This is a genomic window from Arthrobacter sp. STN4, assembly GCF_024539665.1.
Taxonomy (GTDB): domain Bacteria; phylum Actinomycetota; class Actinomycetes; order Actinomycetales; family Micrococcaceae; genus Specibacter.
On record NZ_JAKZGX010000002.1, the window covers coordinates 1 to 57,671 of the forward strand.

General features: G+C 67.8%; 52 protein-coding genes, 1 other RNA gene, 2 pseudogenes and 1 riboswitch. Of the genes and pseudogenes, 17 read left to right on the plus strand and 38 right to left on the minus strand.

Going from position 1 to position 57,671, the window contains the following annotated elements; genetic code table 11:
• Positions 1-246: 246 nt before the first annotated feature.
• The 17 genes and pseudogenes from soxR to MMF96_RS02270 form a co-directional block, all read right to left on the minus strand.
• Positions 247-726 (minus strand): redox-sensitive transcriptional activator SoxR, encoded by a 480-nt coding sequence (soxR, locus tag MMF96_RS02185; protein WP_256882405.1) that lies wholly within the window; start codon positions 724-726, stop codon positions 247-249.
• Between the two features lie 6 nt (positions 727-732).
• A complete protein-coding gene (locus tag MMF96_RS02190) occupies positions 733-1,278 on the minus strand; it encodes a gluconokinase (RefSeq protein ID WP_256882406.1) in 546 nt (181 codons plus the stop codon).
• 83 nt (positions 1,279-1,361) lie between these two features.
• Positions 1,362-3,632 (minus strand): annotated as a pseudogene (locus tag MMF96_RS02195) (gluconokinase, GntK/IdnK-type).
• 71 nt (positions 3,633-3,703) lie between these two features.
• On the minus strand, positions 3,704-4,933 hold the full coding sequence (gene manD, locus MMF96_RS02205; RefSeq protein ID WP_256882409.1) for a D-mannonate dehydratase ManD: 1,230 nt from the start codon (positions 4,931-4,933) through the stop codon (positions 3,704-3,706).
• Positions 4,934-5,007: 74 nt separating this feature from the next.
• Positions 5,008-6,486, minus strand: coding sequence for a glucuronide transporter (gene uidB / locus MMF96_RS02210; RefSeq protein ID WP_256127867.1), 1,479 nt, complete (start codon positions 6,484-6,486; stop codon positions 5,008-5,010).
• Positions 6,487-6,812: 326 nt separating this feature from the next.
• A complete protein-coding gene (locus tag MMF96_RS02215; RefSeq protein ID WP_218063068.1) occupies positions 6,813-8,225 on the minus strand; it encodes a mannitol dehydrogenase family protein in 1,413 nt (470 codons plus the stop codon).
• An 8-nt stretch (positions 8,226-8,233) separates the two neighbouring features.
• Positions 8,234-9,691, minus strand: a complete 1,458-nt coding sequence (gene uxaC, locus MMF96_RS02220) for a glucuronate isomerase (RefSeq protein ID WP_176616768.1) — start codon at positions 9,689-9,691, stop codon at positions 8,234-8,236.
• Positions 9,692-9,855: 164 nt separating this feature from the next.
• Positions 9,856-10,647, minus strand: coding sequence for a sugar phosphate isomerase/epimerase (locus tag MMF96_RS02225; protein ID WP_176616767.1), 792 nt, complete (start codon positions 10,645-10,647; stop codon positions 9,856-9,858).
• 59 nt (positions 10,648-10,706) lie between these two features.
• Positions 10,707-11,756 (minus strand): LacI family DNA-binding transcriptional regulator, encoded by a 1,050-nt coding sequence (locus MMF96_RS02230; protein WP_176616766.1) that lies wholly within the window; start codon positions 11,754-11,756, stop codon positions 10,707-10,709.
• A 104-nt stretch (positions 11,757-11,860) separates the two neighbouring features.
• Positions 11,861-13,027: a Gfo/Idh/MocA family protein gene (locus MMF96_RS02235; protein WP_176618660.1), complete on the minus strand. Its 1,167-nt coding sequence runs from the start codon at positions 13,025-13,027 to the stop codon at positions 11,861-11,863.
• Between the two features lie 74 nt (positions 13,028-13,101).
• Complete coding sequence (locus MMF96_RS02240; protein WP_256882410.1) at positions 13,102-13,962, minus strand: sugar phosphate isomerase/epimerase; 861 nt, start codon at positions 13,960-13,962, stop codon at positions 13,102-13,104.
• A gap of 79 nt (positions 13,963-14,041) precedes the next feature.
• A complete protein-coding gene (locus MMF96_RS02245) occupies positions 14,042-14,926 on the minus strand; it encodes an ATP-binding cassette domain-containing protein (RefSeq protein WP_176618661.1) in 885 nt (294 codons plus the stop codon).
• Positions 14,923-16,794, minus strand: a complete 1,872-nt coding sequence (locus tag MMF96_RS02250; protein WP_256882411.1) for a dipeptide/oligopeptide/nickel ABC transporter permease/ATP-binding protein — start codon at positions 16,792-16,794, stop codon at positions 14,923-14,925. The genes MMF96_RS02245 and MMF96_RS02250 overlap by 4 nt, the downstream gene beginning before the upstream one ends.
• A complete protein-coding gene (locus MMF96_RS02255; protein ID WP_176618663.1) occupies positions 16,791-17,732 on the minus strand; it encodes an ABC transporter permease in 942 nt (313 codons plus the stop codon). Before MMF96_RS02255 ends, MMF96_RS02250 begins: the two co-directional genes overlap by 4 nt.
• A gap of 69 nt (positions 17,733-17,801) precedes the next feature.
• Positions 17,802-19,331 (minus strand): ABC transporter substrate-binding protein, encoded by a 1,530-nt coding sequence (locus tag MMF96_RS02260; protein WP_256882412.1) that lies wholly within the window; start codon positions 19,329-19,331, stop codon positions 17,802-17,804.
• A 248-nt stretch (positions 19,332-19,579) separates the two neighbouring features.
• A complete protein-coding gene (locus tag MMF96_RS02265) occupies positions 19,580-20,587 on the minus strand; it encodes a Gfo/Idh/MocA family protein (RefSeq protein WP_176615392.1) in 1,008 nt (335 codons plus the stop codon).
• A gap of 68 nt (positions 20,588-20,655) precedes the next feature.
• Complete coding sequence (locus MMF96_RS02270; protein WP_176615393.1) at positions 20,656-21,501, minus strand: sugar phosphate isomerase/epimerase; 846 nt, start codon at positions 21,499-21,501, stop codon at positions 20,656-20,658.
• A gap of 290 nt (positions 21,502-21,791) precedes the next feature.
• Between MMF96_RS02270 and MMF96_RS02275 the strand changes: the two genes are divergently transcribed.
• Positions 21,792-22,817: a LacI family DNA-binding transcriptional regulator gene (locus MMF96_RS02275; protein WP_176615394.1), complete on the plus strand. Its 1,026-nt coding sequence runs from the start codon at positions 21,792-21,794 to the stop codon at positions 22,815-22,817.
• A gap of 30 nt (positions 22,818-22,847) precedes the next feature.
• Here MMF96_RS02275 and MMF96_RS02280 read toward each other — a convergent pair whose 3' ends face one another.
• Entirely contained in the window at positions 22,848-24,347 is a 1,500-nt protein-coding gene (locus MMF96_RS02280) for a GuaB1 family IMP dehydrogenase-related protein (RefSeq protein ID WP_176615395.1), read from the minus strand.
• Positions 24,348-24,679: 332 nt separating this feature from the next.
• Here MMF96_RS02280 and MMF96_RS02285 point away from each other — a divergent pair, with 332 nt between their 5' ends.
• The 5 genes from MMF96_RS02285 (at position 24,680) to MMF96_RS02300 (ending at position 30,597) form a co-directional block, all read left to right on the plus strand.
• Positions 24,680-28,519, plus strand: a complete 3,840-nt coding sequence (locus MMF96_RS02285) for a multifunctional oxoglutarate decarboxylase/oxoglutarate dehydrogenase thiamine pyrophosphate-binding subunit/dihydrolipoyllysine-residue succinyltransferase subunit (protein WP_176615396.1) — start codon at positions 24,680-24,682, stop codon at positions 28,517-28,519.
• 72 nt (positions 28,520-28,591) lie between these two features.
• Complete coding sequence (locus tag MMF96_RS02290; RefSeq protein WP_176615397.1) at positions 28,592-29,191, plus strand: GDSL-type esterase/lipase family protein; 600 nt, start codon at positions 28,592-28,594, stop codon at positions 29,189-29,191.
• A gap of 140 nt (positions 29,192-29,331) precedes the next feature.
• The gene (locus tag MMF96_RS19835) at positions 29,332-29,406 is read left to right on the plus strand and encodes a 50S ribosomal protein bL37 (protein WP_371130803.1); all 75 of its coding nucleotides are present in this window, start codon (positions 29,332-29,334) and stop codon (positions 29,404-29,406) included.
• A 183-nt stretch (positions 29,407-29,589) separates the two neighbouring features.
• Positions 29,590-30,057, plus strand: coding sequence for a hypothetical protein (locus tag MMF96_RS02295; protein ID WP_176615398.1), 468 nt, complete (start codon positions 29,590-29,592; stop codon positions 30,055-30,057).
• A gap of 6 nt (positions 30,058-30,063) precedes the next feature.
• The gene (locus MMF96_RS02300) at positions 30,064-30,597 is read left to right on the plus strand and encodes a group III truncated hemoglobin (RefSeq protein WP_256882413.1); all 534 of its coding nucleotides are present in this window, start codon (positions 30,064-30,066) and stop codon (positions 30,595-30,597) included.
• A 28-nt stretch (positions 30,598-30,625) separates the two neighbouring features.
• On the opposite strand, the gene rsrA is transcribed toward MMF96_RS02300, so the two are convergent.
• Both rsrA and MMF96_RS02310 read right to left on the minus strand, forming a co-directional pair.
• Complete coding sequence (gene rsrA, locus MMF96_RS02305) at positions 30,626-30,886, minus strand: mycothiol system anti-sigma-R factor (RefSeq protein WP_176615399.1); 261 nt, start codon at positions 30,884-30,886, stop codon at positions 30,626-30,628.
• A 2-nt stretch (positions 30,887-30,888) separates the two neighbouring features.
• Positions 30,889-31,635 (minus strand): sigma-70 family RNA polymerase sigma factor, encoded by a 747-nt coding sequence (locus MMF96_RS02310; protein WP_256127674.1) that lies wholly within the window; start codon positions 31,633-31,635, stop codon positions 30,889-30,891.
• A 174-nt stretch (positions 31,636-31,809) separates the two neighbouring features.
• Between MMF96_RS02310 and MMF96_RS02315 the strand changes: the two genes are divergently transcribed.
• The 8 genes from MMF96_RS02315 to MMF96_RS02350 all read left to right on the plus strand — a co-directional run bounded on the left by MMF96_RS02315 (position 31,810) and on the right by MMF96_RS02350 (position 40,563).
• Positions 31,810-32,325 carry a DoxX family protein gene (locus MMF96_RS02315; RefSeq protein WP_176615400.1) on the plus strand — a complete coding sequence of 172 codons (516 nt, stop codon included), beginning with the start codon at positions 31,810-31,812 and terminating at the stop codon, positions 32,323-32,325.
• Positions 32,326-32,331: 6 nt separating this feature from the next.
• On the plus strand, positions 32,332-33,648 hold the full coding sequence (gene aroA, locus MMF96_RS02320; RefSeq protein WP_256882414.1) for a 3-phosphoshikimate 1-carboxyvinyltransferase: 1,317 nt from the start codon (positions 32,332-32,334) through the stop codon (positions 33,646-33,648).
• Complete coding sequence (locus tag MMF96_RS02325) at positions 33,641-34,771, plus strand: ribosome small subunit-dependent GTPase A (RefSeq protein WP_176615402.1); 1,131 nt, start codon at positions 33,641-33,643, stop codon at positions 34,769-34,771. Before aroA ends, MMF96_RS02325 begins: the two co-directional genes overlap by 8 nt.
• Positions 34,772-34,834: 63 nt before the next feature.
• Positions 34,835-35,650, plus strand: a complete 816-nt coding sequence (hisN, locus tag MMF96_RS02330) for a histidinol-phosphatase (protein WP_176615403.1) — start codon at positions 34,835-34,837, stop codon at positions 35,648-35,650.
• Between the two features lie 347 nt (positions 35,651-35,997).
• Positions 35,998-36,111, plus strand: a riboswitch (SAM riboswitch).
• 59 nt (positions 36,112-36,170) lie between these two features.
• Entirely contained in the window at positions 36,171-37,583 is a 1,413-nt protein-coding gene (locus MMF96_RS02335; RefSeq protein WP_256882415.1) for an aminotransferase class V-fold PLP-dependent enzyme, read from the plus strand.
• 72 nt (positions 37,584-37,655) lie between these two features.
• Positions 37,656-38,465 carry a class I SAM-dependent methyltransferase gene (locus MMF96_RS02340; protein WP_256882416.1) on the plus strand — a complete coding sequence of 270 codons (810 nt, stop codon included), beginning with the start codon at positions 37,656-37,658 and terminating at the stop codon, positions 38,463-38,465.
• Between the two features lie 50 nt (positions 38,466-38,515).
• Complete coding sequence (locus tag MMF96_RS02345) at positions 38,516-39,772, plus strand: Nramp family divalent metal transporter (protein ID WP_375141393.1); 1,257 nt, start codon at positions 38,516-38,518, stop codon at positions 39,770-39,772.
• A 17-nt stretch (positions 39,773-39,789) separates the two neighbouring features.
• Positions 39,790-40,563 (plus strand): metal-dependent transcriptional regulator, encoded by a 774-nt coding sequence (locus tag MMF96_RS02350; RefSeq protein WP_176615406.1) that lies wholly within the window; start codon positions 39,790-39,792, stop codon positions 40,561-40,563.
• A gap of 217 nt (positions 40,564-40,780) precedes the next feature.
• On the opposite strand, the gene MMF96_RS02355 is transcribed toward MMF96_RS02350, so the two are convergent.
• From MMF96_RS02355 to MMF96_RS02365, 3 genes are read right to left on the minus strand one after another with little or no spacing between them, the layout of a single operon-like run.
• Positions 40,781-41,167 (minus strand): YrdB family protein, encoded by a 387-nt coding sequence (locus MMF96_RS02355; RefSeq protein ID WP_256882417.1) that lies wholly within the window; start codon positions 41,165-41,167, stop codon positions 40,781-40,783.
• A 14-nt stretch (positions 41,168-41,181) separates the two neighbouring features.
• Entirely contained in the window at positions 41,182-42,840 is a 1,659-nt protein-coding gene (locus MMF96_RS02360) for an AMP-binding protein (RefSeq protein ID WP_256882418.1), read from the minus strand.
• A gap of 7 nt (positions 42,841-42,847) precedes the next feature.
• Complete coding sequence (locus MMF96_RS02365) at positions 42,848-43,147, minus strand: DUF4193 domain-containing protein (protein ID WP_176615409.1); 300 nt, start codon at positions 43,145-43,147, stop codon at positions 42,848-42,850.
• Positions 43,148-43,573: 426 nt separating this feature from the next.
• Between MMF96_RS02365 and MMF96_RS02370 the strand changes: the two genes are divergently transcribed.
• The 3 genes from MMF96_RS02370 (at position 43,574) to MMF96_RS02380 (ending at position 45,388) form a co-directional block, all read left to right on the plus strand.
• On the plus strand, positions 43,574-43,894 hold the full coding sequence (locus tag MMF96_RS02370) for a hypothetical protein (RefSeq protein ID WP_256882419.1): 321 nt from the start codon (positions 43,574-43,576) through the stop codon (positions 43,892-43,894).
• A gap of 67 nt (positions 43,895-43,961) precedes the next feature.
• Positions 43,962-44,696 (plus strand): hypothetical protein, encoded by a 735-nt coding sequence (locus MMF96_RS02375; protein ID WP_176615411.1) that lies wholly within the window; start codon positions 43,962-43,964, stop codon positions 44,694-44,696.
• Positions 44,693-45,388 (plus strand): hypothetical protein, encoded by a 696-nt coding sequence (locus MMF96_RS02380; RefSeq protein ID WP_256882420.1) that lies wholly within the window; start codon positions 44,693-44,695, stop codon positions 45,386-45,388. Before MMF96_RS02375 ends, MMF96_RS02380 begins: the two co-directional genes overlap by 4 nt.
• A gap of 303 nt (positions 45,389-45,691) precedes the next feature.
• On the opposite strand, the gene ssrA is transcribed toward MMF96_RS02380, so the two are convergent.
• The 15 genes and pseudogenes from ssrA to MMF96_RS02455 form a co-directional block, all read right to left on the minus strand.
• Positions 45,692-46,058, minus strand: a transfer-messenger RNA (tmRNA) gene (gene ssrA, locus MMF96_RS02385).
• A gap of 74 nt (positions 46,059-46,132) precedes the next feature.
• The gene (locus tag MMF96_RS02390) at positions 46,133-47,452 is read right to left on the minus strand and encodes a glycoside hydrolase family 3 N-terminal domain-containing protein (RefSeq protein WP_256882421.1); all 1,320 of its coding nucleotides are present in this window, start codon (positions 47,450-47,452) and stop codon (positions 46,133-46,135) included.
• Between the two features lie 4 nt (positions 47,453-47,456).
• Positions 47,457-48,338, minus strand: a complete 882-nt coding sequence (locus tag MMF96_RS02395) for a cytochrome c oxidase assembly protein (protein WP_256882422.1) — start codon at positions 48,336-48,338, stop codon at positions 47,457-47,459.
• A gap of 3 nt (positions 48,339-48,341) precedes the next feature.
• The gene (gene smpB, locus MMF96_RS02400; RefSeq protein WP_176615413.1) at positions 48,342-48,812 is read right to left on the minus strand and encodes an SsrA-binding protein SmpB; all 471 of its coding nucleotides are present in this window, start codon (positions 48,810-48,812) and stop codon (positions 48,342-48,344) included.
• Between the two features lie 119 nt (positions 48,813-48,931).
• Positions 48,932-50,374, minus strand: coding sequence for a M23 family metallopeptidase (locus tag MMF96_RS02405; RefSeq protein WP_256882423.1), 1,443 nt, complete (start codon positions 50,372-50,374; stop codon positions 48,932-48,934).
• A 76-nt stretch (positions 50,375-50,450) separates the two neighbouring features.
• A complete protein-coding gene (ftsX, locus tag MMF96_RS02410; protein ID WP_176615415.1) occupies positions 50,451-51,365 on the minus strand; it encodes a permease-like cell division protein FtsX in 915 nt (304 codons plus the stop codon).
• The gene (gene ftsE, locus MMF96_RS02415; protein WP_176615416.1) at positions 51,362-52,276 is read right to left on the minus strand and encodes a cell division ATP-binding protein FtsE; all 915 of its coding nucleotides are present in this window, start codon (positions 52,274-52,276) and stop codon (positions 51,362-51,364) included. Before ftsE ends, ftsX begins: the two co-directional genes overlap by 4 nt.
• A gap of 174 nt (positions 52,277-52,450) precedes the next feature.
• Entirely contained in the window at positions 52,451-53,569 is a 1,119-nt protein-coding gene (gene prfB / locus MMF96_RS02420; protein WP_256882424.1) for a peptide chain release factor 2, read from the minus strand.
• A gap of 56 nt (positions 53,570-53,625) precedes the next feature.
• Positions 53,626-54,123: a pilus assembly protein TadG-related protein gene (locus tag MMF96_RS02425; protein WP_256882425.1), complete on the minus strand. Its 498-nt coding sequence runs from the start codon at positions 54,121-54,123 to the stop codon at positions 53,626-53,628.
• Entirely contained in the window at positions 54,120-54,572 is a 453-nt protein-coding gene (locus MMF96_RS02430; protein ID WP_256127678.1) for a hypothetical protein, read from the minus strand. Before MMF96_RS02430 ends, MMF96_RS02425 begins: the two co-directional genes overlap by 4 nt.
• Positions 54,553-54,900: a TadE/TadG family type IV pilus assembly protein gene (locus MMF96_RS02435; protein WP_176615418.1), complete on the minus strand. Its 348-nt coding sequence runs from the start codon at positions 54,898-54,900 to the stop codon at positions 54,553-54,555. Before MMF96_RS02435 ends, MMF96_RS02430 begins: the two co-directional genes overlap by 20 nt.
• A gap of 50 nt (positions 54,901-54,950) precedes the next feature.
• The gene (locus MMF96_RS02440) at positions 54,951-55,214 is read right to left on the minus strand and encodes a hypothetical protein (protein ID WP_176615419.1); all 264 of its coding nucleotides are present in this window, start codon (positions 55,212-55,214) and stop codon (positions 54,951-54,953) included.
• Between the two features lie 159 nt (positions 55,215-55,373).
• Positions 55,374-56,312 (minus strand): type II secretion system F family protein, encoded by a 939-nt coding sequence (locus MMF96_RS02445; RefSeq protein WP_256882426.1) that lies wholly within the window; start codon positions 56,310-56,312, stop codon positions 55,374-55,376.
• Positions 56,309-57,163: a type II secretion system F family protein gene (locus tag MMF96_RS02450; protein WP_256882427.1), complete on the minus strand. Its 855-nt coding sequence runs from the start codon at positions 57,161-57,163 to the stop codon at positions 56,309-56,311. Before MMF96_RS02450 ends, MMF96_RS02445 begins: the two co-directional genes overlap by 4 nt.
• A pseudogene (locus MMF96_RS02455) lies at positions 57,163-57,474 on the minus strand (CpaF family protein); the annotation flags it as partial. The gene MMF96_RS02450 and the pseudogene MMF96_RS02455, both read right to left, overlap by 1 nt.
• Between the last annotated feature and the right edge of the window lie 197 nt (positions 57,475-57,671).

Consider the following 57,671-nt stretch of genomic DNA (forward strand, 5'->3'; position numbering starts at 1 on the left):
ACGGCGCCCATGGAAACCCTCCGCGCCAAGCTGGGTCACAAGCTCTAAGGCATCACAGATCTACCGGCGTCGACGATCACAGACACCACCATCATCAGCCCCAACCACGCCACCAGGCAAGGACCCGCGGCACCACGGAAACGCACGAATTTTCGACACCCACTGGCGCGGCGCAGCCGCCCACACGCTGGGTCGCAATGGTTGCAGGGGAAAGCGCTTTCACACCGGCCGAAACCGCATCAACTGCTACCCAGTCGGGTCGATGCGGTCAAAGGCACGGGCGCCGGGCCGGGTGCCGGCCACCTGGTCGTTGGGGTTCACGAAGCCGCACTCGGCCAGCGACAGGCAGCCGCAGCCGATGCAGCCGCCCAGGCTGCCGCGCAGCTTCTCCAGGGCGGCGATGCGCGTGTCCAGTTCGCCGCGCCAATGTTCCGACAGCCGCTGCCAGTCGGCCTGGGTGGGCACGCCGTCGGAGGGGAGTTCGGAAAAGGAGTCGGCCACGAGGGCCAGCGGGATCCCTGCGCGCTGGGCGGCCCGGATCACGGCGACGCGCCGCAACACGGAGCGACGGTAGCGCCGCTGGTTGCCCGGCGTGCGCGTGCTAGAAATCAGGCCCTGCCGCTCATAGAAATGCAGGGCCGAGACGGTGACGCCGCCGCGTTCGGCGAGCTGGCCGACGCTCAGCTCCTCGTCGGCGCGGTGCCGGCCGTCGGCGTCGTCCGTCATGAGGGACTACTGTCCGGCCACGCGCCTGATGCCGGCCACGGCCTCTGCCAGAAGTTCGTTGATGCCCGCGGCGATGTCGATGACCACACCGCGTTCGTCCGCGCCCAGCGGTTCCAGGGTGGCCAGCTGGGATTCCAGGAGTGCGGGCGGCATGAAGTGCCCGGAGCGTCCCTCCAGCCGTGAGCTGAGCACTTCGAGGGAGCCGTCCAGGTGCAGGAAGATGGTGTCCGGGGCCTTGGTGCGGATGATGTCGCGGTAGCTGCGCTTGAGCGCCGAGCACGCGATGACAATCCCCGCTGCCTTGGTGTTGGCCAGCTCGTTGCCGACGATTTCCAGCCAGGGCAGGCGGTCCTCGTCGTTCAGCGGTGTCCCGGCAGCCATTTTGTGGATGTTGGCCAGGGGGTGCAGCGAGTCGCCGTCCAGGAAGGGGATGTCCATGGCATCGGCCACGAGGGCGCCAATGGTGCTTTTTCCGGAACCGGAGACACCCATGACGATGACGCGGGTGGCGGCACGGGGGCCCGCCTGGCCTTGAGTGTTCTGCAACGGCATGTCCATACTCCCTTATATACCAAAACCGGGCCCCGTGCCCGCGCCGGGGCTGCCGGGGCCCGGCCGGGCCAACCGGTGCTGTATCAGAGGCGGGTGTCGAAGGAATCGCAGAACACGTTCCCGTTGAACGTGCCCTGGAATTCCGAGAGCCCCTGGATCTTTTCAATCGTGGCCCGGATGGCTTCGCGGGTCCCGGCATGGGCGTGGATGGCCGTCTTGACCATGGGCACGTCGATGAGGTGATTGGGCTGGTTCAGCGAGACGAACACCGTGGGCACCTCGGTGGTGTACCACGGGATTTCCGCGGCCATGGGGGTTGACCACTTGATCCGGATGGCTGCTTCCTGGGCGAATCCCTTGACGTTGGCGAACACGAACGCGGCGTCGTACTTCTCCGCGTAGTCCCCGGCGGCCTCTTCGGAGATGACGGACATGAAGTTCACGCCCTCCTCCCCTGCCGCCTTGCGCTGTTCGGCGGTCTTGAAGACGTGGACCTCAAAGCCGGCCCGCTCCAGTTCCGCGGCCACCACGTCCAGGTAGCCCAGCGGGTCCGCCATGGTGAAGTCCGATCCGCCGGACACGCCGTAGAGGCGGATCCTCTTGTGCGTGGCCGGGGCGATGGGCAGGTTCCGGGCCGTGTCCTTGACCAGCGTGACGGTCTTGTCCGCAATCCCGGCGGCAATGGCCAGGTGTCCGGGGCATCCGATCACGGCCAGGGCCTCCACCGGCGGGACCAGGGCGTCCCGGTCCGCCAGGTGCAGGCCCAGGGACGCCTTGAGTGCCAGGATGCGGCGCAGCGCGTCCTGCAGGCGGTCCTCGGTGATGGTGCCGTTGCGGTAGCCGTCCAGCATGTAGCCAAAATCCTCCGCAGGGTTGCGGAAGAACAGGAACATGTCGCAGCCGGCCGCGATGGCGGCCGGCACCAGGTCCCGGCGCTTCATGGCCTGGGTCATGCCGATCATTTGGGAGGCGTCGGTGAGGATCACGCCGTTGAAGCCGAGTTCCCCGCGCAGCAGGTCCCCCAGCAGTTCGGGAGCCAGCGTTGCCGGGCGCAGCTCCGCGTCCGCCGTGCCGGGGCGGAAGTGGCGGGTCAGTTCCGGCGCCCCGATGTGCCCGGCCATGACCGACTGCACGCCGTGCGCAATCATGTCCCGGTACACCTGCCCGTAGCTCTTGTTCCATTCCTCCCAGCCGAGGGTGTTCCAGTAGGTCGCCACGTGCTGGTCGCGCTCGTCGATGCCGTCGCCCGGGAAGTGCTTCATGGCGCAGGCAGTGGGCGATTCGCTGATGCCGTCAAAGTATTCCTTGGCGCGTTCCACCACCACCTCGGGCGTGTTGCCGAAGGAGCGGGTGGAGATGACGGTGTTGCGCCAGTTGTAGTGGATGTCCACGATGGGTGCGAACGCCCAGTTGCAGCCCAGCGCCGCGGTTTCCACCCCTGCCACCTGGCCCATCTGCCGGGCAATGGACTTGTCCGGGTGGGAGCCGGCCTGCAGGTGCGTGGAGACGAAGGTGCCGTCGTCGCAGCTGCCGGCGCCGCCCATTTCCGGGTTGGAGGCAATCAGCAGGGGAATTTTCGTCTTGGACTGTGCGTGGCGGATGTGCGCCTGGACTGCGGCGGACGGGCCCGGACGGTACCGCATGCCGCCCACGTGGAAGGTCTGAAGCACCTCGTCGAGGTATTCCGGGGCGTAGCTGTTGTTGTGGTTGATGAACAGCTGGCCGATCTTTTCCTCCAGCGTCATCGACCCGATGGTCGACTCCACCCAGGCCACGCCGGCGTCGTCGAGGTTGAACGGGGCGGCCCGCAAGTCCACTGCGTACGTCATTGCTTCTCCTGATGCTTGCGTTTGTTCCGTGGCCTAGGCCGTGTGGCCCGGGATGGTGTGCCGGAGGCGTTCGACGGCGTCCCCCACCAGGGCGGGGACCGGCGCCGAAATGTCCATCACGACGGCGGTCTCGTCGTCATCCAGCGGCTCCAGTGTGGCCAGCTGCGAATCGAGAAGCGCCGCCGGCATGAAGTGCCCGGAACGGCCCTCGAGCCGGGATCCCAGCACCTCGCGGCTGCCGTCCAGGTGCAGGAAGACCGTGCCGGGCGCCTGGTCCCGGATGGCGTCGCGGTATTGGCGCTTGAGTGCCGAGCAGGCCACGACGAGGCCGTTGGGCGAGGCGGCCAGCTCCCGGCCGACCGTTTCCAGCCAGGGTGCGCGGTCGGCGTCGTCGAGCGGCGTTCCTGCGGCCATCTTGGCGATGTTCCCCACCGGGTGCAGGGAGTCCCCGTCCGTGAACGGCAGGCCGAGCCCGCGTGCCACCAGGGCGCCGATCGTCGTCTTGCCGCAGCCGGAGACCCCCATGACCACAATGTGCGGCACCGCGCCGACGGCAGCGGCTGGTTGCCCGGCGGCTGCCGTGGTTGCTGTGTCCGTCACCAGTCGTGCACCGTGCCGTCGATCAGGCGGTTGTAGGGCAGGTAGGCCTGCTGGTACGGGAAGGCCGCCGCCGCTTCCTCGTTGAACTCCACGCCGATGCCGGGCTTGTCGCCGGGGTGCAGGTAGCCGTCCTTGAACGTCATGGACTGCTCGAACACCTGGTTCGTCGCATCCGAGTGCTGCATGTATTCCTGGATGCCGTAGTTGTGGATGGCCAGGCCCACGTGCAGCTGTGCGGCAAAGCCGATCGGGGAGATGTCGGTGGGGCCGTGGAAACCGGACTTGATCTGGTACTGCGCGGCGAAGTCCATGACCTTCTTCAGCGGCGAGATGCCGCCAAAGTGCGTGGAGGCGGCACGTACGTAGTCGATCAGCTGTTCCTTGATGATGGTCTGGAAGTCGTAGACCGTGTTGAAGATTTCACCGATGGCCAGCGGGGTGGTGGTGTGTGAGCGGACCAGGCGCAGCGCTTCCTGGTTCTCGGCCGGGGTGCAGTCCTCGAGCCAGAACAGGTCGTACGGCTCCAATGCCTTGCCGAGCTTGGCCGCCTGGATGGGGGTCATGCGGTGGTGGCCGTCGTGCAGCAGGGGCAGTTCCGGGCCGAACTCGTTGCGGACGGCCTCAAAGACCGTGGGCAGGTGGCGCAGGTAGGCGCGGGTGTCCCAGTCCTCTTCCTGCGGATAGGTGCCGCGGCCGGCCGGCTCGTAGTCGTAGCGTTCGCCCGAGGCCTGGGCCTGGGCGGCAACGCCATAGACTGCCTTGATGCCGGGGATCGCCGTCTGGACGCGCACGGACTTGTAGCCCAGCTCAAGGTGCTCGCGGATGGAGTCGAAGAGCTGCGGGATGTCGGTGCCGGAGGCGTGGCCGTACGCGCGCAGGCCGTTGCGTGAGGCACCGCCGAGCAGCTGGTACACCGGCAGCCCGGCGATCTTGCCCTTGATGTCCCACAGGGCCATGTCGACGGCGGCGATGGCGGCCATGGTGACCGGGCCGCGGCGCCAGTACGAGCTGCGGTAAAGGAACTGCCAGGTGTCCTCGATGCGGTGCGGGTCGCGGCCGACGAGCAGCTGCGCCACGTGCTCCTTCAGGTAGGCCGCCACGGCCAGTTCGCGCCCGTTCAGGGTGGCGTCGCCGATGCCCGTGACGCCCTCATCCGTCGTGACCTTCAGGGTCACGAAGTTGCGGCTCGGGCTGGTGACAAATACTTCTGCGGAAACAATTTTCACGAAGAGTTCCTTCCGGGATGGGCTTTGCTTGGGGTTGGCAGTTCGGGCGGCGTGCCGGGAGCGGCAGCTGCGGCTTAGTTCTCGGCGGTTTCGGCGGCGTTGCCGCCGGCAGTGCCGCCGTCGGCCGGGCTGCCGTCTGCAGCGTTGCGGGCCTCGGAGATGCGGACAGCGCGGCGGAGGCTGATCTCATGGACGATTTCCTTGTGCCTGGCGTCCGTCAGCGGGTAGATGACCATGACGAGGATGGCCAGGATGGCGAAGACCATGGGCAGCAGTCCGGCACCGGCGCGGATGCCCAACAGGGCATGGGCGCTCTGCTGGCCCGCACCGGCGGTGTAGCCGCCCCAGGCCAGGGCAAAGGCGGCCAGCGCCCCGCCGACGGCCTGTCCGGTCTTGCGCGTGAAGGAGAACAATGCGTAGGTGATTCCTTCCGTGCGGACGCCGGTCTTCCACTCACCGTATTCCACGGTGTCCGCTTCGAGGGCCCACACCAGCATGCTCACCAGCAAGGTGCCCATCTGGGTGACGAGGACTCCGGTGAAGGCGAGCCACACCGTGTTCGCCGGCGCGAGGAAGACGATCAGCCCGCCGAGTCCCATCAGGACGCCGGCAGCCAGGTAGATGTTCTTCTTGCCGAACACGCCCACCAGGCGGGGCAGCAGGGCCGCCAGTCCGAAGGTGAGGAAGATGTTGACGATCGACATGACGGCGTACAGCTCCAGGGAGTGCAGCACGTCACGGAAGTAGTAGATCTGCACGGTGCCGACAGCGAGCTGGCCGGTCAGGAACAGGAACGAGCTGATGCACAGCAGCAGCAGGGGCTTGTTGCCCTTGAGGGTGGAAAAGCTCTGCCGCATGGAGACCTTGGAGACCTCGCGGACCACGCGCTCCTTGGTGCTGAACACCGTGAACATGTAGAGCGCGGTGCCGATGACGGCGAAGATGAGCGTCATGGTGGTGAACAGCGGCTGCAGCTTGGCGCCGTCCTTCATCAGCGGGGCGATGAAGATGCCCAGGAAGGATCCGACGGCCACGGCCCCGATGGTGCGGGCGCTGGCCAGCTTGGCGCGTTCCCCCGCGTGCTGGGTCATGGCACCGGCAAGGGAGCCGTAAGGGATGTTGACGAAGCTGTAGGCCAGGCCCAGAAGCGCGTAGCTGACATAGGCCCAGAGCAGCATGCCGGACTGGCCGATCTGCGGGATCGAGAACGCAGCGACGCTGAGCAGCAGCAGCGGGATCGAGCCGAACATGATGAAGGGGCGGAACTTGCCAAGCTTCTTGTGGTAGGTCTTGTCCACGAAACGTCCTGCGAGGACGTCGGAGAAGGCGTCGAAGATGCGGACCACAAGGAGCAGGGTTCCGGCGGCGGCGGCACTGATGCCGGCCACGTCGGTGTAGTACAGCAGCAGGAACATGGTGGCCGTGGTGAAGGCCAGGTTGTTGGCGGCGTCACCGGCTCCGTAGCCGATGATGCTCCGCCTTGACAGTGGGCCCATGCCCTTTGCGGCGGTGGCGGATGCCCCGCCGGTTGGTGTTTTTGCAGTCATGGTCATTTTTGGGCTCCTTTACCCATTCCCACCGAATATGCGCTTCGGTGGCACGTTCACGGTGCCGGCCCCCCGTGGCCCTTCGGTGGACCGCTGCGGGGACTTCCCCTCGGCGGAAAGTGGGCCGCCGCTTGTCAAACCGGCATGTGAGCTGTATTACGAACCAGTTAACCAGCTCCGACAACATTTGGCAACCGCTTGCCACAATTTTCTTTAATTTCGGCGAATTTTCTTGTTTTGTCTTGTTTTGTCTTGTTTTGGCCCGCCGGCCGTCCGGCAGCATCATGGCGCTCCCCCACCGGGAAAGCGCCACGATCGCCAGTCGAGGGGTGCTAGGCCACGGGGGCCGCTGCCGCTATGCCTGCGACCTGGGCAGCCACGGCCGCCACGGCGGTTTCGTCAGCTGCCAGCTGTGCGTCCAGGATGCCCAGGAGGGCCTGCAGGTCCTCGCCGGCGGGCAGCTCCAGGGCGGCCGCCAGCGCGGCACTGGCTGCATCCGTGACCGTGGTGCCGGTCCGGTGGGCATCGCGCAGGTACGACACCCAGGCGGCAATCATCCGGGCCGCCCCCGCGCCGGAGCGTCCGGCGGCCAGTTCGGCCTTCAGGACGGGGACGGCGCGCATGCGCAGCTTGCTGGAGCCGTCCATGGCGATCTGGGCCAGGTGGTGGGCAATGCGGGCGTTGCTGAAGCGTTCCAGCAGTGCGGCCCGGTAGGCCGGAATGCCCAGCCCCTCGGCGGGCAGGTTGCGTCCGGCCTCATCCCAGAATTCGGTGATCCAGGCGGCGCAGGCGGGGTCCGCCAGGGCCTGCGCCACCGTGGCATGCCCGCGCAGCTGGCCGGCGTAGGCCATGAGCGAGTGGGCGCCGTTGAGCAGCCACAGCTTCCGGTTTTCAAAGTCCTCGATTTCGTCCACAAAGACGGCGCCGGCACTGGCCCAGTCCGGATGCCCGGCGGGGAAGTCCCCGCTCAGCACCCAGTCGGCGAAGGGCTCGGTCACCACGGGCGAGGCGTCGGCCCAGCCGCATTCGGTTGCCACGAGGGCGACTTCGGCATCCGTGGTGCGCGGGGTGATCCTGTCGATCGAGGTGCCCACAAAACTGACGTTTTCACCGATCCAGGCACCCAGGCCTGGGTCTGCGGCGTCGGCCAGCCCGCCGATGGCCGCCCGGGCCGCCCGGGCATTGTTGGCGAGGTTGTCGCAGGAGACGACGGCGATGGGCCCGGTCCCGGCGCTGCGCCGAGCCGCGAGTGCCTGGACCAGGCGCCCGGGCGCGGTTGCGGCGGCGGGCAGGTGGCCGGCGTCGGACGCGGTGCGGGCCGCCTGGGTCCGCAGCACCTCGATGTCGTCCTGGACGGCCGTGTTGGCCGTGTCCAGGGCGCCGTCGGCAGCCAGGTGGTAGGCGGCCTCCGTGATGGTCAGCGTGACCAGTGCGGTGGAGGGGGCCGCGACAAGCCGGCACAGCGTGGCGACGTCCGCGCCGTCGTGCGCCTGCACGATGCTGGTCATCAGCTCAAAGGTGTCGCCGGCCCCGCCGCGTTCGATGAGCGTGTACAGCCCGTCCTGGGCGGCCAGTGCTGTGGCGGCGTCGGGGCGGCGGCCGGTGAAGGCGGCGATGCCCCACTGCGCGCCGTCGCCGGCATGCTGGGTGTACCAGGCCTGGTGGGCGCGGTGGAAGGCGCCCAGGCCCAGGTGGACAATGCGCACGGGCGCGGCCGGCGCGGCCTTCACGGTGCTTCGGTTCAACGGCTCAGTCACAGCTTGAAGGCCCTCCGGGGTGCGGCGTCAACGATGTCGACGATGATTTCATGGGCACGGTCCTCGCTGACACGGCTTTCCGCGACGAGGCGGGCCAGGAAGGCCGCCTCGATGCGGCGCGAGGTGTTGTGCCGGGCGGGGATGGAACAGAAGGCGCGGGTGTCGTCGATGAACCCCGAGGAGCGGGAGAACCCGGCCGTCTCGGTCACTGCCGATCGGAAGCGCAGCATGGCGTCCGGTGCGTCCAGGAACCACCACGGGGCGCCGATGAACACGGACGGGTAAAAGCCGGCCAGCGGTGCAATTTCGCGGGAAAAGACGGTCTCGTCGATCGTGAACGGGATCAGGTGGAAGCCCGGGGCGGTGCCGAAGTCCTCCAACAGGGGGCGCAGGGCCTCCGTGTAGCTGACCGCAAACGGGATGTCATGGCCGGTGTCGGGGCCGAACTTTTTGAAGGATTCGGTGTGGTGGTTGCGGAACACGCCGGGGTGGATGGTCATGACCAGGCCGTCCTCGACGGACATGCGGGCCATCTGGTAGGTCATGTGGGCCTCGAACGCGTCCGCGTCGGCGGGCGTGGCACTGCCGCGCAGGCCCTTCGTGAAGAGCCCTGCCGCGGTGGCGGAATCCAGGCGCAGCGTCTGCGCAGTGCGGACGCCGTGGTCCGCGGAGACGGCGCCGTGCTCCACAAAGTACTGGCGGCGGTTTTCCAGGGCGCGGATGTAGCCTTCGTAGCCGCTCAGGCCGTCGCCGGCGACGTCGATCAGCTTCTCCACGCGCTCGGCCCAGCCGGCGGCGGCAAACTTGATGTAGGCGTCGGGGCGGAATGTTGGCAGCACCCGGCCTGGGAACGTGGGGTCCTTGGCGATGGCCGCGTGCGCGGCGAGGTCGTCCAGGGGGTCGTCGGTGGTGGCCAGGACCTCGATCCTGAAGTCCTTGAACAGCTGGCGCGGGCGGAAGGCCGGGCTCTTGAGCTTGGCGTCCAGTTCATCAAAGAGCGCGTCCGCGTTTTCCTCGTTGACCGGCCGGGACAGGCCGAAGACGTGCTCGAAGGAGTCGCGCATCCAGTAACCGGAGGCCGTGCCGTCAAACAGGGGCCAGGCCTTGGCGAATTCGCGCCAGGTTTCCCGGGGTTCCACGGACGTGGTGCCGCCCATGCGCAGGCGTTCGAGCGGCACGCCGCTGGCATGGATCAGCCGTGTGACGTAGTGGTCCGGGCTGACCAGCAGCGTTGCCGGGTCCGGGAACGGGGTGTCCAGTTCCAGCATGGCTGCGTCAACGTGGCCGTGCGGGGAGATGATGGGCAGCTCCTCGACCCGGGCGAGGAGCCCGCGGGCAATGCTGCGCGTTCCCGGGTCGGCGGGGAGCAGCCGGTCCGGATCGGCTGCCGGGGAAGGCCTGGCGGCGGACGTGCCTGCGGCGGCTGTGGCGGTGGAAGAGGGGGAGTGTGACATACATCAATAATCCACGTCCCCACGGCATTTTGTCAACCGGTTGCCAAACATTGCCGTGGGGTTCAAACGGCGCAGCCAGCCGTTACAACCGGCACTATCGATTGGCCCTATCGATGGGGGCGTCGGGGCCACCTGGGGGCCCAGCCCCTTCCCACCGTGCGGCGTCACTCCGGGCGTGCCCGGAGCCCCTCGATCCAGGAATGCAGTTCACTGGCGTCGCGGAGCAGCTGGTCCGGGCTGTCGCCGGCCACAAATTCCAGCATCAGGTCAATGCTTCCCGCACTGCCTTGCGCCAGGGTCTCCAGGCGCTCCCGCCAGGCTCCTGCGTGGACTTTCAGCGGCAGGCGGTTGGCCCGGGCGTCCCAGGAAAAGACGTGGAGGGCCCCAACCGTGCCGCCCAGCTGCCGCAGCTCGGCCAGGGCAAGCGGCCCGTCGATGCCGGGCCGTGGCTGCCAGTAGCTGCGGACGGGCAGCGAAGGGTTGTCCCGCGCCGCCGCAATGTCGGCCAGGAGGCGCACCGTGGATTCGGCAGTGTCGGTGAGGGTGTTGGGATGGAATTCGAGGTGGAGCGTGATCCCCTCCCCCGCGGCAAGGTCGGCCGCCCGGGCAATGTTGCCGGCAATCCGGGCACGGTGGTCCGCGCTGCTCCCCGCGGATCCCGAGGCGCCGGCCCAGACGCGGATCCGCGGCGCGCCCAGGCGTGCCGCCGTGGCGGCGATGTCCCCGAAAGGCGCACCGTCCGCGCGCCAGTAGGAGCCGTAGCTTTCCACGTCCAGGCCGGCACCGGCGCAAAGTGCCGCGGCCAGGGCGGCCTGGCGAAAGTTGCCCGGCTGGACGTGGACGTCGCCGCTCCAGGAGACCTTCCCCAGCCCGGCCCGGGCCGCCAGGGTGGCGACGTCGTGGAGGGGAAGGGACCGGAAGGTGACGGACATCAGGCCGGCGGTAAAGCGTGGCATCCTGTCATTCCCCTCGGGCTTTTTGGTGTCCCAACGGCCCGGGCCGGGCAGCGGCCGGGTCAGGCAGGCGCCGGGCCGGTCGATCCGCGGAGCACCAGCTCGGTCTTCAGCGAAGGCATCGCCCGGTCCGAGGCTCCCTTGTCCAGCGCATCCAGCACGTATCGGAGCGCGCCGGCACCGTACTCGTGCAGCGGGGACTTGATGGTGGAGAGCGGCGGCGTGGTGAAATCGGAGCCAAAGATGTTGTCAAAGCCCAGGATGCTCAACTCTTCGGGAATCCTGACCCCGGCCGCCTGCAGCTCCCGCATCAGGCCGATCGCCATGAGGTCGTTGTAGCAAAACACGGCCGTGGCGGACCCTTCCCGGACCGCGGCGGCCGAGCGCCGGCCGCCGTCGACCGTGGGCACGCCGGAGGCAACGACCGTCGCCTCGATGCCGGACCAGTCGCTGCGGGCCTTGATGCTTTCCCAACGCCGTTTGGACATCCAGGACCGGTCGGGGCCGGCAACGTAGGCGATGTGCCGGTGGCCCAGCGTGGCCAGGTGCCGGATGGCGTCGGCCACGCCCGCATCGGTGTCGGCAACCACCGACGCCACGTCCTCGACGTTGCGGTTGACCACCACCACGGGCTTTTGCGCGGCCAGCTGCTGGATTTCGGAGTCGGCCAGGCGGGGGCTGGCCAGGATGAGCCCGTCCACCGTGGCAAGCAGGCGCCGCGCGGCGGTCAATTCCAGCTCGGCGGACTCGGCGGATTCGGCCAGCATCAAGGTGTAGTCATGGTCCGAGGCGGCGGTCCCGGCGCCCCGGATGACGTCAAAAAAGGCGGGGTTGGTGATGTCGGAAACAATTAGGCCGATGGTTCGGGTGCGGCCCGTCGGCAGTGCGCGGGCAAACACATTGACCTGGTAGTTCAGCTCCGCCGCGGCGTCTTCGATCCTTTTTTGGGTCTTGGCGCTCACCCGCCCGGGTGTGCTCAGCGCACGTGAGACGGTGGAGGGGTTGACGCCGGCCAGCTCCGCGATGTCGTAAATGGTGGTGGCCTGTTTCCCGTTGCGGGGGCGGGCCGCGGCGGGCCCCTCACCGCCGCCTGGATTGCTGGTGTCAGTCACTCCGGGTTCCTTTGCAATTGGTTGCCAGCTGCCAGCTTAACGCACGGCCGGCCGGCACCGTCGCATCGACGGTGCCAGCCGGCCGTGACGTGCACTTGGAATCGCTATGACCGCTCGGGGTACTTGCCTTCTTCACGGATGTGCCCGTTGAGCAGCGACAGGTACTCGTCCTCGTCGAAGTCCAGGCCGACTTCCTCGCCCTTCCAGCTGGAAAGGTGGATGGCATTGGCCAAGCGGACACCGTTGATGCCGTCGGAGCCCGGGGCAAGCAGCGGCGTGCCGTCCAGGATGTTGGCGGCGAAATTCTCCAGGACACCGGCATGCTGGGCGCCCCACACGGAATCAAATTCCACAACCTCGGTGGTGAGGTAGTCGTCCATGTTCAGCTGTCCCATGAAGAGCCTGCGCACGTCGTCCATGCCCATGTTCTCGCTGATTTCGCGTTCCTTCTTCTTCAGGCGCGTCACCGTGGCGGTCTTGCTGCCTTCGACCACGATCTTGCCCTGGTCGCCGAGGATCTCGAAGCGGTCGGTGCCCACCATGTCGTGGGTGGCCGTGACAAAGGTGCCGGTGGCACCGTTGCCGTAGTCCACGAGCGCGGTGACCTCGTCCTCCACGGCAATGTCCCGGCGGAAGCCGTAGGAGACCTTGGCAAAGACGGACTTGGGCACGCCGCAGATCCACTGCCACAGGTCCAGCTGGTGGGGTGCCTGGTTGACCAGCACGCCGCCGCCTTCGCCGCCCCACGTGGCGCGCCATTCGCTGGAGTTGTAGTACCCCTGGGGGCGCCACCAGTTGGTGATGATCCAGTTGGTGCGCAGGATGCTGCCGATCTCGCCGTTGTCGACAATTTCCTTCAGGCGCTGGTACAGCGGGTTGTTGCGCTGGTTGAACATGATGGCGAAGGACAGCTCCGGCTTGGAGGCCGCATATTCGTTGAGTTCCTTGACCTGCTTGGTGTAGACGCCGGCAGGCTTTTCCACCAGCGCGTGGATGCCGTGCTTGAGCGCGGCGATGCCGATTTCCGGGTGCAGGTAGTGCGGCACGCAGGTGACGACGGCGTCCACGTCGCCGCTGTCCAGCATGGCCACGTAGTCGTCATGGACCTTGACGCCGGGGTACGTTTCCGCGGCGAGTTGGCGCCTGGCCGGGTCGGTGTCGGAAATGGCGCCGATCTCCATGTTCGGCACCATGCCGTCGGTGATGAACTTGGCATAGGCGCCGCCCTGCTGGCCCAGGCCGATGATGCCAAGGCGTACTTTCTTGCTCATTTGGTGTTGCTCCGTTTCGTTGCTGTAAATCGTTGGTCGAGCCTGTCGAGACCCGGGCCTGTCGGGGCCAAGCGCTAGAAGAGCTCGGCGAAGCCCATGGCGGTGAGGTTGCGGTGCGAGGTTTCCAGCGCCTCCCACACGGTGCGCCCGTACAGTTCGTCCTGTTCCACCAGCAGGTATTGCGCACCGGCGGCCTGCGCCGCGGGAACGATGGACGGGAAGTCGAGGTTGCCCTCGCCCACCTCGGCGAATTGCACCACGTTCTTGAACTCGGTCATGAAGTTGGCGAAGTCGCCGGTTTCCAGGTAGCCCAGTGCCGATTCGGGCAGCATGCCGATGCGATAGTCCTTCAGGTGCACCATGGCGGTGTTGCCGGCGTACTTTTCCAGGGTGCGGACAGGGTCCAGGCCGCCGCGCTGGACCCAGTGGACGTCAATCTCCAGCCCCATGGCGGGCGAGTTCTCGTTGATGATGTCCAGCATGAACCTGCCGTCGAACTTGGCAAACTCAATGTGGTGGTTGTGGTAGTAAAGGCTGATGCCTTCTTCCTGCAGGCGCTCCGCGTAGCCGTTGGTTTCCTTGGCGAAATCAATGACGGCGCCAATGTTGGTCATGGCCCCGAACGGCAGCATCCCGATGCGCAGCAGCTTGGTGTCGAGGCGCTTGGCATCGGCAACGATCTTCTCAAAGTCGTCCTTGAGGGATTCGCCCGGGCGGCCCACGGGCTTTTCCATCATGACGGACAGCGAGGCCACGTCCATGCCCAACTCCGTTTGCGCACGCTCAAGTTCCGAGACATTCTTCTCGTCCATGGGAACCTGGGAGATTTCAACCGCGTTGTAGCCCAGTTCACTGACCTTGCGGAGCGTCTCAAAGGCGCCCACCTCGGCGAAGCTGTCCTTGAGCATCATTGCCTGTACACCGATTTTTGCCACGATGTTCCTTTCTTCTTCCGGGACCCTTGTGGGGCTCTCCCCGGATGTTTCTTCTACGGGAAAACTTATTGGCCGGCGCCTAGGCGGGAATCCCGCTGGCCTCCTGGAGCCGCTGCGCGGCCAGAAGCCGGTGCCGCTCGTCGCGCCGCTTGGCCTGGCGGTCCGGGTCAGGGACCGGGGAGGCCAGCAGCAGACGCTGGGTGTAAGGGTGTTCCGGGCTCCTGGTCACGGTGGACGCCGGGCCCTGTTCGACGATTTCACCGTGGTACATGACGGCGACGCGGTGGCTGATGTGGCGCACCACGTCCAGGTCGTGGGACACGAACAGGTAGGAGACGCCGGTGTCCCGCTGGATTTGCAGGAACAGGTCCAGCACCACGGCCTGGGTGGAGAGGTCCAGGGCGCTGACGGGTTCGTCGCACACAATGAGTTTTGGTGACAGGGCCAACGCCCGGGCAATGGCCACACGCTGCCGCTGCCCGCCGCTGAACTCGCGCGGCAGCCGGTCAACGGCGTCGACGGGCAGGCCCACCTGGTCCAGGAGCTCCTTCACACGTTTGCGCGCAGTGGCCGGGTCCTGGCCCTGGACCTTCAGCGGTTCGGCAAGGATGTCCCCGATCTGCAGCGACGGGTTGAGCGAGGTGTACGGGTCCTGGAACACCACCTGCAGGTCCTTGCCGAGTTTCCGGCGTTCCTGCCGGCCGGCATGGCTGATGTCCTGGCCGGCAAAGGTGATGGTGCCCCGCGTGACGGGTGCAAGGCCCAGCACGGCACGGCCCAGAGTGGTCTTGCCGGATCCCGATTCGCCCACCAGGCCCAAGGTCTCCCCCGGCTTGATCGAGATGTTGATGTCGGTCAGGGCCCGGAACGGCTTGCGCCGGAACCCCTTGAGCGGATACTCCACGTCCAGGCCTGAAACGGTGAGCAGCCGGGCTCCGGCGCCATGAACTTCGGTGGCGGTCACAGGGCCATCTCCTTTGCATCGGGGTCGTCGTCGCGTGCTGCGGCCTGCGCGGCGCCCATGCCGCCGGAAACCAGCATGGTCATGGGTTCCTTGTCTTCAAGCATGGAGCCCAGGAGCTTTTGCGTATAGGGGTCCTTCGGGTTGCGCAGGATCTCCCGCACGTCCCCGTCCTCAACGAGGCGGCCGTTTTGCATGACCGCCACGCGGTCGCACAGGTCGGCCACGACGCCGAAGTTGTGGGTCACCAGGATCACGCCGACGCCGAGGCGCTTCTGCAGGTCCCGGATCAGGTCCAGCACGTCCGCCTGCACCGTCACGTCCAGCGCCGTGGTGGGCTCGTCGGCGATGATCAGGTCCGGCTCGCAGCTGATGGCGCCGGCAATGAGCACGCGCTGTGCCATGCCGCCGGAAACCTCGTGCGGGTAGGCGTTGAAGGTCTTCTCCGGGAACCGGATGCCGACGTCGTCCAGCAGCTTCAGTGCCCGCTTCCTGGCCTCGGCCTTGGAGATCTTCAGCACCCGCACCATGGGCGTGACGAGCTGGTAGCCGATGGTGAAGGCGGGATCCAGGTTGCTCATGGGTTCCTGCGGAATGTAGGAAATCCGCTTGCCGCGGTACCCACCCAGCCGCGCCTGGCTGACGCGGTCGTCGGTGGGGGCAACCGTGAATTTTCCGTCGAACTGGATGCTGCCGGCCACAATCCGGGCTGAGTCGGGCAGCAGGCCCAGGATCGAAAATGCCGTCTGTGACTTGCCGGAGCCGGATTCGCCCACAATGCCCAGGACTTCGCCGCGGTCAACGTGGAAGGAAACGTCGTCAACCACTTTCTTGATGGAGCCGTCGGCCTGCGGGTAGCCGACACCGAGGTGGGAGACCTTGACCAGGTGGTGTTCGGTGCCTGCTTCAACCGCGGCCGGGCTGGTGCGCCCGGGCAGGTGGCGCGTCGCGGCCAGCGTCTCCTGCGCCGTGCCGCTGCCACGCCTGGGTGCCTTGATCTTCTCGGCGTCCTCGAGCGCATCCCGGATGGCGTTGCCCAACAGGACCAGCGCACCAATGGTCAGGCCAATGGCCAGGGCCGGCCAGAGCAGCAGGAGCGGGCTGAGGTAGATGTTCTTGAAGCCCTCATTGAGCATGACGCCCCAGGTGGCCACGGAGGGGTCGCCCAGGCCCAGGAACTCAAGCCCGGACTGGATGGCGATGGCCACACCGCAGATCACGGCCGTCTGGATGATGATGGGGGCGCGCACCACGGAGAAGATGTGGCGGGAAATGATGGCGGTGTCGCCCAGGCCGGCCACCCGGGCGGCGTCGACGTACAGTTCGTTCCGGACTGACTGCACGGCAGTGCGGGTGAGCCGGAAATAGCCGGGCGCCATCAGGATGCCGAAGGCCACCATGGAGATCCAGACGGACGGGCCCAATGCTGCGCGGACAGTCAGCAGGACAATAATGCCCGGGAGCGCCATCAGGACGTTGACCACCCAGTTGGCCACACCGTCGAACTTGCCGGCGTAGTAGCCGGCGACCAGGCCCGAGGGCAGTCCGATGACGATGGCGACGGCGGCACACAGCAGGGCCGAGAGCAGGGTGGTACGGGCGCCGAAGACCAGGCGGCTCCAGACGTCACGGCCCACGCTGTCGGTGCCCAGCAGGTTCACCGCATCCCCGCCTGCCAGGGTTTTGCCGATGTTGGCAAAGTTGGGGTCGAAGGGGGCCAGCACATTGGCCAGCACCGCCAGGGCGATCATGAACACAATCACGATCACGGAGGCCAGGCCCAGGGGGTTCTTCAGGATCTTCTTCACGACGTGGGAACGGACCACCGTCCCCGTTTGGCCGACGAGTTCGGCCGGCTGGATCATGCTCATGACACACGCACCTTGGGGTTCAGCCAACCGTTGATGAGGTCCACCAGCAGGTTGACGATGATGACGATGATGACGGTGTACAGCACCACGCCCATGACCAGCGGAATGTCGCCCTGGCTGGTGGACTGCACGGCCAGCGCGCCCATGCCGGGCAGCGCGAAGATCTGTTCAATGATCACGACGCCGCCGAGCATGCCCACGAATTTCAGGCTCAGCACGGTCAGCCCGGCCGGCGCGGCGCTGCGCAGGACGTGTTTGAACAGGATCTCCCACTCGGGGATGCCGCGGCTGCGCAGGGTGCGCACGTAGTCCTTTTCCAGCTGCTTGATGACGGCGCTGCGGATCTGCTGGGCGATGCTGGCGATGCCGTTGATGAGCAGGGCGATGACGGGGAGGGTCATGGAGGCCACCCACGCCGCCGATCCGGCATCCGGGGAGATGCTGCTGGTTGCCGGGAAGATTTTCAGGTTGATCGCGAAGACGGCAACCAGGACGATCGCCAGGACAAAGTCCGGGATGGCGTCGCCCACGACGGCGGCACCCTGGACGAGCCGGTCGATCCAGCCGCGCTTGACCGCGGCGGCCGTCCCGAGCAGGGTGGCGATGATGGCGATGCACACAATTGAAACGATGACGAGGGTGAGCGTGACGGGCAGGCGCGTGGTGATGGCGCTGACCACGGGCTCGGAGGTGAACCAGGAGGCGCCAAAGTCGCCCTGGACGGCGTTGCCGGCCCATTCGAAGAAGCGGCTGAGCAAGGGCCGGTGGAGGCCCAGCTCAATCTCCTTGGCCTGCACCTGCGCCTGGCTGGCATACTCACCCAGGATGTTCCGGGCAATGTTGGCGCTGGAGAAGTACAGGAGGCAGTAGGTGAAGAAGGAGATGGCCACCAGCACCGAGATGCCGGACGCTATCCGCTTGAGGATGAAGGAAACCATGGGGTGCTCCAGGTGGAGGGTCAGTGGGAAGGGGTGCCGGGGGCGGTGCCGCCCCCGGCACGGGCGCCGCTACTTTGCGGGCGCGTAGTTGTAGATGGACGGAACGGCCTGCTGCAGTTCGGGCTGGACGTCGATCTTCTTGTTGCTGTAGTACATCTGGTTCAGGCGGAACATGGGGATGAACCAGGCATTCTTGGTCACGTACTCGTTGACCTTCTTGGCCAGCTCGCCGCTTTGCTCGCCGCCGTTCTGCACCGCCTTGATCAGCGCCGTCAGCTCCGGGTCCTCGGATTTGAAGGGGTTGTAGAGTGCGCTGGTGGAGATCATCTGGTTGATGGCCACCCACGGCTCACCCTGGTACAGCTGGAACGTTGCGGCCGCATACTTGCCGCCAGCCATGTCGGCCACCAGGTTGGCCGGCGGGATCGTTTCGGTTTCCAGCTTGATGCCCACGTCGGAGAGCTGTTGCTTGAACACGGCGTTGATGGAGTCGAATCCTGCCACCGTCGGGATCTTCAGGGTGAATCCGTTCGGATAGCCTGCTTCGGCCAGAAGGGCCTTCGCCTTGGCGGGATCGTAGGGGTAGCTGTTGTCGAGGGCGGGGACGTAGGCGCCGCTCTCCGGGCCGAACACCTGGTTCGTCACGGTGCCCTCGTTCAGGTACTGCTGGGCCAGGATCGTCTTGCGGTCAAAGGCGTAGTTCATGGCCTGGCGGACCTTGACGTTGGCCAGTGCGGGGTTGATCTTGCCGGTGCGGTCGTAGAGCAGGATGCCCTGCCAGTCCACCTGGCTCTTGTGGGCCACCATGCCCGCGCCTTCGGCCTGCTTGCCGGTCTTGGGGTCCAGCAGCGCCGCGTCCACCTGGCCGGAGACCAGGGCGTTGGTGCGGGCGGTCAGGTCCACCAGGTACTTGATGGTGATCTTGTCAAATTTCTGCAGGTCCTTGTCCCAGTAGCCGGAGCGCTTGGTGAAGACGTACTGCGAGCCCTTGACGGAGCTCTTGGCGTCGTACACGTAGGGGCCGGAACCGTCGGGATCGGTCTTGATGCCCGGCGTCCCGATGGCCTTGGGGCTGGCCACCAGGCCCAGGGCCTGGGTCAGGTAATAGGTAAAGGCCGGGTCGGGGGCGCCCAGGGTGATGGAGATCGTCGAGGGGTCCACCACCGCAACGCCTTTGATCGAGGCGGCCTGGTAGGCGTCGGTGCCTTGGGCTTCCTTGAAATGGTCCAGGTTGGCCTTGGCGGCCGCCGCGTCGAACTTGGTCCCGTCGCTGAAGGTGACGCCAGTGCGCAACTTCAACGTCAACACGGTGTGATCCTTGTTATACGACCACTCCGTGGCCAACATGGGGTCAAGCTTTCCGTCGGGTGCCCGGCGGATCAACGTGTCGTAGGCGGCCTGGTAAAACGGCATGGTGTGGCCGATGTGGGCGTCCGTGGGGTCGAAGGTCTTGAGGTCTGAGACGCTGCCCAGGGTGAGCGTCGTGGCGGCCGCGCTGCCGCCGCCTCCCCCGGCGCTCGTGCCGCCGCCACAGGCGGTCAAGGCAATGGCCGCGGCGGCAAAGATTGCCAGTGCGGAGGATTTTGGACCAAACTTCATCGTTGGCTCCTAAGGGTTGGAAAGCGGTCTTTAGCCGGTCGTCGTAAACGCCACTAGGTGTGGCACAGGTCTCACAGTAGCCCGGTTGCCATAACTTGGCAACCGATTGTCAAACATTTCATGGTCACGATCCCGTCACGCTGCATGGCCGGTCACGGCCGGTGGTCCAGGGTGGCGGTGTAGCTGGGGGGCACTGGGCGGGGGGCCCGGCGGCCGGGCTGGGCCCGCCACAACAGGGAACCGCGGGGTCAGGCGACCTCTGCCGGCCGGTCCGGATAGCTCTGCGCGTACACATCCTTGATGATGCGCAGGGTCTTCAACGCTTCCTGCGGGTCGATCCAAAAGGGCCCGTCCTGGCCCAGTTGCGCGTAAAAGTCGGCAATGTAGAGCTGGTGTGAGACGCCCCAGTAGTCCCGGCCGCCGGATGCTGCCCGGCGTTCCCGGACAACCTCCACCCGGCCGTCGCCATGCGTGATGGTCAGGTCCCCGCGGAGGTGGAAGTCCGCCTTCTCGGTAACAATGTCCACCGTGACGGGGGCGTTGACCGTGTTGGCCAGGGTCGCGTAGAAAACGCTGCGTGCCCCGCCCGTGTGGGTCAGGACCAGCTCGGCCGTGTCCTCCACCTCGATGGCGTCCGCGAGGGCATGGGTGGCCGCGTGCCCGGCGACGCCCGCCACTTCCCCCATCAGCCACTGCAGGAGGTCCAGCGTGTGGATGGCCTGGTTCATCAGCAGCCCCCCGCCGCCACCGGCCCAGGTGCCGCGCCAGGGCCGGCTGGCGTAGTAGGCGGCGTCACGGTGCCACATCACCGTCCCCGAACCGCCGAGGACGGCGCCAAACTCTCCGCTGGAGAGCCGCCCGTGCAGGGCCTGGACGGCCGCGTTGTAGCGGTTTTGGAAACAGATGCCGATCCGCGCCGGGCTGGCGGCCGCCGCGGCTGCCAGCCGCAAGGCATCCGCCAGGGTGCTGGCCAGCGGCTTCTCACTGATCACGTTGATCCCGCGCCCCAGCGCCGCAATGGCCGGGTCGGCGTGCTGGTGGTGGGGCGTGCAGACGTGCACGACGTCGGGACGCACCTCCTCGAGCATGCGCACGTGGTCGCTGTAGCCGGGCACCCCGTGCGCACCTTCGGCCAGGGCGAGCCGCTCCGGATCGCTGTCACACACGGCCACCAGCTCCGCGTCCCCCAGCGCGGCAATCGCCTCGAAGTGGACGGTTGCTACGTCCCCGCAACCAATGACGGCAACTCTTGGCATGGTGTGGCTCCTTTGACGGGTGATGCGGGGCTGGTGATCCGGTGCTGGTGGTGCGGGGCGGGCGGGGGCTAGGCCAGCGTCACGCCGATGGCGTCGGTGGCCGAGCGGAAGGCCCGCGCCGCCTCGCCAAACGCGGTGGGGCCCGAGAAGCCGCCAAGTTCATGCTGGGCGGCCAGGTGCGGTTCCAGCGAGGCGAAGCCGGCGTAGCCGTCATCGCGCAGCGCCGTCAGTGTTTCCACGAGCTGTCCGTCGCCCTTGCCGGTGGGCACCACCTCGCCGCTTCCTGCGATGGCGTCCTTGACCTGCAGGTATTCCAGGTACGGGCGCAGCATGGCGTAGGCGTCGGTGTGGGGCTTCACGCCCACCTGGACAAAGTTGGCGTTGTCCCATGCCGCACGCAGGGCCGGGGAGTTGACGGTCTGCAGGATGTCCAGGACCCGTTCGGGGGTGTCGCCGTAGATGTCCTTTTCGTTTTCATGGATCAGGACCACGCCGGCCTGCTCGGCCTCGGCAGCCAACAGCGCGAGCCGCTCCATGACGGCGTCGCGGATTTCTTCAGGGGTCTGCTCCGGGGCACGGAAGAAGGAGAACATGCGGATGTACTTCGTCTCCAGCGCCTTGGCCACCTCAATGATGCGGCGCAGCCGTTCCACCTCGAGGGTGGCCGGAAGGCTGATGTCCACCTTGCCGATGGGGCTTGCCACGGCGGACACCTTCAGCCCGGCGCCGTCAAGGATGGACTTGAGCTCAGCGACCTGGGCATCATCCAGTTCCACCACGTTGGTCCCCCACGCGCTGCGCACCTCAATGTACTGCGCGCCCAGGGCCAGCATGACGGCCGCCTGGATCTTGGGGTCCGGGTCGATTTCATCGCCGAACCCGGAAAGGGTCCACGTCGGGTTGATGGTGGGCATTGGTCCTCCAGAATAGGCACTACGGGGTGGTTCGGCACCGAACCCGGCCGCCCCGGGGGACCCGCGTTCGGTGACCTGATTCACAGGTCATCTCTCACTACAGAAGCCTAACGCCAATGCAAACTCTTGACAACCGATTGCCAAAATTCTCCGCAGACCGTAGTCTGGCATCGACGGACAGTGTTGTCAGTCACAAACATGCCCCTGCCCGCAGGCGCGTCTCCGCGCCGAACTGCCCGCAGCCCCAGCCATCGGCCCGACGGGCCAGTTTCCCACAAGGATGTGTCCGAATGACGGCTCCCCCAGGCGTTTCGCCACAGCGTCCAGCAACAATCCACGACGTCGCAGCACTCTCGGGCGTTGCCGCGTCAACGGTCTCACGGGCCTTGTCCACGCCCGGCCGCGTCAACTTCCGCACCCGTGCCCGCATCGAGGCGGCCGCAGCGCAACTGAAATACATTCCCAATGCCCAGGCGAAGGCGCTCAGCTCGGGGCGCACCAAGGCCGTGGCCGTGCTCGTTGCGGACATCACCAACCCGTTTTACTTTGACATCATCCGCGGCACGCAGCTTCAGTTGAAGGCGGCCGGATACACCCAGCTGCTGGTGGACACCGAGGAATCCGACGAAGTCGAGGTCAACACGGTGGAGCAGTTGCGCCAGACGGCCGACGGCGTCATCCTGACCGCGTCCCGCCTCAGCGACGCCGCCCTTGCCGCCGTGGCGGCGAAGATGCCCGTGGTCACCATCAACCGCGACATTGACGGCGTGCCGTCCGTCCTGCTGGACACCCCGACGGCCACCAACCAGGCCCTTGACCACCTCATCTCCCTGGGCCACTCCCACGTTGCCTACCTGGGGGGTCCGGAGACGTCGAGTTCAAACACGCGCCGTTGGGCTGCGCTGTCCGAGGCCGCGAAGGAACGCGGCGTGAAGGTGGTGCGGCTTGGCCCGTTTGCCCCGCGCACCCACTCCGGTGCCGCGGCCGCCGATGCGCTGGTCCATTCCGGCGCCACGGCCGGAATCGCGTTCAACGACTTGGTGGCGATCGGCATGTTGCAGCGTCTCCGGGAGCGCGGGGTCCGGGTGCCCGAGGACGTCAGCATCGTCGGCTGCGACGACATTTTTGGGGCCGACTTCTGCAGCCCCCCGCTGACCACGGTGACGGCGCCGGTGGAACAGGCAGGCCGGGTGGCCGTTGCCATGCTCCTGGGCAAGCTCGATGCCGCCCAGGGAAACCTCCCGCGCACCCAGACCATCCTCCCCACCTACCTGACCATCCGCGGTTCCACCGGGCCGGCCCCCGCGGCCCGGTAGCCGGCCAGGAACCGCCCGCCGGCCCTGCGGCTACCAGCTGTGCGCCAGCGGGCGCCCTTCCTCGTAGCCGGCGGCGGACTGCACGCCCACCACGGTGCGTTCCCGGAACTCGGCCAGGGAGGCTGCGCCGGCGTAGGTGAACGAGCTGCGCAGGCCGGCCGTGATCATGTCCAGCAGGTCCTCCACGCCCGGCCGGGCCGGGTCCAGGTACATCTTGGAGGTGGAAATGCCCTCCTCAAACAGGCCCTTGCGGGCACGCTCAAAGGCGAGGTCGCCGGAGGTGCGGTTTTGCACGGCACGCGCCGAGGCCATGCCAAAGCTTTCCTTGTAGCGGCGCCCGCCCGCGTCCACCTGCAGGTCCCCCGGGCTCTCGTAGGTGCCGGCGAACCAGGAGCCGATCATGACCTGGCTCGCACCGGCGGCCAGTGCCAGGGCAACGTCGCGCGGGTACCGCACCCCGCCGTCGGCCCAGACGTGGGCACCCACGGCCGCGGCCGCCGTCGCGCATTCCAGCACGGCGGAGAACTGCGGGCGCCCCACGGCGGTCATCATGCGGGTGGTGCACATGGCTCCCGGGCCCACACCCACCTTGAGGATGTCGGCGCCGGCCTCCACCAGGTCGCGGACGCCGTCGGCGCTCACCACGTTGCCGGCCGCCACGGGCACGGAGGGGGAAAGTGCACGGACGGCCCGCAGCGCCTCGAGCATCTTGTTCTGGTGGCCGTGGGCGGTGTCCACCACCAGGGCGTCCACCCCGTAGTCCAGCAGCGCCTGCGCCTTGCCCGCCACATCGCCGTTGATGCCCACGGCCACCCCGACGCGCAGGCGGCCCGAGGTGTCGACGGCAGGCCGGTAGATGGTGGAGCGCAGGGCGCCGGTGCGGGTCAGGGCACCCACCACGACGCCGGACCTCAGCACGGGGGCAAAGTCCGTCCCGGCCGCATCGAGGACGGCGAAGGCCTCGCGCAGCGCCGCCACCGTGGCCTCGCGGGCGTCGGCGGCGGACAGTGTGCCATCGTCGGCCCGGGCGCGGATGTCGTCAAAGGGCTCCGCGTCAAGGGTGAGGACGTTGCTGCGCATCACCGAGGCCAGCGAGGCAAAGCGGTCCACGCCCTCGCAGTCCGAGCCGCGCACCACACCGGCAAAGCGGCCGTCGGCCACCACCACCACGGCATTGTGGGCCCGTTTGGGCAGCAGGTGCACGGCGTCCACCACAATGTCCGCCGGCCCCATGATGAGCGGGGTCTCAAACAGCGTGTCGCGCATCTTGACCCACCCGGTGACGGCGCCCAGGACCTCCAGGGGAACATCCTGGGGCAGGATGGCCAGGCCGCCGCGCCGGGCCACGGTTTCCGCCATGCGCTTGCCGGAGACGGCAGTCATGTTGGAAACCACCAGCGGGATGGTGGTCCCCGTGCCGTCACCGCTGGAGAGGTCCACATCCAACCGGGAGGTGACGGTGGAGTGCGAAGGAACCAGGAAAACGTCGGAATAAGTCAGGTCGGTGGTGGGCTGGGTGAGAAAACGCACGGGCACTCCCAATATGAAGGAAACTGTCGGGCAGAACGGCTGTCCGGGTCTAGGTTCGGGCCGCCACGGAGCAGTCTAGCCAGCCAAACGATGCGCCCGCGCCATAAACGTTCCCAAAATCACATCCCGGACCGGGCGCGCCGCCGCACAGATTGGCCTGCATGCAGATTTGATCACTAGACTTACAGGCGGCAAGGTTTTGAAGAAACCCATCCATCGATCAAATAGGTCTTGCGGTCCGTGCACCGTTCGCACCCGTCCAGGCGGGTGGAAACGCACCGTGCGGCCTATGCACAGCGGGCAATCAAACTCATGGAAGAGGCGTATTACACGTGCCAGAGCAATCCATCCACCGTCTACCCGAGGAATTTGGCGGAAACGAGTGGCTCGTCGATGAACTCTACGAGCGGTACCAGGCCGACAAGAACTCAGTGGACACAAAGTGGTGGCCGCTCTTCAAGTCGTTCGACGCCGAAGAATCCGCCGCCACCAACGGACGCCACACAGCCCCCAACGCCAGCCCGGTAACGGCGCAGATCCCCGTGGTTCCGGTCCCCGCCGCTCGCCCGGCGGCACCCGCCGCAGCCGCCCCGGCCGCACCTGCGCCGGCCCCCAGCGCAGCCCCCGCCCCCAGCGCAGCGGCCCCGGCTGCAGCCGCCCCTGCCGCGGCACCCGCCAAGGCACCTGCCGCCCCGCCGCGCCCGCCGGCCCCCGCCAAGGACGCCGCCCGCACCGGCACCACGCCCATCCCGGCGCAGCTGCCCAAGACCGCCAAGGACACCTCGATCCCCGACGAGGCCGTGAACACGATCCTGCGCGGACCGGCCAAGGCCATCGCCACGAACATGATCACCAGCCTCGAGGTGCCCACCGCCACCAGCGTGCGCGCCATCCCGGCCAAGCTGCTCATTGACAACCGAGTGGTCATCAACTCCAACCTTGCCCGCGCCCGCGGCGGCAAGGTCTCCTTCACGCACCTGATTGGCTACGCCGTCATCCGTGCGCTGAGCCAGTTCCCTTCCATGAACGTCTACTACGACGTGGTGGACGGCAAGCCCGTTGCCGTCCAGCCCCCGCACGTGAACTTCGGCATCGCGATCGACATGCCCAAGCCGGACGGCAGCCGCCTGCTCATGGTGCCGAACATCAAGAAGGCCGAGACCCTCAGCTTTGCCGAGTTCTGGCACACCTACGAGGACCTGATCAAGCGTGCCCGCGCCGGCAAGCTCACCGCCGACGACCACGCCGGCACCACCGTCTCCCTGACCAACCCCGGCGGCATCGGCACCGTGCACTCCGTGCCCCGCCTGTCCAAGGGCCAGGCGGCCATCATCGGCGTCGGCGCGCTGGACTACCCGGCCGAGTTCCAGGGCGCCAGCGCCAAGATCATCGCCAAGAACGCCGTGTCCAAGATCCTGACGCTGACCTCCACCTATGACCACCGCGTCATCCAGGGTGCCGGGTCCGGGGAGTTCCTGAAGAAGGTCCACCAGCTGCTGCTCGGCGCCGAGAACTTCTATGACGACATCTTCGAAGACCTGCGCATCCCCTACGAGCCCATCCGCTGGAGCCTGGACCTCCAGGTGGACCCGGCCGATGAGATCAACAAGGTCGCCCGGATCCAGCAGCTGATCCACTCCTACCGTGTGCGCGGCCACCTCATGGCCGACACCGACCCGCTGGAATTCCGCCAGCGCAAGCACCCCGACCTGGACGTGCTCACCTACGGCCTGACCCTGTGGGACCTGGACCGCGAGTGGCCCACCGGCGGCTTCGGCGGCAAGCCCAAGCTGCTGCTGCGTGACATCCTCGGCGTACTGCGTGACGCCTACTGCCGCACCACCGGCATCGAATACATGCACATCCAGGAACCCGAGCAGCGCAAGTGGTTCCAGGACGAGCTGGAGCACCCCTATTCCAAGCCGAGCCGGGAAGAGCAGATCCGCATCGTCTCCAAGCTGAACTCTGCCGAGGCGTTTGAGACGTTCCTGCAGACCAAGTTCGTTGGCCAGAAGCGCTTCTCCCTGGAAGGCGGCGAGTCCCTGATCCCGCTGCTGGACTCCATCATCTCCGACGCCGCCGACGACGGCCTGGACGAAGTGGCCATCGGCATGGCCCACCGCGGCCGCCTGAACGTGCTGACCAACATCGCCGGCAAGACCTACGCCCAGGTGTTCCGTGAGTTCGAGGGCACGCTGGATTCCCGCAGCGTGCAGGGCTCCGGCGACGTGAAGTACCACCTCGGCACCGAGGGCACCTTCACCTCCGACGCCGGCAACGAGACGAAGGTCTACCTGGCCGCCAACCCCTCGCACCTGGAAGCCGTCGACGCCGTGCTTGAGGGAATTGTCCGGGCCAAGCAGGACCGCCTCGACCAGGGCGAGAACTTCCCCGTGCTGCCCATCATGGTCCACGGCGACGCCGCCTTTGCCGGCCAGGGCGTGGTGGCGGAAACGCTGAACCTGTCCCAGCTGCGTGGCTACCGCACCGGCGGCACCATCCACGTGGTGGTCAACAACCAGGTCGGCTTCACGACGGCGCCGTCCTCCTCGCGCTCTTCGGTGTACTCCACCGACGTGGCCAAGATGATCCAGGCACCGGTCTTCCATGTCAACGGCGACGACCCCGAAGCCGTGGTGCGTGTGGCCCAGCTGGCCTACCAGTTCCAGCAGCGCTTCCGCAAGGACGTAGTCATCGACATGGTCTGCTACCGCCGCCGCGGGCACAACGAGGGCGACGACCCCTCGATGACCCAGCCGCTGATGTACAACCTGATCGAGGCCAAGCGTTCCGTGCGCCGCCTGTACACCGAGGCCCTGATCGGCCGCGGGGACATCACCGAGGATGAGGCCTCGCAGCTGCTGCGCGACTACCAGGAACGCCTGGAGCGCGTCTTCGCCGAGACCCACGCGGCCCAGACCTCGCCCATCCCGATCATCACCAAGGACACGCACGCCGTCTCCGACCTGGAACGCCCCATGGCGCAGCAGGCCGATTCCGGCGTCAACGACCCCAAGAACACGGCCATCACCGCGGACACGCTGGCACGCATCGGCGCCATCCACACCGCGGTCCCGGAAGGCTTTACGGTCCACCAGAAGCTGAAGTCCCTGCTGGAAAAGCGCGAGGCCATGTCCCGCAACGGCGGCATCGACTGGGGCTTTGGCGAACTCGCCGCGTTTGGTTCGCTCCTGCTGGAAGGCGTCCCGATCCGCATGGCCGGACAGGACTCGCGCCGCGGCACGTTCGTCCAGCGCCACGCCGTGTTCCACGACCGTGCCACGGGCAAGGTCTGGACCCCCATCGCGGGCCTCAGCGAGGACCAGGCCAAGCTGTGGATCTATGATTCCCTGCTGAGCGAATACGCGGCCATGGGATTTGAGTACGGCTACTCGGTGGAACGCCCGGACGCGCTGGTCATCTGGGAAGCCCAATTTGGTGACTTCGCCAACGGCGCCCAGACAGTCATGGATGAGTTCATCTCCTCCGCCGAGCAGAAGTGGGGCCAGCGTTCCTCGCTGGTGCTGATGCTGCCGCACGGCTACGAGGGCCAGGGCCCGGACCATTCCTCGGCCCGGATCGAACGCTACCTGCAGATGTGCGCGGAACAGAACATGGTGGTGGCCAACCCGACCACGCCGGCGTCGCACTTCCACCTGCTGCGCCGCCAGGCATACAGTCGCCCACGCAAGCCACTGATCATCTTCACGCCCAAGCAGCTGCTGCGCCTGAAGGCCGCCGCGTCCGCCGTGGAGGACTTCACCACGGGCGGCTTCCGCCCGGTCATCGGTGAGCATGCCGCCCAGGACGCCAACGCCGTCGACCGCGTGCTGCTGGTCTCCGGCCGGCTGTACTACGACCTCCTCGCCGCCCGCGACAAGGCCGGGGACTCCAGGACCGCCATCGTGCGCGTCGAGCAGCTGTACCCGCTGCCTGAGGCGGAAATCAAGGCGGAACTGGCCAAGTACCCGAACGCGGAAGTCATCTGGGCGCAGGACGAGCCGGCCAACCAGGGTCCGTGGCCGTTCATGGCCCTGAACCTGGCACCGGTGCTGGAGAAGCGGCTGGGCCGGGTGTCGCGCCCCGCCTCCGCGGCAACGTCCACCGGTTCGGCGAAGATCCACGCCGTGGAGCAGACACTGCTCGTCAAGCAAGCCTTCGAACGCAACTAAGGCGCCTTGGATGCCCGGCCTGCCCAACAGGCCGGGCATCCTTCATTTGATGTGAGAAACGAAAGGGGCACCGTGGACAAGCGGGAGCTGCGAATTGTGGCCATCGGGGACGAACTGGTGGCGGGGGTCGGTGATCCCCGCGCGCTGGGCTGGCTGGGCCGCGTACTGGCCAGGACCCCCCAGGAGAACGTCTCGGTGGCGCCGTTTGTGCTCGCCACGCCCCACGAGGGCACCGAGGCACTGGCGGGGCGGTGGCTGCAGGAGGCGGGCCGGCGCTTTGACGACTTCCACGAAAACCGGCTGGTGGTGGGCCTGTCCGGACGGGACATCGAGTTTGGCCTGACCACGGCGCGCAGCCGGCTCAACCTGGCCAACATCCTCGACGGCGCCACCCAGCTGAACATTCCGGTGTTCGTGGTGGGCCCTCCGCCGTCGCTGGACCCGGCCCTGAACCGCAAGCTGGCGGAACTGAACACTGCCTTCGCCGACGTCACCACGCGCCGCAAGCACCACTACGTTGACACGTTCTCGCCGCTGCAAAACCATGAGCAGTGGCGCAACGACGTCGCGGCGAATGCCGGCTCCCCGGGCCAGGCCGGCTACGGGCTGATGGCCTGGCTGGTGCTGCACCGCGGCTGGTACCAGTGGCTGGACCTTCCCGAGGCTGCCTGACCCCGGGCCGGCGGCCGTGCTGCCGCCGCTTCCGCCACGGGCGGCGGCCTGCCCGCCGCCCGGTTAGGTTCGCAAGTGCCGTTTATGGGAGACTAGAGGGCAGATCTTATTCGGATCTTTGTGAAAGATTGGAGGCAGCTATGTCAAAGCGTTCACGCAAGCGTCGGGACCGCAAGAATGGCGGCGCAAACCACGGTAAGCGCCCCAACACCTGAGTCTTGACCGACCCACGCACGGACCCGTCCCACCTCCATGGTGGGGCGGGTCCTTGCGTTGTGGCGCCGGTCCCTGCAGCCACGGACATTAAGCACGGAAAGAGTTGTGTTTATTGATATGCTGGAGGCGCTCCCCGCACCGGACCGTTGTGACAAGAAAAGTCGTGACAAGAAAGCCGTTCCATGCCCGCCGTCGTTTTACTCACCATGCTTCCCTTCACCTGGTTTGGCATGGTGGCCGCCATTTCCTTCCTGGAGACCCCGTTGAAGTTCCGGGCCCCCGGCATGACCCACGCCCTGGGAGTAGGGATCGGCCGGCTGGTCTTCAAGGCCCTGAACTCGATTGAGGCGGTGCTCGCGCTGGCGGTCCTGGCCGCATGGCTGCTGTCCCCCGCCACGGTCACCCCGGCGGCGGGCGTGCTGCTCGTGGTCGCCATGGCCGCCCTGGCCCTGCAGCTGCTGGTCCTGCGCCCCGCCATGGCCAAGCGCACCGCGGCCCTGTCCCGCACGGCCCTCACGCACGACGGCGGCACGGCCGTCAAGGCGAAGGTCGGTACGTCCACGCACATCGCCTACATCAGCTCGGAGGCGGTCAAGGTGCTGGCCCTGCCGGTTGCCGGCATCCTCATCGTCCTCGGCGTGGCAGGGTAGGCACCGGTGGACACCCCGCGACCCGTGCGCCGGCACGCGAACTCCGGCAGGACGGCGTCGAACCTGGATGCCTACACGCCCATGGCCCCCGGCAACGGGGAGCTGGCGGACATTGCGGGCCGGGAGGACATCCTGCACCTGGTCCGCACCTTTTACACCCGGGCCTTTGCGGACCGGCTGATCGGGCCGATCTTCACCGAGGTGGTGCACATGGACCTGGCACGGCACATGCCCATCATGGCTGACTTCTGGCAGACCGTGTTGTTCAAGGCCGGCCTCTACAGCCGCAACGCCCTGGCGATCCACTTTGACATCCATGCCAAGGCACCCCTCGGGCTGGAGCACTTCAACCGGTGGCTGCAGCTGTGGACCAACACGGTGGACGAGCTGTTCGCCGGAGAGAAGGCGGAGATGGCCAAGGTGCAGGCGCACCTGATTGCCGGTTCGCTGCACCGGCGCGTGACGGGCCGCCCGGCCAGCCAATACAGCACCATTTCGATGCGTCCGCCGGAATCCGGCACCGCAGCGGGGCGGGGCTAGACTTCGGCGGGACTGAACTTCGCCGGGACTAGACCCCGGCGGGACGGCCTTCATGCAGGCGGGCCAGGATCGCGCTTTTAAGCGTCTCGGGGGCGGCTTCCTTGCAGGAGCGCTTCACCACCGAGCGGATCACGCACTCAAGGTCGTACTCATGGGCGCAGTCGGTGCACCCGTCCAGGTGGGCCTTGATCTCCACGAGGTCCTCGCGGGACAGCGCGCCGTCGAGGTACTCGTAAATACGGGCAATCCGTTTGTCGTCGCAGTCACCCAGGCTCTGGCAATCGCCCATGGTCAGTTCTCCGTTTCCTTAAGTTCATTCCCGGCTTCCTTGAGGTAGCCGCGGTCCACTGCATAGTCCGAGAGCATGTCCCGGAGCAGCTTTCTCCCCCGGTGCAGCCGTGACATCACGGTGCCGATGGGGGTGTTCATGATTTCTGATATTTCCTTGTACGCAAAGCCTTCAACGTCGGCGAAGTACACCGCCAGCCGGAACTCCTCCGGAATGGCCTGCAACGCGCTCTTCACATCCGAGTCCGGCAGGTGGTCCAGCGCGTCGGCCTCGGCCGAGCGCAGACCGCGGGAAGTGTGCGATTCCGCCCGGGCCAGCTGCCAATCCTCAATCACATCCGCATTGGACTGCAGGGGTTCGCGCTGGCGCTTGCGGTACAGGTTGATGTAGGTGTTCGTCAGGATCCGGTACAGCCACGCCTTCAGGTTGGTGCCGGGCTTGTACTGGTGGAACGCCGAAAACGCCTTGGTGTACGCCTCCTGGACCAGGTCCTCGGCATCGCTGGGATTGCGTGCCATGCGCATGGCCGCCGAGTACAGCTGGTCCACGTATTGCATGGCGTCCCGCTCAAACCGGGCACGGCGTGCCTCGACACTTTCCGTGGCGACGTCAACCGTGGCGACGTCGGTGTTTTCCACCGCCGCCTTGCGCTCCGCCGTCACAGCGGTGGAGGGCCGTGCAGCGGTGTCATGGGCTTGCTCAGGCTCGGAAATGTTCATCACAGACGAGTCTACTGTCAGTGCCTGCATTGCCGCCTTTCCGAGGGTGTGCCAGTCCGTTCCATACCAATGCAAACCCGGCCCCGCCGCGGTATATTCCGCAATGCTGCGCCAAAGTGCGAGACTTGTTGAAAGCAGGAACACCCCCGTCCGCGGCCTGCGCTGCGGGAAGGGACGTTTACGGCACAAAATCAGGAGGCCTCCTTGACCATCGTTCGCGCACTCGCCCGCCCCATGCTCGCCTCGTCCTTCATCCTTTCCGGCCTGGACAGCCTGCGGAATGTGGACCGGACCACCCGGCAGTTGGACCCCGTCCTTGACCGCGTCTCGGCGGCACTGCCCTTTGACGCCAGCGAAAAGACGCTGGCACGCGCCATCGCCGGGGCCCAGGTGGGTGCCGGCGTCCTGCTGGCCACCGGCAAGTTCGCCCGCCCGGCCGCGCTGCTGCTGACCGCCACCGCTGCCGTCACCACCTTTGTCGAGTACCGCAGCTCCGCCACGGACACCAAGGAGGCCAAGGCCCACCGCCGCAGCCAGCTGGCCAGGAACATCGGCCTCCTCGGAGGGGCCCTCCTGGCCAGCGTTGACACGGCCGGCCGCCCCGGCCTGGCCTGGCGGGCCGGGAAACTGATCGAATCCGGCAGGAAGGGCACCAACCGGCGCATCAAGGCCGCCGACAGGAACGCCCGGGCCCTCGCCCACGACGTGACGGGACAATAAGCACCGATGACCGCCGCCTCCTGGCCCGCACCGTTTGCCGCAACACCCCTTGACGCCACCGTCACCATCCCCGCCTCCAAGTCGCTGACCAACCGGTATCTGGTCCTGGCCGCCCTGGCCGCGGGCCCCTCCCGGCTCCGGGCGCCGCTGCAGTCCCGCGACTCCGACCTCATGGTCGGTGCGCTGCGCGCCCTGGGCTCCGGCATCGAGGAGGTGCCCGGCACAGGGTCCGTGCCGGACCTGGCGGTCACCCCGATCCCCGCCGGACACGCCGTCCACACCGCCGTTGATTGCGGCCTGGCCGGCACCGTCATGCGTTTTGTGCCGCCGATCGCCGCGCTCCTGCGGGGTGCCGTGGCGTTCGACGGCGACCCCGCCGCCCGCGTGCGGCCAATGGCGCCGGTCCTGGCAGCCCTCCGGGGCCTCGGCGTCCGCGTCGAGGGCGGCACGGACGGCTTCATGCCGTTCACGGTCCACGGCACCGGCACCGTGGCCGGCGGACACGTGGCCATCGACGCCGGCGGCTCCTCGCAGTTCATCTCGGCACTCCTGCTGGCCGCCGCCCGCTTCGAGGGCGGACTGCACCTGGAACACACCGGCACGTCGGTGCCCAGCATCGACCACATTTCGATGACGGTCAAGGTCCTGCGCTCCCTGGGCGTCAGGGTGGACGATTCCACCCCCAACCACTGGATCGTGGAACCCGGACCCATCGCCGCGTTTGACGTGCAGCTGGAACAGGACCTCTCCAACGCCGGGCCGTTCCTGGCGGCAGCCCTGGCCACCCGCGGCACGGTGCGCATCCCCCACTGGCCGGCGGACACCACCCAGGTGGGTGACAAGTGGCGGACCATCCTCCCGCAACTGGGCGCCACCGTCACGCTGGAGGACGGCGTGCTCACCGTGACCGGCGGGCCGCAGATCCTTGGTGCCGAGCTTTCCGACACCAGCGAGCTGGCACCGTCGGTGGCCGCCCTGTGCGCACTGGCGTCCACGCCGTCGCGCCTGCGCGGGATCGCCCACCTGCGCGGCCACGAGACCGACCGGCTCGCCGCCCTGGTGGCCGAGATCAACGCCCTCGGCGGGGACGCCGTCGAAACGGAGGACGGGCTCATCATCAACCCGGCCCCGCTGCACGGCGGGCTGTTCCACAGTTACGAGGACCACCGCATGGCCACTGCCGGCGCCATCATCGGGCTGGCCGTGCCCGGCGTCGAGGTTGAAAACATCGCCACCACGGCCAAGACCATGCCAGACTTCCCGCACATGTGGGCGGACATGCTTGCCCAGACGGCCGCGGTGGGGACTGCCGGGCGTGGCTAGGGACTACAGCAACTGGGACGAATCCGATGTGCGCGTCCGCGCCAACAAAAAGGGCAGCCGGCCGCGCACCAAGGACCGGCCCGCCCACGAGGACGCCGTGATCGGGCGCATCACCACCGTGGACCGCGGCCGGTACACGGCCATCGTGGACGAGGACACGCCGGCCGAACGGGTGGTCATTGCCGCACGCGCCCGCGAGCTGCGCCGCTCCCCCGTGGTGGCCGGGGACTTTGTGGCGCTGGTGGGCGACACCACGGGCACGCCGGACACCCTGGCCCGCCTGGTGCGCGTGGAGAAACGCCGCACCCTGTTGCGCCGCAGCGCGGACGACACCGACCCCGTGGAGCGCGTGGTGGTGGCCAACGCCGACCAGCTGGTCATCGTCGTGGCGGCGGCGAACCCGGAACCTCGCACTGGCTTCATCGACCGCGCCCTGGTGGCCGCCTACGACGCCGGCATTGCCCCCATCCTGCTGATCACCAAGGCGGACATCAAGGACCCGTCCGGGCTGCTCGCCAATTATGACAACCTGGACATGACGGTCATCATCAGCCGCACGGCCTCCGCCGGTGCGCCCGACGCCGCCTCCGCCATTGACGCCCGCAGCGACGACGGCGACTCCGCCCTCCTGGCGGGGGGTGCCGTCGAACAACTGCGCGGGCACCTGGACGGCAGGGTCAGCGTGCTGGTGGGCCACTCCGGCGTCGGCAAATCCACCATGGTCAACGCCCTGACCGGTTCGCAACGGGCCACGGGGGGCGTCAACGCGGTCACGGGGCGCGGCCGGCACACTTCTTCCTCCGCCCTGGCGCTGCGGCTGCAGGACGGCGAGGCCGGCTCGTGGATCATCGACACCCCCGGCATCCGCTCCTTCGGGCTGGCCCACGTGGACGCGGACCGGATCCTGCATGCCTTCCCGGACCTGGAGCCCGGCACCGACGACTGCGAACGCGGCTGCAAGCACGACGACGCCGCCGTCAACTGCGGGCTGGACGCCTGGGTGGCCGGCGGCCATGCCGGGGATGCGGGCCCGGCCCGGCTCGCGTCCCTCCGCCGCCTGCTGGGCACCAGCACCCGCACCGAGGGCCGCGCCGAGGCCAAGGAGCTTGGCACCCTGGCGTAGCGCACATGCGGGTGGAGGGCGTCATCCCGCACTTTGGCCCCATCTACCGATAGCGTGTTGCCTATGACTGTCCAACCCCAGACGTACAATGACGACCTCCGCCTGGCCCACGTCCTGGCTGACACCGTCGACTCCCTGACGATGTCACGCTTCAAGGCCCTTGACCTGAAGATTGAAACCAAGCCGGACCTGACCCCGGTCACGGACGCGGACAAGGCGGCCGAGGAATCCATCCGCAGCCAGCTGTCCCGGGTGCGCCCGCGCGATGCCGTGCTGGGCGAGGAGTTTGGCAGCAGCGGCCACGGCTCGCGCCGGTGGATCATCGACCCGATCGACGGGACCAAGAACTTTGTGCGCGGCGTGCCGGTCTGGGCCACGCTGATTGCGCTGGTGGACGAGGGCCGGCCCGTGGTGGGCGTGGTCAGCGCCCCCGCCCTGGGCAAGCGCTGGTGGGCGGCCGAGGGCACGGGCGCGTATACGGGCAAGTCGCTCGCGTCCGCCACGCGCATCCGCGTCTCCAACGTCTCCGAGCTGGCCGACGCGTCCCTGTCCTACTCCTCGCTGACCGGCTGGGCGGCCCGCGGCAACCGGGAGGAGTTCCTGGGCCTGACCGACGACGTCTGGCGAACCCGGGCCTACGGCGATTTCTGGTCCTACTGCCTCGTCGCGGAAGGGTCCGTGGACATTGCCTGCGAGCCCGAACTGAACCTGTACGACATGGCCGCCCTGGTGCCCATCGTGACCGAAGCCGGCGGCCGCTTCACCTCCCTGGACGGAGTGGACGGCCCCTTCGGTGGCAACGCCCTGGCCACCAACTCCATCCTGCACACCGAGGTGCTGCGCCGGTTAAACCCCGGCTGGGACGACCTCCTCTCCTAAGCGGCCCGGCACCCGCGCAGGTTGTTGCACAGCGGCCGGTCGCGGGCCCGGCCCGAACCGGTGGTGCAGCAAATGCGGGTTGGAACCCAGGCGCCAAACCGGTGGTGCAGCAAATGCGGGTTGCAGCCGGGCTTGCCCGCATGTGCTGCACCGCCGAATGCCCCGACGGGGCACAAGTCGCCCCATCTGCACCGCCGAATTCCATGGCTGGGAAAATGAGGGCTGGAACCCGCCGGCCCGAACCGGTGGTGCAGCAAATGCGGGTTGCAGCCCCGCCCCAACGAGCCGCAGCAATGTGTCGTAACAAATGCGCACGCTGCCGCGGCTGGGCTAGCCTTTTGGGCATAGGTCACGAGTGCCAGCGCTAAACCCCGGTTTGCTGGCCGGCAACCCTCCTTTCGCGGCGGGGTGCCCCGGGTGACGACCTGGCCAGGCCGGAACGGTCTTGGCAAGCGCGGACATTTTTTCGTTCCCGGCGGCTTCGCCGCGACGGAATGGTCCCTTCCTTTTGGGAGCCCCCATGAGTTCTGCAACCCTTGAAACAGCCCGCCTTTCCGACGCACCCCTGCTGCCCGTGGCGGGCCGCGACCTGGCAGCGCCGTTGATCCACGGCGGCACCGCCAGGTATGCCAACCTGGACTACGCGGCGTCGGCGCCGGCCGTGGACGAGGTGGCCGCGCACCTGGCCGAGGTGCTGCCGTACTACGCCAGCGTGCACCGGGGCGCCGGCTTTGCCTCCCAGGTCAGCACCTCACTATACGAAAACGCCCGACGCACGGTGGCCGACTTCGTCGGTGCACGCCCCGGGGACACCGTCATTTTCACCCGCAACACGACCGATTCGCTGAACCTGCTCGCAGCTTGCGTGGAGTCGCTCCTGGCGGGGCAGGGGCGCACCGGGGGCCCTTCCAACGACCATGGCGAGGTGCTGTACCTGGACATCGAGCACCACGCCAACCTGCTGCCGTGGCAGGGGCTGCCGCACCGCTCCGTGGTGGCCGGACACACCCTCGAGTCCACCCTGGGCCGGGTCGCGACGCAGTTGCGTGCCGGCAACGTGGTGCTGCTGGCCGTCACGGGCGCCTCCAACGTCACCGGCGAGGTGCTGCCGATCGCCGAGCTCGCGGCCCTGGCCCACCGGCACGGTGCGCGGATCGTGGTCGATGCCGCCCAGCTGGCCCCGCACCGGCGCCTCGACCTGGCCCGCGACGGGATCGACTACGTGGCCTTTTCCGGCCACAAGCTCTATGCCCCGTTTGGTGCGGGCGTGCTGGTGGGCCGTCCCGACTGGCTCGACGCCGGCCGCCCGCACCTGGCCGGCGGCGGCGCCGTGAAGGACGTGCGGCTGGAGTCCGTGCTCTGGACCGACGGCCCGGCCCGCCACGAAGCCGGTTCGCCCAATGTGCTCGGCGCCGCCACGCTGGCGAAGGCCGCCGAGGTGCTGGCCGCCCTGGATGCCGAAACGTGGCACGCCCACGAGCAGGAACTGCGCTCGCACCTGGTGGCCGGGCTGGAGGCGCTCGACGGCGTCACCGTCCACCAACTGTTCGCCGACTCCGGCTCGTACCCCGGCAGCGGCACCATCGGCGTCGTCAACTTTTCCGTGGAGGGGTACGACGCCGGCCTGGCCGCGGCCTACCTGTCCGCCGAGCACGGCGTGGGCGTGCGGGACGGCAGGTTCTGCGCCCACCCCCTGCTGCGCCGGGTGGGCCTGGCCTCGGGCTCGCTGCGCGCCAGCTTCGGGGTGGGTTCCCGCCGCACCGACGCCGACCGGCTCATTGACGGCGTGGCCGCCCTGCTCCGCGACGGCCTGGGCTGGGACTACGTCGTGGACGCCGGACGCTGGGTGCCCGCCAACGACACCCGCAGCTTCCCCTCCTGGGCGCCCAACACGCCCGGCACGGCCGGTGCCGCCCCCTGCTCCACCCGCTGAGCCCGCCGTCGAACGCTTCCGCCGCGGTAGAGTGGAGCGGCGGAATCGGCACAAGCAAACAGGCGGAGGACAATGGCAGGCGCGGGCGGACCGGTTTTTGACGACGTGCGGCGGCTCGAGTTGGCCGGCGCCTTCCAGGAGGGCGGGGAGCACTATGACAAGGTGCGCCCGGGCTACCCCGGCGAGTCGCTGGCGTGGCTGGCCGCCGGCCTCGACGTCCGCGACGCCCTGGACGTAGGCGCGGGGACCGGCAAGTACACCCACCTGCTGGCCGCACGCGGCTGGCGGGTCAGCGCCGTCGACCCGTCCGGTGACATGCTCGTCCAGCTGCGCCGCAACCTGCCCGGCGTCGCGGTGCGGCAGGGCACGGCCGAGGACACCGGCCTGGGCGCGGCGTCCATCGACCTGGCGGTGGCCGCCCAGGCCTGGCACTGGTGCGATCCCCTGGCGGCGAGCACGGAAATGGCACGGGTCCTGCGCCCCGGCGGCGTCCTGGGACTGGTCTGGAACCAGCTGGACGTCAGCGTGCCCTGGGTGCACCGGCTGTCGCGGATCATGCATGCCGGCGACGTCCACAAGCCCGGTTTCCGTCCGCATGTCGGTCCCGAATTCCACGGCCTCAGCGTGCACGGGACCCGGTGGGAGCAGGCCGTCACCCCGGAAGAACTGCTGGAGCTGGCCAAGTCGCGCAGCTACTACCTCAAGGCTGACGCCGCCATCCGCGCCAAGGTGCTGGGCAACCTGCGCTGGTACCTGTTCGAGCACCTGGGCCACACCCCCGGCCAGGAGCTGGCGCTCCCGTACTTCTGCCAGACCTGGCGCGCCCACACCCAGCAGCGCCTGCGTGACGTCCCCTCGACACCCGGCCCCTGGCCGCGCTAGAATTTCGGCATACCTAAACTTGGGGTTTAGGGCTAGCGAAGGGGCGGAAATTGCTGGAGACCGGCACTGCCAGGAAGCGCCTGCCGCGGCGCGACCGCGGCAGGGGGCTTTTTCTTCTGGGCCCTGCCTTCGTGGCGGCAATCGCCTACGTGGACCCCGGGAATGTCGCCGCAAACCTGACCTCCGGCGCCCGCTACGGCTACCTGCTCGTGTGGGTGCTGGTAGCGGCCAACCTCATGGCCATGCTGGTGCAGTACCAGTCCGCCAAGCTTGGGGTGGTGACCGGCCGGTCGCTGCCGGAACTGCTCGGAAAGCGGTTCGGCACCGCCGGGCGCCGGCTGTACTGGGCACAGGCGGAACTGGTGGCCATGGCCACGGACCTGGCCGAGGTCGTGGGCGGCGCCATAGCCCTGAACCTGCTCTTCCACGTGCCGCTGCCCGTCGGCGGGGTGATCGTGGGCGTCGCCTCCATGGCGCTGCTGGCCGTGCAAAACCGCCATGGGCAGCGCCACTTTGAAACCATCATCATTTTCCTGCTGGTCGTCATCACCGTGGGGTTCCTGGCCGGGCTGGTGCTCAGCCCGCCGGATCCGGCCGGCGTCGTCTCCGGCCTGGTGCCACGGTTCGAGGGCAGCAACAGCCTCCTGCTGGCCGCCGGGATGCTCGGCGCCACCGTGATGCCCCACGCCATCTACCTGCACTCCCAGCTGGCCAAGGACCGGCACACCGGGGCCCGCCGCACGCCGGAGTCCCTGCGCCGCATTGTCCGGGCCACGCGCTGGGACGTGGTCTCAGCCCTGCTCCTGGCCGGGGCCGTCAACATCGGCATGCTGCTGCTCGCCGCGTCCACGCTGGGAGGGGTCCCCGGCACCGACACCATTGAGGGCGCCCATGCGGCCATTGCCGCCACCCTGGGCCCGGTGGTCGGCGTGGTGTTCGCCGTCGGGCTGCTGGCCTCCGGCCTGGCCTCCACCTCCGTGGGCGCGTACGCCGGCGCCGCCATCATGCACGGCCTGCTCCACGTCCACATCCCGCTCATGGCACGGCGCGTGGTCAGCCTGGTCCCGGCCATCGTCCTGCTGACCATCGGCACCGACCCCACGTGGGCGCTGATCGTCAGCCAGGTGGTGCTGAGCTTCGGCATCCCCTTTGCGCTGGTTCCGCTGCTGCGCCTGACCGCCAACAAGGCGCTGATGGGCGAACACCGGGACGGGCTGCCGCTGCGGATTGCCGCCCTGGCCAGTGCCGCGCTGATCGTTGCGCTGAACGCGGTCCTGCTGTGGCTGACCGCCACCGGGGTTGCGTAGCCGGTAGGCTGGTGCACGTGAAAGCCACCCCCACCTCCTCCAGCATTGAGGACTACGTCAAGGTCATTTACTCTTTCACGGAGTGGCAGGACAAGCCCATCACGTCCACCCAGCTGGCCGTGCGGCTGGGCGTGGCCAACTCCTCCGTCTCGGAGATGGTCCGCAAGCTCAAGGACCAGGACCTGGTGGAGCACGAACCCTACAGCCCCATCCGCCTCACCGAATCCGGCCTGGCCCTGGCACTGTCCATGGTCCGCCGCCACCGGCTGCTGGAGACGTACCTGGTCCGCGAACTCGGCTACACCTGGGACGAGGTCCATGAGGAGGCCGAACGGCTCGAACACGCCGTCTCGGAAACGTTCATCGGGCGCATGTCCGCGAAACTGGGCAACCCCACGCGCGACCCCCACGGCGATCCCATCCCGGATGCCGGCGGCCACATCACCATGCCGCCCTCGCACCGTCTCGACGAGCTTGACGCCGGCCACCACGGCCGCGTCAGCCGCATCAGCGACCACGACCCCGAACTGCTGCGCTATCTTGAACAGCACGGCATCGGCGTGGACACCGAGCTGGAAGTCGTGGGCAGGCGCCCCTTTGGCGGCACCCTGGAGGTGGCCCGGCTCCCCTCCCCCAATGCCCCTGCAGGCACGGACGACGCCGGCCGCCTCGACCTGGGCGACGAGGCGGCGGTTTCGCTGTGGCTGGTCACCGTCGGCACCCACCCGGGCTGCACCGTCCAGGAACCCGCCGGAGGATCCCTCATGGGCCCCCACACGGCCGATGGTTGAGCCGGTCCGACCCACCCGGCCGCCGCGACCACGTCACGCCCGCGGAGCCGGCATTTTTTGTAGTCCGGCGTCAGGGAGGCCCGGACGATGGGGCAGGGCGCTCCGACCAGCGGCAGGTCCGGTGTTTCCGTAGCCCGCGTAAAGGAGACGCCAAAGGCCGCTTGCGGCCGTGGTGTCGGATGGCCGCCGGAAAAATGCCGGACCGCCGGCATCGGAATTAGGCCGGCTGCACCACACGGGACGCGGCGAACCAGGCGGCGGCGACCACCATCAGGGCAATGCCCGGGGCTGTGGCCCCGGCGGCCAGCAGGGCGCCGCCTGCGAGCAGGAACAGCGCCAAGGACGCCAGCGACACCACGTTCAACGGCAGCCGTCGGGCACTTTTCGGGGCCAGGAAGATGCCCCACAGGACCACCACCGCGGCCGGAATGCCAAGGCCGAGAATGAAGTTCCAGGGGCCGGCCTGGCGGAACCCCCAGTAGACGAAGGACGCCAGCATGGCCACCTCCAGGGCAAAGCCGACGGCCGGAAGGACCATGCCTTCCGTGGCGGCCTGGAGGCCGGCAAGCCGGCTGGCCGTGTTTTTGGCGGTGCGACGTCCCATGGTTCCTTGTCCGTTCAGTCGCCCGGTGCCGCGGCAGCCAGGTCGCGGCGCAGCACGAAGCGCTGCACCTTCCCGCTGGGCGTCTTGGGCAGTTCAGCCATGAAATGCACGCGCCGCGGGTATGCGTGCGCGGCAAACTTCTCCTTCACCAGCTGCTGCAGCTCGGCGGCCAGCGCCGGCGTCCCGTCATGGCCGGCGTTGAGGACCACACAGGCCTCGAGCACCTCGCCGCGCAGGCTGTCCGGCACGCCCACCACGGCGGATTCGGCCACGGCGGGGTGGGCGGCCAGGACGGATTCGACGTCGAACGGGCCGATGCGGTAGCCGGCCATGATGATGACGTCGTCGTCGCGGGAGGTGAAGTAAAGGTTCCCGTCGGCGTCGCGGCGGCCGGCGTCGCCGGTCAGGTACCACGCGCCGTCGGCCGTGAATCGTTCCGCAGTTTTCTCCGGGGCACCCGCATAGCCGGTGAACCAGAAGAAGGGGCTGCCCGCGACATTGACGGCCACGCGCCCGGATTCGCCGTCGGCGGCCCGGGTGTCGGCGGCATCGGCCAGCACGTCCACGCTCCAGCCCGGCAGCGCGGCCCCCATGGAGCCGGGCTGCAGCGGCCGGCGCAGCCCGTCGTGCCACGCGTTGCCGGCCACCATGCCAAGCTCCGTCTGGCCGTACTGGTCGCGCACCTCCTGGCCGAAGGCGCCGCGACCCCATTCAACGACGTCGGGCGTGAGCGGTTCGCCGGCACTGGAGGCCCGGCGCAGGGCGTGGTGCCGGCCGGCGGCGGAGCCGGCGCGCAAGGCACGGTACACGGTGGGGGCGGCGGCAAAATTGGAGACCTGGAACTTGTCCATGACGGCCCAGGAAAGTTCGGGGCTGAAGCCGGCGGAGAGCAGCAGCGTGCGGGTGCCGGTGGCCAGGGGCGCCATCAGGGCAAAGTAGAGCCCGTAGGCCCAGCCGGGATCGGCCATGTTCCAGAAAACATCGTCGGGGCGCACATCCAGCCCGAACTCCTGGTAGCCCACAAAGGAGGCCACGGCACCCAGGGTGACGGGCACGCCCTTGGGGCTGCCGGTCGTCCCCGAGGTGAACAACTGCACCAGGGTGCCGTTGCCGCCCACGGCGACCGGTCCGGCGTCGTCCGCCAACAGATCGGCAAAGGCGCCGGTGCCGGCCGTCATTTCGGAAAATGCCACGTCGTAGCCGAAGGCCTCGCCGCGGGCCACGACCACCAGGGGCGAGGCGTCGTTGGGCACCCCGCCCGGCGGGACCAGCTTGCGGCGCTGGTCGGCGTCGCAGATGACCAGCTTCGCGCCGGTGGCCTGAAGGCGGAAGGCGATGGCGTCGTGGGCGAAGGCCGTGAACAGGGGCACGTCGACGGCCCCGAGCCGCCACAGGCCCAGCAGCGCCACCACCAGCTCGGCGGACTTGCCCATCAGGGTGGCCACGTGATCTCCGCGGCGCACCCCCATGGAGCCCAGGGCGGCGGCGAACCGCGTGGACTGCTCGCGCAGTTCGCCGTACGTCACGTCCTTAAAGCCCAAATCGGACCCCACCACGGTGAATGCGGTGCGGTCCGCCGGATGCCTGTCGCAGAACAGCTCCGCGGCATTGGCCCCGGGCACGGCAAAGGCATCCAGGAGCTCCTGGACCCTTTCCCGTGCCGTGAATGTCATTGCAGGATCAACCTTCGCAGTCCTTGCAGTAAAGCAGGCCGTTCTTTTCACGGGCCACCTGGCTGCGGTGCCGGACCAGGAAGCAGGAGGCACAGGTGAATTCGTCTTCCTGCGCCGGGATGACTTGGATGATCAGTTCTTCGTTGGAGAGGTCCGCGCCCGGCAGGTCCGCGCCTTCGGCCGTGTCCGAGTCCTCGACGTCAATGTGCGCCGTCTGGGCACCGCCGCGCTGGACCTGGAGAGCCTGGAGCGACTCTGTCTCGTGGTCTTCGTCCTTGTTGCGGGGTGCGTCGTAGTCGGTTGCCATGCGGTTTTCAAGCTCCTGGTGTTCGTGGTTTTGGCGGGGTATTTCAGCGCCCCATCCTAGCCCCTGAAAGCACGATTAGTGCCCTTAAATTCCCAATGTTTTCCCACAGCATAGGGTATGGTGGCCCAATTTCCATGCCGGAAGGCCATTTAACCCGGATTTTGCCTGCATAAAACATTCGATTGTGCCATTTGTCACCTTGGGAGCGGCCCGTGGCGGCCTGAACCGTGTGCGCTGCGTTGTGCCGGACGGGGTGCCGGACCGGGTGCCGGACCGGGTGCCCCGCCGGGCGCCGGACCGGGGCACGGCGTCGCCGGCGCCCGCGGAACGCCCTATCCTTGTAGGGATATGGTAAACAACTCCGCTGCTGCAAATCCGTCCCTCAACCGCCGGCAAGTGGCCCAGGCTTTGAACATTCCCCCGGAAATGGCCGCGCGGAACGGCATCCCGTCGCGCATGCTGGCGTCCGCCGTCGCTGAAATCGATGCCAATCCGCCCGCCTGGCTGGCCCAGTCCCGGGCCAACTCGACCGGAAAGCGGCCCGTCTGGGTTGAATTGCGCTGCTACGTTTGCGATTTCCACGAACTGGCGCGGCCCAAGAAGTGGTGGCCGGAATTCAGCTACGTGATGTGCGACTTCCACAGCGACCGGGACCTCCCTGCCCCCGCGGCGGGAGTGCGCCGCAGCAAGTTCGACGGCGTGGGCAGCCGGTTCTGCGGTTTCACCGACACGCGGGACGACGCCTAGCGCCCCCGCTTCTTCATCCACCGCACCCGGCCCCACGCCGGGGGCACGAACCAAGGAGAGCCGCGCCGTGACCGTTCCGGCAAAGGTCTTTTTACGCTGGCTTGACGGGGTGGCCGGCGGCGCCAGCCACGCCGCCGTGTGCCGCGCCGCCGGGATCAAGCGTTCCACGCTGGGCCAGCAGCTGGTGCGTGGGCGGGTCACCCTGGCCACCGTGGCTGCTGTCAGCCGTTCCCTGCGGCTTCCCGTCGTCGAGTCCCTTTCCACCTTCGCCCCGTACCAGGGCCTGGCCGCCGGCGTGGCACAGCCCACCGATGCCGAACTGCTCAGCCAGGTCTCCGACATGGACCTCCTGCGCGAAATCCTGTACCGGTCCGCCCGGGCGGAGAACGGCTCGGCACCCCCGCCGGCGGGACTCTCCCCCATCCCCCACCGGGCCTCCGTGCGCGCCTGGCTGGACGCCGTCGACCCTTCCGAGCTGCGCCAGAGTGTGGCAAGGGACGCCGGGATTGCCCCGCAAAACCTGTCCGCCCAAATCACAGCCAACCGGTTGACGCCCGAACTGGCCATCAGGTCCGCGGAACTGGCGGGCGTGGGGCTGGCCAACGGCCTGGTGGCCACCGGATTCCTGACTGCCGCGGAGGCCGGCTGGCGGCCGGGCTCCCGCAGCGCAGCACTTCGCCGGACGCCCAGCAGCATGCTGGTTTCGCTGACCGCCGAACGGCTCGATGCCCTGGGCCGCACCCTGCGGCGCACGGAGCAGGATTCTGCCGCTGCACAAACGATCTGGGAGAACCTCGCATGACAACAGGTCTCCAATGGGCGGTCCTGGCTGTATGTGTCGGCTGCTCCCTGTGGCGGCTTCCCGCAGCCGCCAAGGGCCGCAACCGGGGCCTCTTCTGGTCATTCCTGCTGGTCTCCCTGGCCGTGGCGCTGAGCATTCCGGCCATCTACGTTCAGGTCGACGGGGTCCTTGGCCGGGAGAACCTTGCCAATGTGGTGCTGCGATTGAGCCTTTTTGCCGTGTTCTTTCTGCTCGCGGCCAAGATCGCCGCCGCCTACAAGGCGCCCGTAGCGCGGCGGCTTATTCGCGGCCCGGTGGGCCTGGCCGTCGTGTCGGCCAGTTCGGCCGGGATCCTGGCCATGTACTTCCTGTCCGAGCTGCACGGCTCAAGCCCCGGGCTGGCCGCGTTTTTCGACCAGCCGACGGTCGTGGCCTACATGTGGATCGGACGCGGGTACCAGGCGTACGTGGCGGCCTGCCTGGTGCCTGCCACGGGCCGCGCCGCGTTTTCGCGGCTCCCCGCCCTGGACCGTTCTGCAGCCCTGTCCATGTGCCTGGGCTTTGCCGGCGTCTGCCTCACCCTGGTGGTCCAGGCCACCGGGTGGCACGGCGCCGCCCTGATGACGGCACTCTCCTTCGGCTCCATCCTGCTCGTGGCAGCCGGACTGGTCCTTGTCTGGGTGTCGTATATGCGCCGGCCCGTGAAACATTGAGAAGCCCATGTACACATTTCCATTAGCGTCTGGCATACTAATGATTGTGTGAACGCCACAGCGGCTGGGTTCGACACAATTCCTTTGGGGGTAAGTGGTGGCTGGACGCTGTTCCGGCCACCACTTAGCATTTTAAGTCCACCGTTTGGACAAGCCCTCCGCCACTCCGGTTCCTGGCGGCCCCTTTGCCGGGCAGGACGTTGCGGGGCATATGTTGCGGCGCATATGTTGTTGGGCAGACGTTGTTGGGCAAAACGAAGGGCCCGCCCCCGCCGCGATGGCTGGAAACGGGCCCCAACAGGGGTGTGGAGATGGGGAGAATTGAACTCCCGTCCGATGTTGTTTCATCAGGGCTTCTCCGGGTGCAGTTTGCGTCGGTTTTTCTCGGCCCCAGCTGTCTTGCAAACAAGCAGCTGCCAGGCCCAGTTGCATAAGAGTCCCCCAAACGCCTGCAACGGGCGTTTAGGGCAGTGGCCCTCTAAATGACGCCAGGATCCGGGACGAGAGCATTCCCGGGCTGACGGACTGTCTTACTGCTTAGGCAGCAAGAGCGAAGTCAGTGCGATTTGATTCAGCACTTATTGTTTTACAGAGATCGTTTACGAGATAACCCTGTATCCTCGACCCGCTTCACCTGTCTCGACAAACACCGTCGAAACCGATCATCCCCTATTGTGTTTTCAAACCCACGCCATGCCGGCCGTGGACTACCCATCATAGCGCATGCACGGGCCCAAATATTCCCTAGCGGGCCACCATGCCCCTGGCCGCCTTGGCCTCCAGCACCAGCAGTGCGGCAGCGTCAATCTTGCGGGCAAACGCAGGGTCCGCCTGCGCGGCGTCCACCATGCCCTGGTACATGGCCGGCGCCACGGCCTGGTCGGTGCACAGGACCATGGTGCCGCCGGCGTTGATGAAGTCCACGCCGCGCCGGGACACCGGCACGGCGGCCACCTGGCGGGCGTCGCAGATGTCGTCGCTGACGATGATGCCGTTGAAGCCAAGGTCGCCGCGGACCATGCCCTGGACAACCACGTGGGAAAACGGGCCCAGGTCCTGCGTGTCAATTTTCGGGTAGTAGGCGTTGGAGACCATCAGCCACGGCACGCCGGCGTCCACGGCATCGCGGAAGGGGGCCACATACGGGTCGTTGCGGACCGTGACGTTGTCCGTGACGCCCGCGGTCACGTCGGTGTTTCCGGTGACGCGCCCCAGGCCCGGGAAATGCTTCACCGTGGGGTCCACCCCGGCGGCCAGCATGCCACGGGCGAACGCAACGCCGTGGCTGGAGACGGTGCCGGGCGTGTACCCGTATTCGCGGCCAAACGCGCCAATCGGGGCGTTCTGCGGCGCGAACGCGGGCGACGGCACGGTGTCCAGGACAGGGGCCAGGTTGACATTGACGCCGGCGGCGGCCAGCTGGCGCCCCCAGCGTGTGGCATCCGCCTGCAGCGTGGCCGGTGCGAGCTGTCCCTGTTCGATGGCCTGCGGGATGGCGTCGAAGCCGTGCCCCTGCATGATCTGCACAAACCCGCCTTCCTGGTCGGTCGCCACAAAGGGGCGGACCCCCAGCTCGAGCCCGTGCCCCGCGGCGGTGGCGACCACCGACGCGATGGCGTCCACACCGGCGGTGCTGCGTCCCTTCATGAACACGTTGCCTACGTGCAGCGACTCGAGCACGTAGGTGGACTGCGGATCGGCACCGGTCACGGGCGTGGACACCATGAACGCCTGGCCCACTCGCTGGCCGAGTGTCATCGCGGCCAGTTTTTGCCGGGCCAGGTCCTTCGCCGGGGCGGACGACGGCGGCGCCTGTGTTGCGCTTGCAGGCGGCGGCGCCGCCGTGGCCGGCACGGAGGCGGTTGCGGTTCCTCCGCGACCGGCTGTGGAGGGGCCGGCCGTGGGCGTTGCGGAAGGCGGGGCGGTTGTCGGTGACGCGGAGGACGGCGCGGGTGCCGGCGTCGTGCGTGGCGGGGAGGAGAAGGTCAGGACCATGACAACAACGACTCCCAGGACGGCGGCGGACACGCCGATCCCCCACCAGTGGCGCGCCCCCAGAGCCATGGCGTCAGTCCCTCAGGTGGAGGTGGGCGGCGTTCAGCTCATCCATTTGCTCATCGGTGAGCTCGTCGAGAATTTTGCGTTCACCCTTGTCCGACTTTGAAAACCGGACAAAGAGCAGGATCATGACCGGCAGGTCCATGATTTCGGCAATGAACCACAGGAAGTCCCCGCCCAGCTGCTGGTCGCGAAGGGCACCGGGGAACCAGGCGGGCACCGGCCCGGACAGGGCGCCGGCACCGTCGAAGATGGTAGGCACCAGGCGCATGATGAGCCCCGGGGCTGCGTCCCCCAGCAGCTCGATGAAGGCAAACACAAACTCGAGCATGATCAGGGCCGTGCTGACCCGGGTTTTCTCCTCGACCATGGGCAGCACCATGAGCAGCCCCAGCAACGGCATGGCGAGGGTCAGCAGGCCTTCCAGCAGGGGGCTCACCCGGGAAATGCCGGCCAGCGGGGTCAGCATCATGGACAGGACCACCAGGCCCGCCACCGGTGCCACGGCACTGTTGCCGAACAGTTTCATGGGGCCGCGGGACACGGTGGCGAGGAAGGTCCGCAGGCGTCCCGGGCGGACCGTCTGGCGGGCCAGGCCCACCGGCAGGCCGAGTGCCAGGCCCGCCGGGACCACAAAGACCATCATGGCGATGCGGACGGAAAACGCCCAGCGCAGCTGGGGCGAATACGTGCCCAGGAAGCCAAAGTTGACGAACGCGTACAGGCCCAGGCCCAGCACATAGAAGCACGCCGCACGCCAGGCCGGCCAGCGGACGCCGGCGGCGGCTGCGCGCGCCAGTCCCCAGGCGTAGAGGCCGCCGGCGGCAACGATCAGGGCCAGGGCCCACAGGTCCAGGCTCCAGGTGCCAAGGAAAACGCCCCACGGTGGCATCGGCTAGCCGCGGTTCTTCTCGCGCATGGCCCGCAGCGCCTCGCGGTTGTCCTGCTTTTCGCGCAGTGACTGGCGTTTGTCGTAGTCCTTCTTGCCCCGGGCAATGGCAATTTCCACCTTGGCCCGGCTGTCCAGGAAGTACAGCTGGAGCGGCACAATGGTGAATCCGGATTCCCGGGTCTTGTGTGCGATCTTCTCCAGTTCCTCGCGGTGCAGCAGGAGCTTGCGGCGGCGCCGGGCCGTATGGTTGGTCCAGCTGCCGTTGAGGTACTCGGGGATGTAGACGGCCTCCAGCCAGAGTTCGTCGTTGTAGAAGGTGGCAAAGCCGTCCACGAGGGAGGCCCGGCCTTCCCGCAGCGACTTGACCTCGGTGCCCATCAGGACCAGCCCTGCCTCATAGGTGTCCAGGATGTGGTAGTCGTGCCGGGCCTTGCGATTGGTGGCCACAACCTTCAGGCCACTTTCCTTGGGCACTGTACGGCTCCTTCACGGGTGGTTCGGCACTGCCTGTGCGGTGCGCCCTCTAGTCTAGCAACTTTGGCCGTGCGAAAATTTGACGCCGTGCACACTCGCCCGGCACCGGCGTCCTTGCACTACAGCAGCGTCATGGGGTCCACGGCAACGCCGTTGAGCCACGTTTCAAAGTGGGCGTGGCAGCCGGTGGAGTTTCCGGTCCCGCCGGAGATGGCGATGAGCTGTCCGCGGTTCACGTGCTGGCCGGCGGAAACCTGCACCGAGGTGTTGTGGTAGTAGGCGGTCAGCAGGGCATTGCCCTGGATGACGCCGTGGGAGATCTTCACGCCGTTGCCGCCTCCCCACACGTCCCAGCCGGCGAAGACCACGGTTCCGGCCGCCGCCGCGTAGACGGGCGTGCCGCAGGGGGCGCCGAAGTCGATGCCGGTGTGGACGTACCCGCCGGTGCCGTAAAAGTCGATGGTCCCCGGCGGGGTCTGGCGCCAGCCGAAGCCGGAGGTGATGGGGACGGAGCTGGCGAAGGGGTGCTGCAGGCCAAAGGCCGACGGGTTGCCCGGTGCCGGCGGCACGTAGGGCGGAGGGACAAAGTTGTTGTCGCCCGCCGCCTTCGCCGCGGCCGCCTGCTGGCGGGCAAGGCGCTCGGCTGCCGCCTTGGCGGCCGCCGCGGCAGCCTCGCGTTCCTTGCGCTGGCGTTCGGCGATCTGGGCAGCCACCGTGTCCTGCTGCTTCTTGACCGCCGCAACCTTCGCCTGGATCTGCGGCTTCTGCTTTTCCAGCCTGGCGTTGATGGCCGCCGAATCGCTGATCAGCTTGTCCACCGCGGACTTCTTCGCCGCAGCCTCGTCGCGGGCCGCCTGCTCGGCCACAAGGGCCGCATCCGCCCGCACCTTCAGGTCCTTGATCTCGGCCTCGACGGCCGCCAGCCGGGCCTGCGCGTTTTGGTTCGTGGCCTTTTGGCTGGTCAGCTGTGCCAGCGCCGCATTCTGGCTGCGCATGGCCTGCTCGGCCAGGTCGATCGAGTTGGCCAGATCCTCGGAGGTGCCCGCGCCAAGGACCAGCGCCAGGTTGGCGGGGATGCCGCCAGCCTTGTAGGACTGCGCGGCGATCTGCCCGATCATGCTCTTGGCTTCCGCCTGTTTCTTCGAATCCAGGGCGATCTGGGCGGTGATCCTGTCCTTGCCGGCCTGTGCCAGTTCTATGCGTGCCGCGAGGGAGCCGACCAGCTCGGTGGCCGCACCCACGCGGTTTTGGGCGTCCATGAGGGCTGCCTGCGCACCGGGCAGCCGGCCCTGGTACATGACAAGGTCCGAGGCGGACTTTGCCAGCCCTGCGTCAACGAATTCGAGGGCGGAGGCGGCATCGGCGGCCTGCTGCTTCAGCGCGGCTGCCTGGTCGTCGAGCTTGTCTGCGTGCGCGGCCGGAACCACGCCCAGCAGCCCGGCCACCAGCACGGCCGCCAGCCCCGCGCCGAGGCAGCGGGCGACGGCGCGCCCCGTGGTCCGGCGTCGCAGCGGCCCGGCCGGGCCTGCTGCCACGCTTCCCCCGGAAGACAACGAATCCATGCTCAAACAGCTCCTTGCATCGTGGCGCTTGGGACGTGGGGCCGGACGGGCAGTGATCGGACCCGTCGCACGTGAATCAAACCTTGAGGTTCTTTCGCAGTGAGACCGCCGACGCGATGCCGGCCAGCACCACGCCCAGCACAATCAGGACAGGGTAGATCACCAGGGCCTGGGTGGTGGAAATGATGGGCGTGCCGCTGTTTCCGCCGGCCAGGTAGCGACCCAGGAAGAATTCCACGATCGACCACACCGCCCCGGAGGCAAGCAGTGCCCCGATCGTGGCGGCGATCACCCCCTCGAGCACAAAGGGCAGCTGAATCACCGTCTTGGACGCGCCCACCAGCCTCATGATGTCGATTTCCTTGGCGCGCGACTGGGCGGAGAGCCTGATGGTGGTGGCAATGAGCAGGGCCGCGCAGACAATCATCAGCACCGCAACGCCCACCGCAACGATCGTCGCAATGTTCATCCACGAAAACAGCGATTCGAGCACCTTCCGCTGGTCCACCACCGAATCCACCCCGGGCGTGGCGGAGAAGGACTCGTTGATGATCTGGTACTTTTCGGGGTCCGTCAGCTTGATCCGGAACGAGGACGGCAGGTTGCCGGCCTCCACCGAGTCCACCATGGGTGAGTTGGCGAACTGCTCCTTGAAGTGGACCAGGGCCTCCGCCTGGCTTTCAAACGTCCACTTTTCCACGTATGGCTTGACGGCGGGCGAGTCCAGCATGGCCTCGATGGTCTTCTTCTGGCCGTCGGTAACGGGGCCGGAGACACAGTTGGCATTGGTGGGCACGTCGTTGCACAGGTAGATGGTGACCTGGACCTTGTCATACCAATACCCCTTCAGCTGGCCGATCTGAAGCTGCAGGACCCCGGCCGCGCCAACGAAGGTCAGGGACACGAAGGTCACCAAAATGACGGAGATGACCATGGTCAGGTTGCGGCGCAGCCCGCTGCCGAGCTCGCTGAGGATGAAGGCAAGTCTCATGGCTGGACCCCGTTCCGGGTGGATTCTTCGGCGTTTCCGGCCGGGTACACGCGGCCCCTGTTGCGCTCAAGCCGGGGCGGCATCGCTTCGTCCGCAGCGTCGCCGGCGGCCGCCGCGGCACTCACGGCGCGCTGGCGGCGGGTCTGGGGTGCGTCGTCGTCCACGGCGGGCACGACGCCGGACGCGTCGCCGGACGCTTCCGGCGCGGCGGCGGGAATGATCGGGAGCATGGAGGTGTACTGGGCGCGGGCCTCGTCGCGCACCACCCTGCCGAGGCGCAGTTCGATGACGCGCTTGCGCATCGAGTTGACGATGTCGTCATCGTGGGTGGCCATGACCACGGTGGTGCCGTTTTGGTTGATCTTGTCCAGGATTTCCATGATGCCGGCGCTTGTCGTGGGGTCAAGGTTGCCGGTGGGTTCGTCCGCCAGCAGGATGCCAGGCTGGTTGACGATGGCACGGGCGATGGCCACGCGCTGCTGCTCGCCGCCGGAAAGTTCGGTGGGCAGGCGCCGCTCCTTGCCTTCGAGCCCGACGAGTTCGAGGACGCGGGGAACCTCGGTGCGGATGGCGGCGCGGGACTTGCCGATCACCTGCATGGCGTAGGCGACGTTGGCGAAAACGGTCTTGGTGTTGATGAGGCGGAAGTCCTGGAACACGATGCCGATGCCCCGGCGGAACTTGGGCACGCGCCAGCTGGGCACGTTGGCCACATTTTGGCCTGCCACGTACACCTGGCCCTGCCCGGTCTTGTATTCACGCAGGACCAGGCGCAGGAACGTTGACTTCCCGGAGCCGGAGGAACCGACCAGGAACACAAACTCGCCGCGGTTGACCTCCAGCGAGACGTCATCAAGGGCGGGTTTGCTTTTTCGGTCGTAAGCTATGCTCACATTTTCAAAACGAATCATGGTTTTACGTTGCCCTTCCAGCGAACGGTACTGGCATGCCGGTGCCTGGGCTTGGGGTTGGGGAGGAAACCACCAGCGTATCGACTATAGGCGCCATTCCGCGCCTTTTTGCGCTCCTGCACGGTGTGTCGGGCAGGGGCCTGGCTGTGAAAGCCGGCGCCGGCCGTGGTTCCCCTACTGGTTTTCGGCGTTGCGGTTGTCCGCGCGCCAGCGGATGCCGGCGTCGATGAAGTCGTCAATTTCGCCGTCCAGGACCGCGGCGGTGTTGCCAACCTCGTGCTCGGTGCGCAGGTCCTTGACCATCTGGTACGGGTTGAGCACGTAGGAGCGCATCTGGTCTCCCCAGGACGCCTTGACGTCGCCGGCCATGGCCTTCTTGGTGGCATCCTCCTCCGCCTTTTTCAGCAGCAGCAGGCGGGACTGGAGCACGCGCATGGCCGCGGCCCGGTTCTGGATCTGCGACTTTTCGTTTTGCATCGACACCACGGTGCCGGTGGGCAGGTGGGTCAGGCGGACGGCGGAGTCGGTGGTGTTGACCGACTGCCCGCCGGGGCCGGAGGAGCGGAACACGTCCACGCGGATCTCGTTGTCGGGAATCTCGATGCTGTCGGTCTGTTCGATCAGCGGGATGACCTCGACGGCGGCAAAGGAGGTCTGGCGGCGGCCCTGGTTGTCGAACGGGCTGATGCGCACCAGCCGGTGCGTGCCGGCCTCCACGCTGAGCGTGCCGAAGGCGTAGGGCGCCTTGACCTCGAAGGTGGCGGACTTCAGCCCGGCCTCTTCCGCGTAGGAGGTGTCCAGGACCGCTGTGGGGTAGCCGTGGCGTTCGGCCCAGCGCAGGTACATGCGCAGCAGCATCTCGGCAAAGTCGGCCGCGTCCACGCCGCCGGCGCCGGAACGGATGGTCACCACGGCCTCGCGCTCGTCGTACTCCCCGGCCAGGAGCGTGACGATTTCCAGGTCCTTGAGCGACTTTTGCAGGGTGGGAAGTTCCTTGGCCGCCTCGGCGAGGGAATCGGCGTCGCCCTCTTCCTGGGCCAGTTCCACCAGGACTTCCAGGTCGTCGATGCGGGCCTCAAGCGTGCGCAGCTTCTCCAGCTTGGACTGGGCGTGGCTGAGCCGCGAGGTCACCTTTTGGGCCGCTGCCGGGTCGTCCCAGAGGTTGGGCGAACCTGCCTGGTCCGATAAATCCTCGATGTCCTCCAGCAGCTTGTCCACCTCGGACACCTGTTCGATGGAGACGTAGGTGGCGCGCAGCGCCTTGATTTCTGCGGAAAAGTCGATCTCAGCCATGATGTTCAAGCCTACGGCATGCCCGGGGCTCCCCCGTCGGGCACCCCGCCCGGCCGTTACAGGACCAGGTGTGCCCGTGCCGTTCCGGTCACCGTCAGCCTGATCCCGTCCGGGACCAGGAAGTTGATGAACATCGGGTGCACGATGCCGGTCACGCGGACTTCGGCGGTCCGGCCGTCCGGCGTTCCAGTGCCCGCGGCCAGCTGTACGCCGGAGAGTGCACGGGGAACGTCGGCGCCGGAAAGGTATTCAACGGCCGCTGCATTGATGCCGCGTCCCGTCAGCACCGTGCCGGGGGCGTTTTCCGCCGAGCCTCCGGCCAGGGTGAAGGTGTCTGCGGCCGCAAGTGCGGCGCCGTCAGCCAGGGAGAGCAGCCTTTTGTGGCCGATGTACAGGCTGGAGCCCGCCGCCACGACCGTCATGAGGAGCAGGGCAATCAGCACGTAGCCGATCATGAGCACCATGACATGGCCGTCCTGCTGCGGTGTGGCCCGGTCCCGGCGGTGCGGCCGGTGTTGGTCGGCAGGCCTGTCGTGAAGATTTGCCGGGGTCACTTGAAGCGGCCCACCTTCTGCGCGGCCGAGGACTCCACCTCGGCGGCGGACAGCCGCGTTCCGGGGATGCCGCCCACCAGGGGAAGCTCCACACGCAGGGTCACGTGCGCGCGCACCATGGTGCCCGGGGTGAGACAGCCGGCGTCACAGGAGATGGTGAGGGAGGCGTCGGCGGGGTCAAAGCCCATGTCGGTGACGGCCAGCGCCACCGCCGCTTCGGCGGCCTGCCGGGCGGCACCGGCGTCGGGCTGGAGGACAAACACCTTCGCGGCCTGGTCGGCGGCACCCACCACAGCGTACGAACCGCCCTGCAGGGAACCCACGGTGAGGATCAGGTACGCCACCGGCACCATCAGCAGCACGGCCAGGAAGACGAACTCGACGACAGCGCTGCCCTGCTCCGCCGCTGCGCCCGTCGCGGACGGGCACTTATTTGTCGACGACGGCATGGCCGCTCATTTCCAGTGTGCGTCCCGGCCCCCACAGTCCCATCAGCGGCAGCGGTGCCGTGACGGAAACCGTCAGGATGCGGACCCCGTTGGACGACGTCACGCCCGCGCTCACCTCACGGCTGTAGCCGTCGCCCAGGGCGGAACCGATCAGGAGGTCGGCGCGGTCCCGGGCATCCTGGGCGGTGCGGTCGGCGAGCGCGCCGTACCGTGCCGCGGACGATGCCGCATCGGCCACCGTGTTGCGCACATGCAGCACCAGTGCCAGCTGGAGCAGCGCCAGAAAAATGACTGTCACGATGGCGGAAACCAGCACAAAGTCGACCACCGCGGCACCGCGCTCCCCCGGGTGCCCGGTCGGCCCGGTCGGCCTGTGTGTCAGGGATGGACCTGGTCCATGGCTTCGTTGAACATCTTGGCCAAGGCCGGTCCGGCGATGGCGAGGAGCCCGGCGACGAGCACCGCCGACATCAAGGTGATCAGGACCCAGCCGGGAACGTCGCCGCGGGTCCTGCCGGCGGCCGGCCGGAGCCTGAAGTGCCGCGGCCCGGCCAGCCAGCCTGACAGCCAACGGGCCAGAAGGCGTTGCCCTGCCACCATGAGGGTGAGCGCTTGTCCGGCCAAAGGATGGATCTTTTCCATGGTGAGTCCCCTCGTTCTTGATTTCCCCATGCGGGTTTTCGTGCCGTATGTGTTCAAACCGGGTTTGTTCCTCATGTGCCGGTCCGTCGCAGCCCCGTCCGCCCCGCTCGCGCGGACGGACCGTGCGCGGCGGGTGCTGTGGCGGCTGGCCGGCAGGCATCAGAAGCCGAACTGCAACAGGGCCAGGCCGGGAAAGACGGCAAAGATGACAGTCAGCGGAAGCACGCCGAAGACCAGGGGAACCATCATGGCAATTTCCTTGCGCCCGGCGGCTTCCATGAGTTCGCGCTTGGCCACGTCGCGCACGTCCTGGGCCTGGGCGCGCAGCACATCGGCCAGGGGCGTGCCCCGGTTGACCGCCACGCTGATGCCGTCGACAAAGCGGGCCAGGGCGGGGATGGCCAGTCGGTCGGAAAAGCTGCCCAGCGCCTCCACCAACGGCGTCCCCGCCCGGGTTTGGGCCACGATCCGGGAAAACTCGCCGGATAGCTCCCCGTGGGACTGCCGGGCCACCCGGTCCAGGGCGCTGCCGGCACTTTCGCCGGCGCCCACGGCCAGGGCCATGAGTTCGGCCAGGGCGGGAAATTCCGCCATGATCAGGGCCTGCCGGCGCTTGATCCGTGCTCCGAGCAGGTAGTCGCAGCCCAGGTAGCCGCCCAGCATGAGCACGCCGGTCAGCGCCAGCCCGCCCATGGCGTTGGTGCGGCCCTGCCACACGAGGGCCAGCGAGAGGGCCAGTCCGGCGACCATGCCCGCACCCGTCCACAGCAGCTGGACGGCACGGAACTCCAGCGGCGATTCGCTCCGTCCTGCGCGTTCCAGCCGTGCGGCCAGGCCCTTGACACTGATGTTGAAACGGCCCAGCCGGGTGACGGCGTCGGAAACCAGCAGGCGCAGGATCCTTTCCAGCGGGCCGAAGAGCGCGCCGGCGTCCTCCTGGATGAGCAGTCCCGAGCGGCTGGCAACGCTGCGCAGCTGCGGTTCCACACGTTCGGCAAAAGTGGCGCGGCGCATGGCGGGCAGGCGGACAAACACCAGCCACAGGCCAAGGCCCAGGCCCACCCCGGCCGCCAGGGTTGCCGCGGCATGGCCGTTCATTGCAGCACCCGCCGTTCCCCCGGCAGCTTTCCAATCCGCAGCATGAGGCGGTAGCAGACCACCGAGACCAGCAGCCCGCCGCCCAACACCAGCCAGCCGGCGGCGGAATTGTAGGCGGCGATGGCCTCGGGCCGGGTGGCCATGAGCACCAGCACGATCCAGGGCGCGGCGACGGCGAGCCGGGCGGCGTTGACCGTCCAGGACTGGCGCGCTTCCAGCTCGCTGCGGGTGCGGGCATGGTCGCGGAGGAATTCCGACAAGGTGCCCAGGAGCCGCCCCAGGTCGGTGCCGCCCACATCGCGGGTCAGGCGCAGCGCCTCCATGATACGGTCCGCGACGGGGTCCGCCAGCCGGTCCTTGAGTCTTTCCAGTGCCGCCTCGAACTGGCCGGAGGAACGGTAGTCGGCCCCAAATCCGGCAAACTCGCCACGCAGTTCCATGGGGCCCTTGCTGCCCAGCTGGATAAGGGCCTCGGGCAAGGGCAGCCCCGCCCGGATGGCCGAGCGCAGGTGGTCCACGACGTCGGGCCAGAGTTCACGCAGGACGGCCGAGCGGCGTCGTGCCCGCCAACGCAGCAGGGCCAGGGGGACATAGCCGGCAAACAGGCCCAGGCACAAGGCGATGGGCGCCGCCCCGGTCACGACCATCACCAGCAGCGCGGCCAGGACGGCGAACCCCAGGGTGCTGGCGATCAGCGACGCCGGGGTCACCTGGGCCACGCCTGCCTGTTGAAGCAGGTCCTCGAGCCTGCTGCGCCGCGCCGGCCGGGCGGCCTGTTCGGGCGTGTCCCAACAGGCCGTCCAGACAAGGAACAGTCCCAGCCCGGCCAGCAGTCCCACGAGCGCGGACATCAGGATTCCGCCATCAGGGCGGCCACGCTGTACCCGGCGGCGGCGAACTTTTCCGGCGACGGCATGGCGGAGGCGGAGGGTGTGAGGCGTCCGTCGACGGTGTCGAACGCCATGCCGGACTCGATGACGCCGTTTTCCACGCGGCGGCCCAGGGAGAGGATCTGGCCAACCCGCCGCTTGCCGTTGGGCAGCCTGACGCAGTGCACCACCAGGTCAATGCAGGCAGCCACGGTGGGCACCACGAAGGCGGCACTGATGTTTTCCCCGGCCAGCAGGGGCAGCGTGCAAATCTTGACGACGGCGTCAGTGGCGTGTACGAAAAAGCGTGCACTTTTTCCCCGTAATTCCGCGGATCTTGCAGGGCATCGGGAGCCTCATCCAAGCTTCTCACATCGGGGCGCAATCACCGCCCGCGGCGGCCCCCCGAAGACCCTCTCTCCCACCGCCGCACACATTCCACTATGCTGTACATAACGTACAGGCGGAACGAAGGCAGGGGCGGCACAGC

Coding starts and splice junctions, on each gene's coding strand:
- ftsE (WP_176615416.1), bottom strand. CDS start 52,276: ATGATTCGTTTTGAAAATGTGAGCATAGCTTACGACCGAAAAAGCAAA.
- uxaC (WP_176616768.1), bottom strand. CDS start 9,691: ATGTCACACTCCCCCTCTTCCACCGCCACAGCCGCCGCAGGCACGTCC.
- MMF96_RS02450 (WP_256882427.1), bottom strand. CDS start 57,163: ATGTCCGCGCTCGTGGGACTGCTGGCCGGGCTGGGACTGTTCCTTGTC.
- MMF96_RS02190 (WP_256882406.1), bottom strand. CDS start 1,278: ATGCCGTTGCAGAACACTCAAGGCCAGGCGGGCCCCCGTGCCGCCACC.
- MMF96_RS02430 (WP_256127678.1), bottom strand. CDS start 54,572: ATGCCGTCGTCGACAAATAAGTGCCCGTCCGCGACGGGCGCAGCGGCG.
- MMF96_RS02445 (WP_256882426.1), bottom strand. CDS start 56,312: ATGAACGGCCATGCCGCGGCAACCCTGGCGGCCGGGGTGGGCCTGGGC.
- hisN (WP_176615403.1), top strand. CDS start 34,835: ATGACTGTCCAACCCCAGACGTACAATGACGACCTCCGCCTGGCCCAC.
- MMF96_RS02235 (WP_176618660.1), bottom strand. CDS start 13,027: ATGAGCAAGAAAGTACGCCTTGGCATCATCGGCCTGGGCCAGCAGGGC.
- MMF96_RS02405 (WP_256882423.1), bottom strand. CDS start 50,374: ATGGATTCGTTGTCTTCCGGGGGAAGCGTGGCAGCAGGCCCGGCCGGG.
- MMF96_RS02380 (WP_256882420.1), top strand. CDS start 44,693: ATGACAACAGGTCTCCAATGGGCGGTCCTGGCTGTATGTGTCGGCTGC.
- MMF96_RS02365 (WP_176615409.1), bottom strand. CDS start 43,147: ATGGCAACCGACTACGACGCACCCCGCAACAAGGACGAAGACCACGAG.
- MMF96_RS02275 (WP_176615394.1), top strand. CDS start 21,792: ATGACGGCTCCCCCAGGCGTTTCGCCACAGCGTCCAGCAACAATCCAC.
- MMF96_RS02370 (WP_256882419.1), top strand. CDS start 43,574: ATGGCCGCGCGGAACGGCATCCCGTCGCGCATGCTGGCGTCCGCCGTC.
- aroA (WP_256882414.1), top strand. CDS start 32,332: ATGACCGCCGCCTCCTGGCCCGCACCGTTTGCCGCAACACCCCTTGAC.
- MMF96_RS02360 (WP_256882418.1), bottom strand. CDS start 42,840: ATGACATTCACGGCACGGGAAAGGGTCCAGGAGCTCCTGGATGCCTTT.
- uidB (WP_256127867.1), bottom strand. CDS start 6,486: ATGACCATGACTGCAAAAACACCAACCGGCGGGGCATCCGCCACCGCC.
- MMF96_RS02310 (WP_256127674.1), bottom strand. CDS start 31,635: ATGCAGGCACTGACAGTAGACTCGTCTGTGATGAACATTTCCGAGCCT.
- MMF96_RS02295 (WP_176615398.1), top strand. CDS start 29,590: ATGCCCGCCGTCGTTTTACTCACCATGCTTCCCTTCACCTGGTTTGGC.
- MMF96_RS02355 (WP_256882417.1), bottom strand. CDS start 41,167: ATGGGACGTCGCACCGCCAAAAACACGGCCAGCCGGCTTGCCGGCCTC.
- prfB (WP_256882424.1), bottom strand. CDS start 53,569: ATGGCTGAGATCGACTTTTCCGCAGAAATCAAGGCGCTGCGCGCCACC.
- MMF96_RS02265 (WP_176615392.1), bottom strand. CDS start 20,587: ATGCCAAGAGTTGCCGTCATTGGTTGCGGGGACGTAGCAACCGTCCAC.
- MMF96_RS02225 (WP_176616767.1), bottom strand. CDS start 10,647: ATGCCACGCTTTACCGCCGGCCTGATGTCCGTCACCTTCCGGTCCCTT.
- MMF96_RS02270 (WP_176615393.1), bottom strand. CDS start 21,501: ATGCCCACCATCAACCCGACGTGGACCCTTTCCGGGTTCGGCGATGAA.
- MMF96_RS02440 (WP_176615419.1), bottom strand. CDS start 55,214: ATGGAAAAGATCCATCCTTTGGCCGGACAAGCGCTCACCCTCATGGTG.
- MMF96_RS02250 (WP_256882411.1), bottom strand. CDS start 16,794: ATGAGCATGATCCAGCCGGCCGAACTCGTCGGCCAAACGGGGACGGTG.
- MMF96_RS02260 (WP_256882412.1), bottom strand. CDS start 19,331: ATGAAGTTTGGTCCAAAATCCTCCGCACTGGCAATCTTTGCCGCCGCG.
- MMF96_RS02395 (WP_256882422.1), bottom strand. CDS start 48,338: ATGCCACCGTGGGGCGTTTTCCTTGGCACCTGGAGCCTGGACCTGTGG.
- rsrA (WP_176615399.1), bottom strand. CDS start 30,886: ATGGGCGATTGCCAGAGCCTGGGTGACTGCGACGACAAACGGATTGCC.
- MMF96_RS02340 (WP_256882416.1), top strand. CDS start 37,656: ATGGCAGGCGCGGGCGGACCGGTTTTTGACGACGTGCGGCGGCTCGAG.
- MMF96_RS02390 (WP_256882421.1), bottom strand. CDS start 47,452: ATGGCTCTGGGGGCGCGCCACTGGTGGGGGATCGGCGTGTCCGCCGCC.
- MMF96_RS02255 (WP_176618663.1), bottom strand. CDS start 17,732: ATGGTTTCCTTCATCCTCAAGCGGATAGCGTCCGGCATCTCGGTGCTG.
- ftsX (WP_176615415.1), bottom strand. CDS start 51,365: ATGAGACTTGCCTTCATCCTCAGCGAGCTCGGCAGCGGGCTGCGCCGC.
- soxR (WP_256882405.1), bottom strand. CDS start 726: ATGACGGACGACGCCGACGGCCGGCACCGCGCCGACGAGGAGCTGAGC.
- MMF96_RS02335 (WP_256882415.1), top strand. CDS start 36,171: ATGAGTTCTGCAACCCTTGAAACAGCCCGCCTTTCCGACGCACCCCTG.